This window comes from Candidatus Njordibacter sp. Uisw_056 (assembly GCF_047730085.1).
In the GTDB taxonomy this organism is placed as follows: domain Bacteria; phylum Pseudomonadota; class Gammaproteobacteria; order Pseudomonadales; family Balneatricaceae; genus Njordibacter.
The window spans coordinates 1,275,726-1,333,396 of record NZ_CP159830.1 but is presented as its reverse complement, the minus strand read 5'-3'; the positions used below and the strand labels follow the sequence as shown (position 1 = coordinate 1,333,396).

The following is a 57,671-nucleotide window of genomic DNA, read 5'->3' as shown; positions in this document are numbered from 1 at the left end:
AGCCTTGTACTGCATCCGAAATAACCCTTAGTTTAAGTGCGTCCTCTGGATCACGCATGTTCAGCGCTGGCCTTACATGCAGGCAGCCAGCGTCTACGTGACCATACATACCATAGGTCACTCCCATTTCATCAAGCAAATGTCTAAACTCAAGGATATAGTCAGCTAAGTTTTCTGGCGGTACTGCAGTATCTTCTACAAAAGAAATAGGTCGTCTTAAACCTGCAAGATTACCCAACAACCCAACACCTTTTTTACGCAACTCCCAAAGGCTTGCAATGCCTTGGGGGTTGGAAATACGTTCAAAGCTAGCTCCTGTTTCCACTAACTCTTCACAAATAGTATCCAGTTTAGTTGCAAGTTCAACAGCATCCATACCACCAAATTCAACTAAGTTGATTGCTGCTAAATGATCGGTACTGCCCTTATCCAAGTAATTAGATACTTGGGACCAAATGATATCTTGTTTGGCTAAATTTAAAATAGTGTCGTCAATGGTTTCTATAGCGTCTGGGTTATGTTGCACCAGCACATTGGCATCGCGCAGCGCTGCGTCAAAGGATTGGTAACTCAGCACTAATAATTCTTTCGCACGGGGAATTGGCGTTAACTTAAGAGTTAGCTCAGAGACAAGGGCCAAGGTCCCCTCTGAGCCGCAAATCAGCTTACTTAAATCGAAAGCATCGTCACTTTGTATGTGGGCCAAATTATAGCCTGTCATAAAACGATTCAATTTAGGAAAGCGAGCATTAATCTCTGCCTGCTTTTGTATTACTAGATCACTCACTTGTCGATAAAGCTGGGCTTCCTGTCCACCTGATTCAATTTTTAAGCGCAAGGCTTCAATGGAGAGGGCCTGGGTAGTCACCTGTTGGCCATTTGCCAGAATAAGATTTAATGCTAGAACATGGTTACTGGTGCGGCCATAAATCCGAGAACCTTGACCACACGCATCGGTATTAGCCATTCCCCCAAGTGTTGCCCTATTACTGGTTGACAGTGTAGGCGCAAAAAATACACCCATAGGACGCAAGTAATCGTTTAACTGGTCGCGAACAACACCGCCTTGCACCTTGACCCAACCTGCAGCTAAATCAATATCGAGTATATGGGTCAAGTGTCGAGAACAGTCTATCACTAGGCCATCAGTTAAAGATTGCCCATTAGTGCCGGTACCACCGCCACGAGGAGAAAAATAAATATCATTAAATTCTTTTTGGGCAGCGAGAGTCAAAATAGCTTTTAAATCGGCTTCATGTTTTGGGTAAAGCACACCCTGTGGCAATAACTGATAAACACTATTGTCTGTAGATGCAATCAGTCTATCTGCCTGATTAGGTGAGATGTCACCTGCAAAGTTACTTTGATGGAGGCTATTAAGAAAGTTTACAAATTGCTTTTTTGGCTCAATCAAAAACTGTTGTCTAGGCATCTTTAAGGGTGTCTCAATAGATTAAATTTATCGGTATAAGTGTAACGTAATTGGCTTAACTTGCCCATTAGCCAATTGTAAAAGACAGGCTAAAAATGCTCTTTAAATGGCGTTTTTACCCTATTACCTGTATGCTCCAGCGCCTTAATACCGCCTATTACAGAGATACCCCATGTCATTTGCCAAACTTGGTCTTGAACCACGCCTATTAACTGCCATAGAGAGCAAAGGTTATAACGTTCCAAGCCCAATCCAAGAGAAGGCTATCCCTGCCATTTTAGCAGGTAAAGACGTGATGGCAGCCGCTCAAACGGGTACAGGCAAAACTGCAGCCTTTACTTTGCCCTTATTACAAAACCTTGCACCTGGCAAGCGCGCCAGAGCAAACCAAGTACGTGCATTGGTACTCACGCCCACTCGTGAATTAGCCGCTCAGGTAGCCGAAAGTGTGTCTACCTATGGCACAGATCTGCCATTAACATCTGCTGTCGTTTTTGGTGGCGTTAAAATTAACCCCCAGATGATGCGCTTGCGCCGTGGCGCAGACGTACTTGTGGCCACGCCTGGCCGCTTACTAGATCTATACAACCAAAAAGCAGTTAGATTTGATGACTTAGAAGTACTTATTCTTGACGAAGCTGACCGTATGTTGGACATGGGTTTTATTAATGATCTAAAAAAGATTATGTCTTTTTTACCTAAAAAACGCCAAAATTTAATGTTTTCCGCCACCTTTGCTGATGAAATTCGCAGCCTCGCCAAGGGCTTGATGAACAACCCAGAAGAAATTAGTGTGAGCCCAGCCAACACCACGGCCGCTAGCGTAAAACAATGGATGTGCCCAGTCGATAAAAAGCAAAAGCCCGCGCTTCTTCAAGAGCTTATTGTGACTAACAACTGGACCCAAGTGTTAGTATTTTGCCGCACCAAACACGGTTGCAACAAGCTAGCTAAATGGCTTGTAGGTGGTGGTATCAGTGCCGATGCCATCCATGGCAATAAGAGCCAAGGTGCTCGCACACGTGCTCTAGCGCAGTTTAAAGCAGGTGAGGTAAAGGTGTTGGTTGCCACCGATATTGCAGCACGCGGATTAGACATTGAGCAACTGCCTCAGGTTGTTAACTATGACTTACCCAACGTTGCTGAAGATTATGTCCACCGCATTGGCAGAACTGGCCGTGCCAGCCAAACGGGTGAAGCCATTTCTCTTGTGTGTGCTGATGAAATTGAATATTTAGAAGCAATTGAGTACTTAATCCAGAACCATATTGAGCGTGAATACATTGAGGGCTATGAACCAAGCCATGCTGTACCTGAGTCCCGTGATATTCGCCCACCAAGCAATAAGAAGCCAAAAAAACCTAAGTTACGGAATCAAGACGTCACTCAAAATGCACCTAATCAGCGGAAACCTAAGGTTAAGTCACCGCTAGCTAACAGCAACCAAAGAAGAGCGCCAAAGCCAACAGTAAACAGCGATAACAACTCGTCCAACAAGCCATCTTCTAATAGCCCTTGGGATAAAAATAAAGCTGGCCGCAGCAAAGGCCCGACCAAACGCCCTGCTCGCTAGATAGTGCAGTCGTTGCTTATATTATCAAGTAAGCCTTAAAAAAAGCTCAAAAAAATGCCCTATACAAGCTACCGAAGGGGAAGCGATAACCTGTATAGGGCACGGGTTTTTACTAGATGTATAACTGAGACCAACGCTTTAGTTAAAAGTTCACCTTTATATGGCTTTAACCTTTTGATGAGCATTTTCTTTCAGTGAGAAGCCCGTTGTCGCCAAATTCTCTGCTTGATCTGGGGACACAACTAGATATTCCATAGTGTAGTGTAAATATTCTTCGCGGAAAGGTACCAACCCACTGGCCAGTAGCTCAGGGTGCTGCTCTAAAACTTCCTCGGAAAACGGAATGAAACACTGCATTGGTAGCTCCTTGTTATCATCCCCACCTATTAAGGACTGGGAAGATGGATAAAGATTGCACCAATAGTGGAGAAATAATGGATCTTTCTGATTATTAACGTTTAAGCAACAAAAAGCCAAACACTATCTTGGCTTTTTGTTGTTTAACTCTTATTAACCATCACTTAAGTAAATCACGGCCTTTGCTAGCTTCAATTCGCATCCGCAATGCATTTAACTTGATAAAGCCAGCAGCATCTTGCTGGTTATAAGCGCCGGCATCATCCTCCATTGTCGCCATTGCGGCATCAAAAAGACTATCCTCAGACTTACGACCTACAACATCCACGTTACCCTTGTAGAGCTTCAGTTTAACCGTACCGTTGACATATTCTTGAGAACGATTGATAAGCGCTTGCAGCATTTGACGTTCTTCCGACCACCAATAGCCGTTATAAACTAACTTAGCATACCTTGGCATAATTTCGTCTTTAAGATGCGCCGCTTCTCGATCCATAGTGATCGATTCGATGGCACGGTGAGCCTTTAGCATTACGGTGCCACCTGGCGTTTCATAGCAGCCCCGAGCCTTCATGCCAACATAACGGTTTTCAACGATATCTAAGCGCCCAATACCATTTGCGCCTGCAACACGGTTGAGCTCCGTTAAAATGGTTGCAGGGCTCATAGGTTCACCATTAATGGCAACAATATCGCCTTTTTGGTAATCCAATTCAATGTAGGTGGCTTCGTCAGGCGCTGCTTCTGGAGACACGGTCCAACGCCACATGTCTTCATCAGATGGATGCCAAGGGTCTTCTAACATGCCACTTTCATAGGAAATGTGTAATAAATTCGCGTCCATTGAGTAAGGTGAGCTTTTCTTATTTTTGAAGTCTACTGGAATATCATTTTTTTCACAGTAATCCATTAAACTCTCACGAGAACTCAAATCCCACTCGCGCCAAGGAGCAATAACCTCTACACCTGGCTTAAGAGCATAAGCCCCCAATTCGAAACGTACTTGATCGTTACCTTTGCCAGTAGCACCGTGAGAGATCGCATCAGCTCCCGTTAGGTTGGCAATTTCAATCAGCCGTTTAGCGATTAATGGACGGGCGATAGACGTACCTAAGAGGTATTCACCTTCATATACTGCATTAGCTCGAAACATAGGAAAAACAAAGTCTCGCACAAACTCTTCTCGCAAGTCCTCAATATATATTTCTTTAACACCCAAGGCTTTAGCTTTAGCTCGAGCAGGCTCAACTTCTTCGCCCTGACCTAAGTCAGCGGTAAATGTGACTACTTCGCAGTGATAGGTTTCTTGCAACCATTTCACAATAACCGACGTGTCTAAGCCACCAGAATAGGCTAGTACTACTTTCTTGATGTCTGCCATAGCAGTGGGATTCCTGTAACATATATAGGGAGCGATCATGCAACTAAATTATACATGGAAGCTTGTAATAGCACAGCAATTGTCAGTAAATATTACTCGATTTTGAGTATTTTATTAACCCTAGTCCTGATAAAATGACCTCACATGTTTGATCAAACTAACTGTAAAATGAGCTCAAAAACTTCTATGCAATCGCTAACGATGATCCGCCCTGATGATTGGCACCTGCACCTGCGTGACGGTGCATTACTTTCACGAACTGTAGCTGACACTGCCTTACAATTTAACCGCGCTATGATTATGCCAAACCTCAGCCCACCTATAGTTGATACGGCTATGGCAATCGCTTACAAAGCACGTTTGGATGCTCAAAACACGTCATTAACACCGTTAATGACATTATATTTAACTGACCATACTAGCGCGCAAGAGATTCAACAGGCTTTTAATTCTGGCATAGTTAAAGCAGTCAAGCTCTATCCTGCAGGTGCCACAACTAATTCTGCAGCAGGGGTTACCAACATTGAAAATATCTATCCTGTTATAGAAAAACTTTCAGAACTTGGTATGCCATTACTGATTCATGGGGAGGTGACTCATTCCCATGTAGACATTTTTGATCGTGAAAAAAGCTTTATTGATCAACATTTGGAACCATTATTACAACGTTTCCCTAACTTAAAGTGTGTGTTTGAGCACATTACCACTGGTGACGCAGCTCAGTTTGTGGCTGAGTCAAGCGACTTGGTGGCGGCAACAATTACTCCCCAGCATTTGCTATACAACCGCAACGATTTATTAGCAGGAGGCATAAAGCCTCACTTATATTGTCTACCAGTGCTTAAACGCAACACCCACCAAAAGGCTTTGCAAGCAGCAGTATCTAGTGGCAGCACGAAGTTTTTTTTAGGCACAGACTCCGCCCCCCACGCCCAAGGCGATAAAGAAAGCGCATGTGGTTGTGCAGGTTGTTACTCTTCCCCAGCAGCTATTGAACTCTACGCCCAAGCCTTTGAGTCTTTTGATGCCTTGGATAAACTAGAATCTTTTGCTAGTTTAAATGGCCCAGACTTTTATGGCTTGGCGCGCAACAGTGAAACTATAACCTTAACTCGACGTAGCTGGCAGATACCCTCTAGCCTAAGCTTTGGGGATAAGTTAATCATTCCCTTAGGTGCCGGTGAAATACTCAACTGGAAACTGGAGGCATAAGAGCGTGATTAAAGATCGTTTCCGGGGCTATTTGCCCATTATTGTTGATGTAGAAACAGCCGGTTTCAATAGCCAAACGGACGCCCTTCTTGAAGCTGCCGCGGTAATCATTGGTATGGATGAAGATGGCATACTCTATGCAAAAGAAACTATAGACTGCCACATTGAGCCTTTTGAAGGTGCAAACCTAGAGGCTGCAGCTCTAGAATTTACTGGCATAGACCCATCTGACCCAGCTCGTGAAGCAATAAGTGAGCGTGAGGCATTAGATCAGTTGTTTAAACCAATACGCAAAGCATTGAAGGCCAGCGGATGTAAACGCGCTATTCTAGTGGGACATAACGCAGCCTTTGATTTGAATTTTATTAATGCAGCCGTTCATCGCTGCCAACAAAAGCGCAATCCTTTTCATCCATTTTCTTGTTTTGATACAGCGACTTTAGCAGGCTTAGCCTACGGCCAAACAGTATTGGCTAAAGCATGCGCTGCAGCTGACATTCGCTTTAGCAATCAAGACGCCCATAGCGCGTGTTATGATGCCGAAAAAACAGCTGAATTATTCTGCACTATTGTTAATCGGTGGAAGCAATTAGGTGGCTGGCAGGCTGAAGACGACGAGTTCCCTTTTGCAGGCTTAGATTAACCTTTTTTATTGATCGCCTGTCTTATCATTCTTAGCAGTCCATTGCGCATGTTCACAGCTGCCAGGAACGGGCTCATAGCCGCCTTTACTGAGAGGATTACAACGCACGATGCGCCAAGCTCCTAAGGCAAAACCCTTGCCTGCCCCGTGCAGTTTAATAGCCTCAATAGTGTAGCTAGAGCACGTTGGATAGTAACGACAATTACTGCCCAACAAAGGGCTTAATACGTATTGATAAGCTTTAACTAAACCAATCAACCCCTTAGAGAACATAGAAACTCGTGTGTTTTTAGCCATTGATTTATACCAGCAATACAGGTAGTTGAACCCTAAACATCACCCCTTCAGGTTGGCTCAAATTGTGAGCCGACACCGTTCCACCATGAAACTGGCTAATTAATCGTACAACAAATAAGCCAAGGCCAAAGTGGGCGTGGCCAGCGCCAGCAGTGCGAGCTGAAACCATTGAGTTAAACATGCCAGAAATAAGTTCTTGTGGAATATTTGCGCCATTATTCTCTACTTCTAGGTAGCAGTCATATTCTTGTTGATACAAGCGCACTGTAATCAAACTACCTCCAGTGCGAAAATCTCTTGCGTTATCAAGTAATTTATCCAATAGTTGCTCAATACGATAATCAACACCGGCAACATAAATCAATTTTCGATCTGCTTCGAACACCACATCTGCTGCACCGCCTAAAGTACCTGGGTTTTGATGGTGCACATAAGTTTGAACCAAATGTAACAAATTCAATTGTTCAAGTTCGTCTTCATGCAAGGCTGCTTCTAGGTTAGCTGCGTCGGCCAGCTTTTCAACAATTGCACTAATTTTAACTAACCCTCTTTGGGCACTGTCTATATAACGCTGCTGACCTTCATCCACCCCATGCATTTGCAGGTTTTCTAACGACGTCATCGTTGCGTTGAGAGGGTTATTAACCTCGTGGCGCAGCGTACGCGGCATGGTGCTCATAAATTCTTGATGCTCGTGTAGCCGAGTCACTACTCCAGAAAAACTCCGTGCCAAATCCCCAATTTCATCACCTGCACGTATTTCATTGTAAAGCTGATTTGTCTTCAACCTGCCATCTGGATCAACCATCTGCTGTGCTTCTTTACCTAAACGCCTAATACGCATAGCTTGGCGCCATGAGAATAGCAACAAAACCAACAAAATAACTAGCATGGTCGATAAGCTAAGTAAGGCAATGTTTTCCATTGCCTGCCTCTGCAAGCTTAATATTTGTGCCGTGGACTGCTTGATAAGCACCACACCCAGCAGCTCCCCTTCTTGGTCAACAATAGGCGCAGCAACAGCAAACACCTGTTCTGTTGGCCCCTTATGCCACCGCCCACTAGCAAATTTTTTACTTAAAGCTCGGTTTAGTAAATCACGCTCCTGACTCGCCGCTTGAACTGGGTTTAGATAGGCAGGAATAGCGATAAACCAATCTAATCCTCGATTAAGCCAACTTTGAACCCGCTCAAAAACGTCTCGGGGGTTCATCTTTTCAGACTTAGGGGGGCTCACTTGCCCCACACTAGCCCGCACTTGTAAATGGTTATCGTAGATCACAATTTGAGAATCAGAACGGCTTAAACTTGACAATATTTTGTTAGCTTCAGGGGCTCGCATGGCCAATAAATTAAAGTGGCTCTCTATGGTCGTATCAGACCCTACTAAGGTTTTCAAATGACGCATTGTGCCATCTTCACTATCTACATCAGCGACTGCTAGGCCAAATTCTTGACGCTGGTTCAAAAAATATTTTGGTAACGCAAATTCAACCAAATACCCGTCAATCAATGGGCGCATAACTGCTTGAATGATGAACGATGATGAGGGACTATAATACTGCGGTGTGGCCCAGTCTTCTTTAACGTACCAGACTTCCATTACACCAGCCTTTGTGGCTACCATAACTAGCCGTCTTTCGTTACCATTCCGGTCAGGTAAAGTTAGCCTTAGATGATCACTCAAGTCTAATTTAGGGGTGCCTTTAATTCTTAAAACAGTTTTATCGTCTTGGATACGTACAAGGCCAAAAATGCGATCATCTTTTTCACCCAGCAATAAACTATAGCCATCTTCACTGTCTTCACCAGCACCAAAATGATTAGCGAATAATTGGTAATCTAACCATTCGCTGGTGTATCCATCAACCTTAGCCTGACCTATCAAGGGATGACTAAAGACCACCTGCTGACTATCCAAATAGGGCAATTCAGCTAACAGATCATCTCGCCCTTGGAATAAAGTCACAATGCCTCGGGCCAACTGTTCTTGAGCCTGGGTTTGGCCTTCAATCATGAACACGCGAGATTCTGCTACAAAACGGTAGGATAACCATGGAATACTTATCAACACCAAAGCAAAAACTAGTACTTGGGTATTAAACCGAAACCGTGGGCGCCTTATGCTAAAAGCCATTAACGTTCAGACCAGCGATAACCCATACCATACTCTGATTTTATGGCATCAAATTGAGCATCTATGGCTTTTACCTTACGTTTTATATTACGAATGTGGGTACTGATGGTGTTGTTAGACACGTAGTGTTGATGGGTGGCTTGAGCCAATATGTCATAGGTTAGAATATGGCCTGGTCTGCGCGTTAGTGCTTCGATCATACGGAACTCTGTCAACGTTAGGCCTTCTATTTCTTGGTCTCGCCATTTAGCCTGGCGACTTTCTTCAAGGAGCTGGAGATGACCTATTTCGCGAACACTTTGATCATCCGCTTCTGCCGTCACCACTCTGATATCACTTAAGCGTATAAGTGTTGCTACTTTTTCTGCTAAAAAGTCTAACGATACCGGTTTGGGTTGATAATCCCATGCGCCCATTCTCAAGCCTAAAATTCGGTCAATTTCACCCACTCTTTCGGTGAGAAATAACACCGGAAGGTCTGGATGAATTTTTAGTAAGGCAGCACACAACTGAAACCCAGCATCAATGTTGTCATCCATAATAATGTCAAGTATTACTAAATCTGGACGTTGTTGCTTTAACCCCGCCTCTGCCTGCTCTTTGCCAGCGTATGCCGTTACTCGATAACCACGTTGCTCCAGCGCAAATTGATAGTTATCTCGCTGGTCTCGGTCATCTTCTACAATTATAATGTGCTTGGCCAAAGGCGACTCCTTAACTTGGCTAACTCGTTAACCGTTGCTCAAGTAATTCACGGGTTTGCTGCAGTGTTTTTTTGGCTTTCTTTTTTGCACCATCAATTTGCGTTTGTAAGCCTGCAAGTAACTCTTCACCTGCTGCCTTAGGGTCATTGCTAATGTTGATGGCATTGATCAAATCATCTACCTTTAAGGCCAACTGCCGGGCCTCTTGATCCGCCCTTTGTTTTGCAATTTCCATGGCTTTAGCTTTACCAGCATTTACCTTGGCTTGCTCTTCTTGAGTAAGTTCTTTTTTCGCTTTAGTCGACGCCTGCTTTGCACCTAGGTCACCGACCAAAGACATAATTCCCACAGCTGAGCGCAAACGCTGCATAAACGGTTCGCTTTGAGCGCGCGCTTTAGCCGCGCCTTTTTGTAGTTCAGATTCGATGTAGGCCGGGTCTGTAATAATTTCGTCATACCGCTTGCGAGCTGGGCTTAGGTAATCATTAAGATACTCAAACAATTGCCCCTTCATGTCTCCCCAACCTATGCCGTTGGCATAAGCTTTACGTATCATCAGGGTTTCTTCCTGGCTAGCAAAGGCACTATAAATTTCAAACAAAGTGCAGGTATCTGGGTCCTTCACTTCACCGGGTTGCAAGCTATTTGTTGTTATTTGAAAGATCAGTTTCTTTAGTTCATCAGCGGGCGCAAATAAAGGAATAATATTGCCATAGCTTTTACTCATTTTCCGGCCATCAAGGCCTGACAAAACTTTTGCCTCACCTTCATCCACCATAGCTTCAGGCAACACAAAGTGTTCTCCATAAGTATGATTAAAACGCATAGCAATGTCTCGGCACATCTCAATATGTTGAATTTGGTCTTTGCCAACCGGGATATGGTGGGCATTAAACATTAATATATCAGCTGCCATTAATATAGGATAACTATACAAACCCATACTAATACCTTGATCTAAGTCAGCACTAGATTGACGTTGGTTCTCGTCTACAGAAGCTTTATATGCGTGGGCTCTGTTCATCATACCTTTGGCGGTCATACACGTTAAAAACCACGCAAGCTGAGGTATTTCTGGGATGTCAGATTGACGATAAAATGTGGCTTTATCGGTATCTAAACCTAATGCTAGCCAAATGGCAGCAATTTCTCGGCCAGAACGATGAACTGTTTGAGGGTCTTGGCATTTGATCAGCGCATGATAATCAGCGAGAAAATAAAAGCTATCTGTGTCCACTTGTTGACTGGCAGCCACCGCAGGCTTGAGTGCACCTAAGTAATTACCTAAATGGGGTGTTCCGGTCGTAGTGATACCTGTGAGCACACGTTGTTTGGCTTGCATTGGTTGAGTCTACTATTACAAATTGAACTAGCATTATACACAGCCCCATACCCCTGCGTTAGCCTTAAGCTATGGATAAGGAAAGTTAGATTATTTTGCGCTTAACCAAACCCTTTTATTACCAAATTTTGATACAAAAATGGGACTCATGAACATTTTTATGTAACTAACCAGAGTAAAAATATGTCAACCTAAGGTGATGTCTTTTAAATTACCTTGCTTCGATTTCATTGCCCCGTTAAGGTACTAGACTGATCCTATTTACCGAGGCAATTTCATGGAACAATTAGCTACATTTGGCGCAGGATGCTTTTGGGGTGTAGAAGCCCTATTTGCCGAGCAACAAGGTGTCACATCTACTACTGTGGGTTACATGGGTGGACATACCCCACGAGTCACTTATAATGATATATGCCAAGGTGATACAGGGCACGCTGAAGTGGTACAGATTTGCTTCAATGACAGCGTGATAACATACTCGCAGTTGTTACAACTGTTCTGGCAAAACCATAATCCAACTACGCCAAACCAACAAGGACCAGATTTTGGTACACAATACCGTTCAGTTGTGTTTTACCATGACCAAAGTCAACAGCAGCAGGCCGTTGAAATGCGCCAAACACTCAATAACATGGGCTTATTTAAAGCGCCCGTAATCACTATTATTGAAGCTGCAAACCAATATCACCTAGCAGAAGATTACCATCAGCAATACTTGTTAAAGCGTGGTAAAGCAAGCTGTTCTTTATAACGAGCCAAAGCCATTGCCCCAAGAGGTCTCTTGTTTCGTTAGTGTGAGTCGCTTTTTGACAAGTTAGCTCCAGTACCCATGGGTAAAATTTGCTCGTTATTTTTTGCTCAATGGCAATCGTGCTCATTGGGCTACTTACCCTTTCTTCGGGAGCAAACACACATGAAATCTTCTGCTAAAGTCGTCGTTATCGGCGGTGGTGTTGTCGGCGCAGGCACTTTGTACCACTTAGCCAAAAAAGGCTGGACCGACGTGGTGTTGGTTGAACGTAAAGAACTTACCTCCGGCTCTACATGGCACGCAGCTGGTTTGCTACCTCTTTTTAACATGAGCTATTCTGTGGGTAAGTTGCACCAGTACTCCGTGGACTTTTACCATGAGCTTGAAAAAGAAACTGGCATGAGTGTAGGCTTCTCTGTGGTGTCTAACATCCGTTTAGCTAACTGCGAATACCGCATGGACGAATATAAGTATTACGCTGGAGTTGCTAAAACCGTAGGTGTTCAGACTAAGTTTCTAACACCTGAGCAAGTCAAGGAAGTTTGGCCTCTGTGCAACACAGAAGGTTTACTCGGTGCGATTCAGCATCCAGATGATGGTTATATTCAGCCGGCTGACCTCACTCAAGCACTGTGTAAAGGTGCCAGAGATATGGGTGCCGAAATTTATCGCTTTACCTCAGTAACTGCAATTGAGCAACAAGTAGATCACACTTGGATTGTTAAGACTGATAAGGGTGATATTGCCTGTGACCACGTAGTATCTTGTACTGGCAGCTTTGCCCGCAAAACAGGTGAAATGGTTGGCCTAGACATTCCTGTAATCCCAGTAGAACATCAATTCATTGTTACCGAGCCTCATCCAGAAATTTTGGAGCGAAAGAAGCAAGGATTGCCAGAAATGGGTGTATTACGAGAATCAGATGGCGGCTACTATCTACGAGAAGAAGCAGGCGGTTTGCTCCTAGGCCCCTATGAAAAAGGCGCACCTTGTGTTTACGTTGACGGCCCCGCCGATGACTGTGAATACGAGCTATTTAACGAAGAGTTAGATCGTTTAATGCCCCACATTGAATTCTGTATGAATCGGGTACCTGCCTTTGCCGAAGTGGGTGTTAAGGAAGTTTATAATGGTGCAATAGCCTACACACCAGACGGAAACCCTATCGTAGGCCCAGCTCCTGGCCTTAAAAACTTCTGGCTTAATGAAGGTCACTCCTTCGGCATCACCGCTGCTGGTGGCGCTGGATGGCAGTTGGCTGAGTGGATGATCGATGGTGAGCCTACCGTAGACATGATGGGTGTAGACCCTCGTCGATTTGGCCCTTATGCGACGCGGGGTTATCTGAAGGAAAAAAACCAAGAAGCTTACGCTAATGTATTCACTACACACTACCCAGACGAGGAACGTGAAGCCGCTCGCCCACTCAAGACCACCCCATGTTATGACCGCATGAAAGCTCTAGGAGCGGTATTTGGTAGTGTTTATGGTTGGGAACGTCCTAATTGGTTTATGCCCAACAAAGACTACGCACTAACTGCGGAAGAATTGGCAACAGACAATGTCGATCAGGTATTGTGGAACCAAAACTTCTCTGAGCCTCTTGATGGTGGACCTATTGTAGAAAAAAACTCATTCCGTCGCTCTAACTACCATGAGTTTGTAGGAAACGAATGTAAGCATGTCACTGAAAACGTAGGTTTACTAGACATGTCTGCTTTTGCTAAAGCAATTGTTAAAGGTCCAGGTGCAGAAGCATGGTTGGAGTACATTTTTGCTAACAAAATGCCAAAAACAATTGGCCGTATCTCGCTGGTGCACATGTTGACGCTCAATGGTGGTGTACGCTCTGAATATACGGTGTACAAAACGGGCCCCCAGAGTTACTACCTTGTATCTGCTGGTGCCTTTGAAACTCACGACCACGATTACCTATTTAAGCTTAAACCGAAAGATGGTAGCGTAGATGTTCAACGTGTCACTACCAATACTGGCGTTCTAGTATTGGCTGGCCCACGTTCACGCGAAGTGTTACAAAAAATTACAGACACTGACCTATCTAATGATAGTTTCAAGTGGCTCACTGGCAAGAAGATTAACGTAGGTTATGCTACAGCCGAAGCTTTGCGTGTTAACTTTGTAGGCGAATTAGGTTGGGAATTGCATCACCCTATTGAAATGCAAAACTACATCTTTGATGAGGTTATGAAAGCGGGTGCCGAGTTTGATATCAAGCCATTTGGTATTCGCGCTATGGACAGCATGCGTTTAGAAAAATCTTATCGTTTAATCCCTCGTGAAATGTCGATTGAATATTCTGCAGTGGAATCTGCCCTGGGCCGTTTTATTCGTTTAGACAAAGAAGGCGACTTTATTGGTAAAGATGCACTGATGGCGTGGGAAAAGCGCGGCGCTAAAAACGCCTTTGCCACTATTGAGGTCCACGGTGTAACTGATGCGGACGCTCGTGGTTCTGAAGCAATTTATAAGGACGGTGAACTAGTAGGCCGTGCAACTTCTGGCGGTTATGGCTGGCGCGTCGGCAAATCACTTGCCCTTGGCATGGTGCAACCAGAACTTGCCATTATTGGCACCGAACTTGAAATAGAAATTTTGGGGGAGATGTACCAAGCGACTGTGGTTGAAGAGTCACCCTTCGACCCAACAAATTTCAAATTGCGCGCTTAATCAGTTAACGTAATAATAGGTAAAAGGTATGGCCGAAGGTATTTATTTAACTTTGGCCAAGCTTTTATTCAGAGCAACATTGACTTCTGTGTAGGCAGGTTTAAACTGCCTGCTTTTATTAGCATTAGCAAAGGCTAACGCTACCCTTTTTATTAAAGTGAGATCATGTCCATGAAAGTTTTAGTTGGCGTAAAGCGCGTACTAGACCCTCAGGTCAAGGCCCGTGTCAAGGCAGACAAATCAGGTATAGACCTAACCAATGCCAAAATGACCATGAATCCGTTTTGCGAAAATGCTGTAGAAGAAGCTATTCGTCTGCGTGAAGCAGGCACCGTAGAAGAAGTTGTGGCATTATCCATCGGCGCAGCCAAGTCAGAAGAAACACTGCGTAACGCCCTAGCATTGGGTGCAGATCGTGCGATTTTAGTTCTTACTGATGACGTTTTAGAGCCTTTAGCTATAGCTAAAATAATTAAAGCAATGGTTGAAAAAGAGAATCCTGACTTAGTTTTAGTTGGCAAGCAGGCCATCGATGACGAATGCAATCAAACGGGGCAGATGGTCTCAGCACTTTTAGGTTGGCCGCAAGCCACCTTTGCGTCGAAGTTAGAAATAGTTGACGGTACCGCTCAGGTAACGCGAGAAGTAGACTCAGGCCTAGAAACCATTAACGTTAACATGCCAGCAGTGATCTCCGCAGATCTTCGTTTAAACGAACCACGCTACGCCTCTTTACCTAATGTAATGAAAGCTAAGCGAAAACCACTGGAAAAGATAGACATTAGCGACTTAGGCTTAGATACGGCTAACCGCATGACAACTCTTGAAGTGATGGAGCCGCCTGCACGCGCATCTGGTGTGATGGTTGAAAATGTTGCCGAATTAGTTGAAAAACTACGTAACGAAGCTAAAGTTATTTAAGGAGCCTACAATGAGCATTCTAGTTATTGCAGAACATGATAACGCCAGTATAGTTGGCGCTACTTTACACACGGTGACCGCTGCCCAGCAAATGGGTGGTGACATTGATTTACTTATTGCTGGTAATGGCTGTTCAGTGGCCGCTCAAGCAGCAGCTCAGATTTCTGGCGTCAATCGAGTATTGCTGGCAGATGATATTAGTTTAGAAGGCCTACTGGCAGAAAACGTTGCTAATTTAGTGGTTTCACTAGCTAGTAACTACAGCCATGTGTTAACAGCTGCCACTACCTTTGGCAAAAATTTCATGCCCCGCGCTGCAGCTTTGTTAGACGTGAGTCAAATCTCCGAAATCAGCGAAGTTATTTCTGCAGACACCTTCGTCCGCCCAGTTTACGCTGGTAATGCTATGGCTAAAGTTCAATCTAGCGACAGCATTAAGCTAATTACTGTTCGTATTACCAAATTTGACGCAGTTGCCGAAACGGGTGGTTCTGCCACTATTGAAGCCGTAGATGCGGTTGCGGATTCTGGCCTTTCTCGCTTTGTTGGGGTGTCTTCATCTGAATCTGAACGTGTTGAGCTTACTTCAGCTGCCATAGTCATCTCTGGTGGCCGTGGCATGCAAAACGGTGAAAATTTTCACATGTTAGAAAGCGTTGCAGACAAGCTAGGTGCAGCAGTTGGCGCATCGCGTGCCGCAGTAGACGCTGGATTCGTGCCTAATGACTACCAAGTTGGCCAAACTGGTAAAGTGATTGCACCAGAGCTATACATTGCTGTTGGAATTTCTGGAGCTATTCAGCACTTAGCTGGTATGAAAGACTCGAAAACTATTGTTGCCATCAACAAAGATTCAGAAGCACCCATCTTCCAAGTTGCTGACTATGGTTTGGTCGCAGATTTATTTGTAGCTGTTCCGGAATTAGATAAAGCGCTTTAGTGCCCAATAGTGCTGTAATCAGTGATCACAAACTGTTGAACGTGTCTAAATGACAATAAAAAACCAGACCTGTTCTGGTTTTTTATTGTCTGTAAAATAGCTATATTTTAATTGCAAACCTATTGCTGATTGCAAAAATCTGTCTAGGATTAGCAGGGTTTGCTTTCACTAAAAAATGAATACTGTATGAATGGCTTGCAACACAACGCTCACTGCAGCATTGCATGGGCAAAGAGCAGCGCCACATTACCCAAAACATGCTAAATGAGGCATTGGCATCACCAGAAAAAACTGTGTATGGAAGTGTTTAGGCGGCTAGACATCCACTTGCAGCAAGAGCTGGCATTATTGCCCCTTTAACAAATGCATTATGGTCATCGTGTGCAAGGACTGCAGCTCAACTGTCTAGGCTGGGTAGACTTCAAAGACATCTGGTTTGACGATGGGCGCTAGCAATGCCGTTTATAGTTAGGCCTCTAAACATATCTTGATGCATACACCTAGATTATGATTTGGGTTATGTTGCCTACCTTAACTGGCAGCCCATAAATGACAAATACGCTATAGGCGATAACCCTTTAAAAATCATCGGCATCAATGGCCATCACACTTATAGAACCAGAGGCGATAGAGCGGCGATGAGCCTCAAAACGCGGTAAAATGTGGTCTAAGTAATAGGCTACCGTGGTCATCTTATTGGCCTTAAACTTTTCGTTATCTTCCTTGGCCACAAGCCCAGCACTTTTAATCATTTGCCATGCGCCACAAACATAACCACTTAGCATTAATAAATCAAAACTTATTGCCCCAGCAAACATAACATCACCTTGGGCGTCCTCTAATAATTGCCGATAACTAGATTCAAGCCCTACAATAGCTTCAGACATATAACCCTGATGCCGCTGGCTTACAGCATGACCGTGTAACGCTAAATCATCCCGCATTTGTTGCACAAGATCGGCCATTGCACCTCCTTGATCAAATAGAGTTTTTCTGCCAACCAAGTCTAATGCTTGAATACCAGTGGTTCCCTCATAAATAGTAAGTATACGAGCATCCCTGCTGTATTGGGCAACCCCTGTTTCCTCTATAAAGCCCATGCCACCATGCACTTGGACACCTAATGAAGTCACCTCTTGAGATAACTCGGTACACCAGCCTTTAGCAATAGGAGTTAATAACCCCACCCGCTTTAGTGCCAAGCCTCTAGTAGCTGCATCCGCACTATTGTGACTTAAATCAATCTGAGCAGCGGTGGCATAGGCAATGGCCCTAGACGCTTCAGTGACACTGCGCATGGTCATAAGCATTCGGCGTACATCTGGGTGATGAATAATTGCACCCCTGTGCTTAGACCCAGGAGCAGCACACTGTACCCTTTCGCGGGCATACTCTAGGGCAGCTTGATAAGCACGCTCAGACAGGCTTACCCCTTGCAGACCCACTAATAAGCGAGCATTGTTCATCATAGTAAACATCGCTGCCAAACCCTGGTGAGGCTGACCAACGAGGTATCCAATAGCACCACCATGGTCACCGTAACTCATGACACAGGTTGGACTGGCATGGATGCCAAGTTTATGCTCTACATTAATTGCATGCACATCATTACGCTCACCTAAACTACCATCCACATTAACAAGGAATTTAGGTACGATAAATAAAGATATACCTTTTACACCTTCTGGAGCATCAGGCAGTTTGGCTAACACCAGGTGGATAATGTTATCAGTCATGTCATGATCACCCCAAGTGATATAGATCTTTTGACCTTTAACTAAAAAATGATCGCCATTGGGTTTTGCAGTGGTGGTTATCGCAGCCAAATCTGTGCCTGCATGGGGCTCTGTTAAGTTCATGGTGCCAGTCCACTCACCACTAATCATTTTAGCCAGGTAAGTATCTTTTATTTGTTCACTACCATGAGCTGCGATGGCTTCTATGGCACCCGTAGTGAGCAAGGGACAAAGGGCAAGGGACACATTAGCCGAATTAATCATTTCTGCAACTGGCATGGAAAAGGTAAATGGCAACCCTTGGCCACCATATTGCTCATCAAAGTACAGGCTATTCCAACCCCCTTGAGCGTATTCTTGATAAGCCTGTTTAAACCCATCAGCAGACTTGACCCCAGTATCAGTTAACTTAACGCCTTGCTGATTCCCTGCATAGTTAATAGGAGACCAGACTCCATTGGCTAATTTATTAGCCTCTGAAAGTACCGCTTGCAGCAAATCTTCACTGGCATCTTCGTTACCAATAGACAGTGCAAAATTGGGCAAATCAAGCAACCGATTGATGACAAAGTTCATTTCTTCTAAGGGGGCTTGATAGTCACTCATAGCATTGTCTCTTTTATGTTAATGTTTAAATCAGGTTACAGATGTAAATCTTATGACAATTTTAGCCTGACATTTGTAGCTAAGCGAAATAATGCCTATCATGCTGACCCATGGGTTTCACGAAGAACTCATGAGGCAAATTTTAAAGGAGAAAAATGTGGCTGACCAACACGGTTATTACTTAGAAGATTTAAGTATTGGTATGACATCCAGTTTTGAAAAAACTATTACAGACAAAGATATTCAAGCCTTTGCTGCAATCACCGGCGACACTAACCCGGTCCACCTAGACGACGAGTACGCCGCAACTACGCCCTTTAAAGCGCGCATTGCACACGGCATGATGAGCGCAGGGTTAATATCAACAGTGCTCGGAACACAATTACCAGGGCCTGGCTGCATTTACTTAGACCAGCAAATTAAATTTAGAGCACCTGTTTTTATACAAGACACTGTTGTGGCAACTGTTACCGTAGAAGAAATTAACCAACGGCGTGGCCGTGTTACCTTAAAAACCCAGTGTTTTGTCAATGACAAGCTAGTCGCTGATGGCACAGCATCAATGATGGTTGATAAGAAAGGTTAACAAAACTAAAGCTTAGCAGTTAAGCGCCTTATTTCTTCTTCGCGTGCGATGAGTGTGCGTTGAAGATCACTCATCTTGTTATTAATTTGAAAGTTTTCACCGTCTCTAGACTTTAGAAGCGTGCGCAGATCTGCTTCTCGCCTGGCCGTATCTGATTTGTCGACCATCGTGCGGTTTTTCAATTCCTTTATCTCGAACTCAAGTTGTTGAAGTTCATTTTCTAGGCGTTTTAAACGGTTCGTCGACGCTAATGCCTGACTGGTAGACTTAGACATATTTCGAGATTGGCTGGTAATCTCTCCTCTATACTTGCGTAGCTCCTCATCCTGACTACGAATCTGGCTAAACTGGGTGTCATGGGTTACTGCACTTCTTGCTACCTCACCTTGCAAGTCTTGGACTTGGGAGTTCAATGCAGTTTCCTTCTTACCCCACTCGTCACGTAACTTATCCAATTGATGACTATAATAGCTCATCTTACTCTTCACCTTGCTTATACTTTCTTGATGACGAGCCATTTCTTCTTTCATACGATTATCTAACAGTTTCTTGGCCTCTTCACTGCTTGCTTGGGCACGTTTCATTTCACCGTTAGATTCAGCCACTTTATGACCCATGGAACTGACATTAGTTTCTGCAGACTGCAAGTTACTGCGCAGCATTGCCCGTTCAGCTTCCAGATTTTTAACACTATGCTGACTTTCACTTAACTGAACACGCAGTCGCTGATTGGAATCTTCTAAGGCTTCCAGTTGAGCTTTGGATAGATACAATTCGTCTTCCAAAGCAGCACCAACAGCAGCCACCTGATGATCATTATTTGCGGCCAACTCAAGCTCTAAACGTGCATCTTTTACGGCATTTTTCCATATCAACTGAACCGATTGGTAAACTGTTTCTGGAACATCTGGACGATGACGGGAATTCATACTATGACGAAAAGTGACTCGACTTTCCTGCTCCATCCACCAATGTTCTAGCTTGCTGGTTAATTCATCAGAGGCTTCAATATGCATTGCATCTGCAATCGCTGGCACACTTATTTGTTGACCAGAGAACATCATTTCATTGGCCAAAGCGTATACCTTAGCTGTATCGATAGGATCACCCATGGGGTCTATGTGTCTCCAATAATTACAAATTTCCCAAACTCATTAGTTTGGTATCTAGTAAAAGTCTAACTTATTTTGTCTATGCAGGCACCATTTTGCGTAGCACAAATTTTTGAATTTTACCTGTGGCTGTTTTAGGTAAAGACCCAAAAACGATGTGCTTGGGCACTTTAAAGCGCGCCATATTGTCTTTACAATAGCTAATCAACTCGTCAGCAGCAACAATAGCATCTGGTTTAAGGGTTATAAATGCACATGGGGTCTCTCCCCACTTTTCGTCAGGCCTTGCCACAACTGCAGCCTCAAGCACATCTGGGTGACTATAAAGTACTCCCTCAATTTCAATTGAAGAAATATTTTCCCCTCCGGATATGATGATATCTTTTGCTCGATCTTTAATTTCCATGTATCCATCTTCATGCCAAACAGCAAGATCTCCAGTACGGAACCAGCCACCATCAAAGGCTTCTGCAGTGGCTGTTGGGTTTTTAAGGTAACCTTTCATTACCATATTGCCTCGTAGGCATATTTCACCAATAGTCTCACCATCTTTGGGCACAGGCATCATAGTCTCTGTATTCATTACCTGATGGTCTTCTTGACCAGGACCACGCACACCCTGCCTAGACTTTAAAGCAGCCTGCTGTGGCTTCGATAAATGACCCCACAAGCCTGGCTGCCATTCACAAATAACACACGCTCCATAAGTTTCTGTCAGGCCATAAACGTGAGTAACTTCAAAGCCCAAGTCTTCCATGGCTTCAATCACTGCAGCCGGGGGTGCCGCACCTGCTGTCATCACTTTAACTTGGTGCTGAATCCCTTGTTTATATTGGTCATCCGCATTATTAATCATATTAAGCACGATTGGTGCACCACCAAAATGGGTCACTTTTTCTTGTCTAATAAGGTTAAGCATAATTTCTGGCTTTAAATGGCGAATAAAAACATTGGTTCCAGCTAATAATGCAGTAGCCCACGGAAAACACCAACCGTTACAATGAAACATGGGAACAACAGTCATAAAGGTTGGGAATTTGGGCATGTCCCAAGTAAAAGCCATGTTCATAGCCATTAAATAAGCCCCCCGGTGGTGGTAAACTACACCTTTAGGATTACCGGTGGTGCCCGATGTATAGTTTAGGCTAATAGCTTGCCATTCATCCTCTGGCATTTCCCACTGGCTGTCTTCATCCCCTTCTTCTAAAAGTGCTTCATAGGTTAGGTCTCCTATAAGTCGACCACCCTCAAACGTTGGATCATCTATATCCACTACCAACGGTTTTGCCTTGCACAAGGTCAGCGCTAGAGCAACTGTTTCAGAAAACTCACGATCTACAAACACGACTTTAGTTTCTGCATGATCAAAAATAAAACCAATAGTGGTTGCGTCTAAACGCGTATTAATGGCATTAAGTACCGCGCCTGCCATAGGAACACTATAGTGAGACTCAAACAACTCGGGCCCATTATGAGATACTACGGATACTGTGTCTCCCAAGCCAATGCCTCTATTTTTAAGTGCGCTAGCAATAGCACAAGAACGTTGATAAGTTTGTAACCAAGTGCGACGGACGTCGCCATAGACTTGAGCGTTTATGGATGGATACACCTCAGCGGCTCGTTTAAGCAACGATAAAGGTGAAAGACTTTGAAAATTAGCCTGATTCTTATCAAGATTAGTGTTGTACATAAGTGGCACCTAGCCTGTATTTAAACGGATTGCAGCATAACTAAAGAAATAGAATAGCACCAGCACCAGTACGCATTAGTCGGACATTAGCTCAAACGTTCAACAGCGTGCTGTAAACGCAGATCTAAGGGAGCACGAACATCGATTTTCTTCTCCGTGCTAGGGTCAACCAAACGTAATTGCGCTGCATGCAAAAATAGTCGATTTAATCCTAATTGGCGCTGCACCTGGTTTACTTCGTCTACCCCGTATTTAGGATCACCCACGATAGGATGGCCCATATGTTGACAGTGAACACGTATTTGATGAGTTCTACCGGTAATCGGTCTGGCCTCAATCAACGTAAACTGACCTAAACTTTGTAACACTCTATACCGAGTAATGCTGCGCTTACCCTCCTGAACCACACGCACCATACGTTCTCCAGATTGAACCACATTTTTCAATAGCGGTGCATCTACTTTTTGACAAGCCTTAGGCCAGCCACCAATCACCAAGGCTTGATAAACCTTGTCTATGCCACCATCCCTAAGTTGGGCATGAATAGCCCTTAAAGTTGAACGCTTTTTGGCCACCATAATGCAGCCCGATGTGTCTCTATCTAAACGATGAACTAGCTCCAAAGAACGCTCGTTGGGATAAAGCTGACGTAGGCTTTCTATCAGACCAAGGTTAATGCCACTGCCACCATGAACGGCTAATCCATGGGGTTTGTTAATAATCAATAGGCCCGGACTTTCATATAAAATCGCGTCACGTAACTGTTTTTCTAAGCCCTTGCCCACCGCGGCTGGCGTATTCGGCTCTGGCAGCTTAACCGGTGGAACTCGCACGATATCACCATCTTTTAACTTATAGTCAGGTTTAATTCTACCTTTATTGACTCGCACCTCTCCTTTCCTAACAATGCGGTAAATTAGGCTTTTGGGGGCTCCTTTAAGATGCGTCATTAAAAAATTATCAATACGCTGACCTGCTCTATCATCATCAATAGAGACAAATTTTACAGAAGTAGCGGTTAATGCAGGCGGAGGAGTCGGCTTTTGTGGCATAAATGAAAAACTAATGGCTTTATTAATTGCGGGCTAAGGGCCTGAATGGTAACATAGCAGCCACTGAAACTGACATTAAATCAGTTGTTGGGCAGAAAATTAATAGCCCCGTTCAGTTATCCAATTTTTAGGTGGGGCCTGACAATCCCAACCCGTTGATTTTGCCGTTAATGCCGAATGTATATGTGGCACCGCAAAATCCAAATGAAATAGGCTGTAACTCGGGGTATTCCCAGTTATTTAACGTAAAACCACCCGTTTTACCCAGTTACGGCGAATTAATTTATGCTTGGTGTTTAGGTGTAGATGTACCCTACCCATGGACCGGTCTGAAAAAGAATTACAGTGCTGAAGTGAGCACACGAAGGCAATAGCCAAATCAATAGAATAAACAGGGCCTTATTGAAGTTAAAGCAGGCTGCTGGTGAGTTAGTTTAAAGGCTAACCTATATGACTGATATTGTTAGTTAAAACAGACCATTAACATAATGTGAGCTGCCTAGTGCAGAGCATATTTATCCGAGAAGGTAACGGTTTCCTGCACCGTAAGGGCTTTTATTAGCCTCAGTACGCCCGTAAACATATTAATTGCCGTAGGGTAAATGGGTTTCAAGAAATTGAACACCATGAAAAGAATGCTAATTAATGCAACCCACTCTGAAGAGTTGCGCGTTGCTCTGGTCGACGGCCAGCGTATGTATGACCTAGATATTGAATCTGGAGCTCGTGAACAAAAGAAGGCCAATATTTATCGCGGCCGTATCACCCGGGTAGAACCAAGTTTAGAAGCTGCGTTTGTTGACTATGGCTCAGAACGTCATGGTTTCCTTCCTCTTAAAGAAATTTCTCGCGAATACTTCAAAGACCCTTCTCAAAGCGGTCGCTCAAGCATACGTGAGCTGGTTAAAGAGGGTCAGGAAATTGTAGTTCAAGTGGACAAAGAAGAACGTGGTAATAAAGGCGCTGCCTTAACCACATTTATCAGCCTTGCTGGCCGTTACCTAGTTTTGATGCCTAATAACCCCCGTGCTGGCGGCATTTCCCGTCGCATTGAAGGTGAAGAACGTTCTCAACTTCGCGAAGTAATGAATCAACTGACTGTTCCTGCTGAGTCGGGCGTCATTGTTCGTACCGCCGGTATTGGCCGCAGTGCTGAAGACATACAGTGGGATCTAGATTATCTACAGCAACTGTGGGAATCGATCACTGCCGCCTCTGACAAGCACGCGGCCCCCTTCTTAATTTACCAAGAAAGTAACGTGATTATTCGCGCAATGCGTGATTATTTACGCCAAGATATTGGCGAAGTATTGATCGACCAACCTAAGGTTTATCAAGATGTATTAACTTTTGTACAACAAGTTATGCCTAGTTATGAGAACAAAATAAAGTTCTATGACCAAGAAATTCCTTTATTCAATCGCTTCCAAATTGAATCTCAGATCGAAACTGCTTTCCAGCGTGAAGTAACCCTTCCCTCTGGCGGTGCTATAGTAATCGACCCAACAGAAGCGTTAGTGTCTATCGATATTAACTCAGCACGGGCCACTAAAGGCAGCGATATTGAAGAAACAGCATTAAACACTAACCTAGAAGCGGCAGAAGAAATTGCTCGCCAGTTACGTTTGCGTGACATGGGTGGTTTAGTTGTGATCGACTTTATTGACATGGGCCCAATGCGTAACCAACGCGCTGTGGAAAACAAACTACGTGACAGCTTAAAACTTGATCGTGCCCGCGTACAAGTCGGGCGTATTTCTCGTTTCGGCTTAATGGAAATGTCTCGCCAACGTTTGCGCCCCTCATTGGGTGAAACGTCAGGTATCGTCTGCCCACGCTGCAGTGGCCAAGGCAGTATTCGTGACGTTGCATCATTAGCCTTGTCTATTATTCGCTTAATCAATGAAGAAGCAAGCAAAGACCGCTCCGCTGAGATTCGGGTAGTATTACCAGTTAATATGGCAACCTACTTACTCAACGAGAAGCGAGCAGAGATTTTAGAAGTTGAAAAAACTGTTGGTGTTCGGGTAGTGATTATTCCAAACCCACAAATGGATACACCTCATTTTGAAGTGAGCCGCTTGCGAGACGACCATGAAGCAGCGCAGGCGAGTGAAACAAGTTATGAAATAGACTTGGTTCAACATCACTTTGACGCTAAGGAGTTTGATGCTAAAACCCCTCTAGCGATGGAAAAGCCAGCAGTGGAAAGCATTCAGCCAGCCAAACCAGCTCCAGAAACAGGAGCTACTGCATCTGCGCCAGTTAAAGCCAAAACCACTGCTGCAAAGCCTGCTAAAACCACAGGTTTAGGTGCCCGTATCTTGGGCGCCTTGGGCCGTTTAATTAATGGTGAGCCGAAAGCTAAAGTAGAAGAAAAACCACCGGTTAAAGCCTCAACTTCTCGTAATGAGTCACGTAACAGTTCTCGCAATAGCCAAAATCGGAACCAAAATGATGATCGTCGTCGTGGCCGCAATGGTAACAGACGCAATGAATCACGTGACGACAAGCGTAACGAAGCTAATACGGAGTCTCGTAACACGTCTCGTAGTGAAGCCAGTACCGAATCACGAAATGAAAGCCGGAACGAAGAGCGCAAGAACGACCGAAATACAGATGAGAAGCGCAACAACCGTCGCCAGGAGACTCGAAACAAGAGTCGCGAGCCTAAAGCTGTTGAAGCCATAGAAACTGCTACGCAGGCCCCTTCTTTGCCCGAGGAAGCTTATGAATCAAATGCCAACCGCACTCGTGATCAGAAGCGTCGTCGAGATCGTAACGGTAAGCGTAGCAACCCCAAACCACAAACTGATCAAAGCCTAGATGCAAATACCAGCGCAGTAACTGAAGAGGCCATAACCCCTGAAGTCATCACCCAAACTGAAGTTGCTCCTACCGAAGCAGTGATAGCTGACGTGGTTGAGACCAACTCTGAGACTGAAGCGGCACCTAAAAAAGAAACAGGCGATAAAAAAACTCGCCAACGTAAACCACGTGAACGCAAACCGAAGGAAGCTAAACCTACCGAAGCAGTCGTTGAAACCTCAATCGAAAGCCCGTCAGTACCTGCTGATGCAGCTGTGGAAAAGACTGTGGAAGTTGTTGAGGCAATAACTGAGAAAAAACCTGAGAGCCCTAGTGAGGTTGTCGCTGCACCGTCTGCTAAAGTTGTTGCTGACGTTAAGGTGGACGTTGCTAAAGAAGTTAAACCTGAAACCCTTGCAGAAGTTAAGGTTGAAGTTACAGTTGAAACTCCTAAAAAAACGTCACCAGTGAAAAAGACTGAAGCAGTAGTTGAGGCCCTAGTAGAAAAAGCCCCAGAAGTTGCGATTGACAAGGCGGTTGAAACTGAGGCGGCGGTTACGCTAGAAGAAATTAAGCCAGTGCCAACTAATGAAGCCACTGCACCGCGCTCTTCTCGCCCGCGTGCTCACAATGACCCACGTGAGAAGCGTCGCCGTGAAAAAGCTGCAGCTGAGCAAGACGCAGCTAAAGAAGGTTAAGTTACTTTATAGGTAAAACTCACCTCGGTTGTCAAACAACCGAGGCTCTACTTCTAATGTGACACCAAATTTTTTGGCCACGTCAACTTTTATTGTCTGAGCCAAATCTAATACGTCTTTGCCCGTAGCGACGCCTGAGCAGACCAAGACTAATGCTTGATGTTCGTGAACACCTACATCACCCTGCTTAAACCCTTTCCAACCTAACTGATCAATCAGCCAACCGGCCGCTAATTTGTGACCCTTGCCATCGATAGCGTAAGCGACGAGCCCCGGCCATTGTTGTGCTAATTTCTGTTTTTGGCTATCGCTCACTATGGGGTTTTTAAAAAAACTGCCAACATTGGGAACTTTTTTTGGATCTGGCAGCTTAGAACGACGGATATGGATCACTGCATCTCGTACCTGTTGCGGTGAGGCATTAGCTGCGAGCTCACCCGATAGCGACATAATGGTGTCTGCGATAATGCCATAACTAACTTGAGGCTGATTCCCATAGGTCAAGGAGAATTGAACTTGGGTAACAATCCAGCTTCGGTTACGTTTAAATACGCTATCTCTATAGCCAAACTCACAGTCTTTAGCTGCTAGTTCAAACGTGTCACCAGTATCAAAATTAAACACCTGCACAAGCTCAAGGCAGTGTTTTAGTTCTACACCATAAGCGCCAATGTTTTGAATGGGTGCAGCGCCTACCTGCCCTGGAATTAATGACAAATTTTCTAAGCCACTGGCTCCACGGGCAACTGATTCAGCAACAAGAAGGTCCCATTCATAACCCGCTTGCGCATTAACACTAAACGTCTTTGATATGCTTTGTTTCTCTTTCTCAACTGGCCAAAACACCTGATCCATCGCCATGAGCATGACTAAACCTTCAAAGTCTTGAGTAAGCACAAGGTTACTACCACCCCCTATTAGCAGCCAAGGGCAACATTTATCATGACAAAATTTTCGTGCTTGGCGTAAATCATCGAGACAGTTGATAGCAACAAAATATGCAGCTTCAACGTTTAAACTTAACGTATTGTAGGGTTTCAGGTTAACCCTGCGCTGCAATTCCATTAACTTTCCAGAGCCATTGAGGCAAGAAATTTTCGCATGTGTATTAAGTCTTCATAAGTGTCGACCCCAGCTGGCATTCCTTCTGGTGCTAAGTCTACATGAACACTTTCACCATGATGCAAGGCTCTGAGTTGTTCAAGGCTTTCAAGTGTTTCATAGCTTGCCTGCGGCCAAGCCACATAACGGTGTAAAAAACCTACACGATAGGCATAAAGTCCAATATGCCGCAGGTAAATATCCTCCGTTACACGTTTAGTGTCGGTGTCATTCCAGCTTCTATCCCATGGTAAAGGCGCCCGAGAGAAATACATGGCCATATTGGCTGCATTGCGCACCAGCTTCACTGCATTAGCATCAAATACTTGGGAAATATCTTCTATAGGTTCAGCTAAGGTGGCGATTGAGACATCAGCGTATTGTTCTAGGTTGTTGGCCACTTGATTGATTAAGTGTGGCGGTATTAGGGGTTCATCCCCTTGAACATTCACTACAATATGATCATCTGGCAACGCCAGATGAGCCACAACCTCCTGTAACCGATCAGTGCCCGTAACATGGTTCTCACGGGTCATAATTACCTTGTCACAAAACTCTTTTGCATGATTCTCAATATTTATATGGTCTGTCGCTATGTAGACCTGCGATGCTTCACTCTTGCATGCCTGCTGGTAAACTCGCTGAAGCATCGTTGTGCCACCAAGGTCTAGCAGAGGCTTGCCTGGCAGACGGCTTGAGTAAAACCGAGCTGGAATTATCACAGAAAAAGCCATTAAGCTTGCTTCTCTTCTTCAGTAAGGGGCCTTGCTTGTGCCTCCAATAAAACAGGAATACCTGCATCAATAGGATAAGCTAAACCACTGGCAGGACAAAAAAGTTCATTTGTCTGTGAATGGAAAAATAGTTGGCCATGGCTCACTGGGCAGGCAAGAACTTCTAATAATTTTTTATCCATGGGAATCCTTATTTATAGGGTGTAGTAGGTTATAAACCTAATTCTAACAACAGCGCATCTATTTGCGCAGGTGCAATAGTTAATGATTGAGTTGCATATAACCAAGGCTTTGGTGGCTCATTATTTTTAGCTTGGGCCCATGATCTACATTTAACAGCGTCTTTAGCTGTCATAATTAATTCGTGCTGTGGCAGATCATGTTCTTTAAATTGATAATGATCTGCATACCCTTTGCCATCAACGTCATATCCACGATGACGTAAGTCGTCAAAAAACCGTTTTGGATGGCCCACAGCAGCTACTGCAAACATTGGTTTTGCAACATCAGGCCAAGGCACAACTAAATCATCAAACACTCGCTTTAACTGGTCAAGTCTGGGGTGTAAGTGACACAATGTGTGCCCTTGCATATAGTGTTTTATGTTTGCGTTGATGGTGCTACTAGGCATGCCTGTAGTGAACACTTGATTCACCTGAGAAAGTTTGGTGGCCGGCTCCCTTAAAGGTCCAGCAGGAATGCATAAACCATTACCAATACCACGAGTTGCATCAAGCAAGCACCATTCTACATCACCTTTGATAGCGTTATGTTGCAAACCATCATCACTAATAACTAGATCAAATTGCTTTTGCTCTGCCAACCAAGCAATACTAGACTTTCTGCGCCAGCCTACCACTACGGGTACGCCGGTTAATTGACTCAATAATAGCGGTTCATCACCAACGGTATGAGCATTGTCTTCTGCAGTAACGCAGTGGGGTCCAGCACCAACCTTGCTGCCGTAGCCACGACTAATAATGGCACAGCGCAAACCTTTACTTTTTAACGCGGCAACAAGAGCTACTACCAGTGGCGTTTTGCCTGTACCTCCAACAGTAATGTTGCCAATAACTACTAGGGGAAGAAGGTTTTTTCCGAGCTTAGGCTGCCTATAAATATGCCAACTTCTAAGCCATAGGTACAGACAAGCCAAGGGCTGTAATAAGTATAACCACCAAGCCCCTCGATACCATGCGTTGAGTATTTTTTCAGTCACCTATGTTCCATATTAAGTCTGCGCTTAGCTTCACCTGGCCGTCATTTGGCATGGTTGCATACCGTGGCACCATACAGGCCTTTATCGGATCATTATAACCTACACCCCTGTGCTATCAAGTAATTATATATAGCACTTATGTAGAGCCTAATAAGCTGCCCCTTTAGGGCAAATATGGCATCACTTGGTAGCTGCCATTAGCTTCAAATATCGCCTGTATCTGCCCATGTCGGCCAGTATTGTACCAATGACTGCCATGGCGCCAATACGCGCTAGTTATATTTTTATGCGGATGCCCATATGAGTTATTTTTTCCTGCAGAAATTAATACGTAAGCAGGCATCACATGGTTTAAAAACTCTTTTGAAGACGATGTTTTACTGCCATGATGCGGTGCAATTAACACGTCACTAGCAAGGGACATTGCACCTAACTTCCCTGACAATTCCACTAAAATAGTTTCTGCCTTAGCTTCAATATCTCCAGCAATTAACACCTGGCGTCCAAATAACTTAAGTAATATGACACACGACGCGTTGTTGCCAGTTAAGCCATAATCAGCCAAGGCAATTTGGCGCCACATAAGAGGAGTATTGGCGTCTTCCCACAGGGCTTTCCAGCGGGTGCTAGTGCACCGACTTACATCTGCTGCTGACACAACCATTGCTTGCTCCCGTTTTGGTTTATGTTCAGAGGGCAATATTAAGCGCTTTACTAGCTGCTGTTGTAATAATGCATTTAAGCCGCCGCTGTGATCCATATCCCAGTGACTGATAACTAATACATCAAGCTGATTAACACCTTGACCTAGCATCTCTGGCAAAATAACAGCATCCACTAAGTTAAATCCGCTGTGATAACGATTCCCAAGATCATACAACATATTGTGCTCACCTTGCCGAACCCAAACACTTAAACCTTGGCCTACATCCAACAAGGTGACAACAACCTTAGATTGACTATTGATAGACGTTTTAGGCGAATTATTAATAAGGGAGTTAAACACCACAAAGCCTATTAAAGGCATCAGTAAAATTAACACTGGCCAATGCCAGCGCCTAACAACCAAACAAAGGCACCCTATAATGAAGGCTGACACAAAGCTCTCCATTGGTAACCAACCAACAAACACCTGCGACCAAGTAATACCTGCAACGGCCTCCAGACCTTGCCACAATGAAACTAAAGTAAAGTCTATACCTGCGAACACAAAGTCAGGAAGAGCGAACATAGTGCTGATAAGACTCACCAGTAATAAGGCAGGAATGAGAAACACACTAAAAACGGGAACTAAGATAATATTGACTAAAGGGCCAACAACACTGACATAACCAGTGCTCAGGGCAATAATAGGTACCAATAACAAAGATAAGGCACCTTGAGCTGCGACTAATTTTATAACCCTATGCCACCATTGTTGGCTGGCAGACTGGTACCACACCAAACCTAAGGCGAATACAGCAACATATGATAACCAAAAGCCTAAACGTGTGGCACTAATAGGTTGTAAAATAAGGGTGATGAAAAACGCCGTATATAATCGTTGACTAAAGCTGAGTTTCAAACCCCATATAGCGCCCCACATTAATCCCAATAACATGATAACCGCTCGCTGCGCAGGTAATCCAAAACCACTTAATAGCGCAAAAACTAGTGCTGCGCAAAGCCCTACCCAAACACCAACTTGAAGGCCAAAACTACTGCGAATACCCAAAGGTAATATTAATAAACGTATTAGAAACATCATTAACACTGCCACTAAACCTACATGCAAACCAGAAATTACCATCAAATGAGTTGTGCCAGTGGCTGACAATACCTGCCATTGTTTTTTTGTTAGCGCTGAACTCTGTCCAAGCACAAGAGCACCCCACAAACTAACCGACTGAGCGGACATAGACTTAGCTTCTGTAAAACTTTGCAGTGTCTGCCATAACCTTTGACGCACTTGCTCCAGTTGCAGATTTGGCCAGTTTAAGCGACTGCAAGAGCCTCCAGTAAAAAGCCACTGCTTAACATAACCAGACGCCGTTTGGCCCTCTAACTGGGTCCACCGAAAGTAATCGTAAGAATGGTAGTTATGATAATTTTTTGCGTTTTTTAACCGCACAATTAATTCTACTTTTTGACCAATTAAACCCGCCAAGCCTAGTGCGGAATCTAGTCCTTTAAGTTGCGGTTGTGCAGCATTCGCATAGGGATAGACACTCACTTTTACTGATCCCGGCAGGGGTTTAGGCATAGCCTTGTATACAGGTTTAATACGTTTATTTAGTTGCAATAGAGGAACACTAATTTGTGCGTCAGTTAGCACTAGACTAAGGCCAACACGGGTCGATTTTATCTTTGAAACACAGGCGTTGATAAGTAGGTCTTTACCAGTCCACGGATGGGGAAACTGGCTATAAGTTAGATGATACTGGCCTGCACTAGCTAGTATAAATGTGGCCAAGCATAAAGCTGCTTTACCACGGGCATAGGGAACCAAAAGTGCAACTGACAACACGGTAACAAGGTAAAGGCTATTTACAACACTAAATTCAGACCAACCTAGACACCAAAACAGCAATAAAAATAAACTATTGATATACATAATGTCTCATCCCTGAGCCCGCGAAGCCTTGGCTTAGCGTGTATATAAGCGCATAATCAACAGGTAAGGCGTGCGCCTAAAAACTCCTTACCTGCCACTCCTATTAAGGTTAGACCATGCCACGGAAGTTTTTTAAACGTATTAGCCCAGATCCAAAAAAACTCAGCCAATACCAGTCACTTGGTTGGTTAAATAGTTTAATGCATGATACTCAACTATGGGGATTTAAACGATCAAGTGTTGCGAAGGGCTGCGCCATCGGCATTTTTTGCTGCATGATACCAATGCCACTACAAATGTTATTAGCGGCCGCTATTGCATTAATTTGGCGAGCTAACATACCGTTGTCTGTGGCATTAGTTTGGATTAGTAATCCACTGACTATGCCACCGATGTTATACGCAAACTATAAGCTTGGCACCTGGATATTACAAACGCCAAGCTATCAGTTAGACTTTGAATGGTCTAAAAGCTGGTTGCTTGATCAACTGCACATGTTATGGAAGCCGCTTTATACAGGCTCTTTTACTAGCGGCTTCGTTTTAGCTGTGATTGCGTTTTTTACTGTGCAACTTCTTTGGAGCTGGAAGGTTAAACGTAACTGGCTTAAGCGTAAGCGTTAACTCAATAGCTTTCCATCTTGCAACCTTAACTGTGAATCCAACTGGCTTGCTAGTTCTAGGTCATGGGTAACCGCAATAAATGCAGTACCAAGGTCTATTTGTAACTGTTTGAGTAAAGCTAATATTTGTTGCGCATTATGTCTATCCAAATTACCAGTAGGTTCATCCATTAGTAAACATGCGGGTTCATTGATTAGCGCACGGGCGATAGCAACACGTTGACGCTCACCACCAGATAAAGCCCCGGGCCGATGGTTAGTACGATCACCTAAGCCTACTCTTTTTAACATTGCCTCCGATTTTTTTTCTGCCATGCTTGGTGCATTGCCTGCCATAATATGAGGCAGCATTACATTTTCTAAGGCGCTAAACTCAGCTAATAAATGGTGGAACTGGAAAACGAAACCGAGCCGTTGGTTACGCAGTTTAGCCGCTTGGTTGCCACCTAAGTTAGACAAGCACTCACCAGCAACAAATACTTCTCCAGCATCAGGTTGCTCTAGACCAGCTAACAGCTGCAGCAAGGTACTTTTGCCAGACCCTGAACTACCAATGATAGCCATACTTTGACCATGGGCTAGCTGCAATTGCAAATCGTTTAACACGTCTACCTGCCGCTCACCATCCTTGAACGACTTGGTTAAACCAGAGGCCTCTAGAACCCAATTACTCATAACGCAGCACCTCTGCTGGCTCTACTTTTGATGCTCGCCAAGCCGGATAAAGTGTCGCCAAGACACATAGGATAAAAGAGCCAATACTTATAATTAATACATCTTCTAACTTAACCTGAGAAGGAAAGTAACTAATAAAATAAACATCAGCACTAAGAACTTTAAAGCCAAACAATTGTTCAGCCCAGTCAACAATGCGGGTTACATTGAGCGCCATAACAACGCCTATAAAAGTCCCAAGCAAAGTCCCCAGAAAACCGATAATACTGCCTTGAACAATAAATATACCCATCACATCTCTTTGGCTTGCCCCTAGGGTTCTAAGAATGGCGATGTCAGCTTGTTTCTCAACCACAAGCATTACTAGGGTAGACACAATATTGAACGCTGCTACAGCAACCACAAGCATTAATAACAAACCCAACATGCGTCGTTCCAACTGAATGGCTTGAAATAAACTACCATGGGTTCGTGTCCAGTCACTGGTCCAGTATTGACCTGGTAATTGGGATGCAACTTGTTTTGCTTTCTCTGGTGCAGTAAATAAATCATCTAACTTCAAACGCAAACCTTCTGCCCCACCCCCTAAACGTTTAAGCTTACTGGCATCAGCAATATGCATAATAGCCAAATTAGCATCTAGCTCTGCACCAACTTTAAAAATACCAACCAAGGTAAAACGTTTTAGCCGAGGTATAATGCCTGCGACTGTTAACGATGCTTCAGGCAAAAATAAAGTCACTTTATCGCCTAGCCTTGCTCCAAGTTGACGTGCTAAAAGATCGCCCATAAGAATATTAAACTGCCCAGCCTTTAGGTCAGACACAGACCCATAGGTCATATGGTTTGGCAATATCGACACTCTAGATTCAGCCTCTGGTTCAATACCATGTAACAACACCGGTTGTATTCTGCCACGATTATTGAACATACCTTGGCCATGAACAAAAGGAGCCACACCAACAACACCTTCAACCTGCATTGCTACCTCAGCAGGTTGTTGCCAATCCATTATAGGTTCAGATGTTTGCACAGTTGCATGGGGGACCATGCCCAAAATGCGCTTTCGTAGCTCTTGATCAAAGCCATTCATTACTGACAATACGAGTATGAGTACCGTCACACCTAGAACTAGGCCCAACATAGAGATTAGCGAGATGAAGGAAATGAAGTGATTCTGCCGCTGAGCTCGGATATATCTTAGGCCAACAGTCAAAGCGATGGATTGAAACATAAGTTTCCTAATGGGATAAAAAAACCTGCCAGATCAAATGATGGCAGCTTTAGTAAGTGTTGATTAGTGATTAACCTGCCGCGCTCTATTAAGTCCCAATTGAGCAGCTACACGGTATGCTTCTGCCATAGTGGGAAAATTAAAGGTATTGTTTACAAAATACTCAATTGTATTAGCATCGCCTTTTTGGTTCATAATGGCTTGACCGATATGAATAATTTCTGAGGCTCTGTCACCAAAGCAGTGAATACCTAGAATTTCATAGGTTTCACGGTTAAATAAAATCTTCAGCATACCGACCACTTCACCACTAATTTGTGCACGTGCAAGATCTTTAAAAAAGGCTTGCCCCACTTCATAAGGAACTTTTTCTGCGGTAAGTTGTTCTTCCGTTTTACCTAAGGAACTGATCTCTGGAATTGTATAAATACCTGTTGGAACATCATCTACAAATCGAAAGCCAGGTAGACCCAGCAAGTCTGTGGCTGCTGAACGGCCCTGATCATAGGCAGCTGAAGCCAAACTTGGCCAACCTACTACGTCACCCGCTGCGTAAATGCCTTCTACGTTAGTTTGATAGCGTTGGTCAATTTCTAACTGGCCACGGCTGTTAGTTTGGATCCCAAGGTTTTCTAAGCCAATACCTTTAGTATTACCAGAACGCCCATTACAGAACAATAGCATATCTGCACGAATACGCTTGCCAGACTCAAGCTCTATAGATACTGAGGTTTCGTCAGCCGTAACAGCCTTATAGGTTTCATTGTGGCGTATGCGCACGCCATTATTGCGCAGATGATAGCTCAAAGAGTCTGAAATCTCGACGTCAAGGAATTCTAGCAGGTTAGCACGGTTATCGACTAATTCAACTCTCACACCCAAACCAGCAAAAATAGACGCATATTCAGAACCCACGACACCGGCACCATAGATAATCAATGTGCGTGGTGTGTGCTCTAAGTTAAGTACGGTGTCGCTGGTATAAATACGCGGGTGGGAAAAGTCTACATCATCTGGTTCATAAGGGCTGGAACCAGTGGCAATAACGGCCTGATCGAAGCGTAAATTTTCGTTAGTCTCATTGCCCAATATTTCAATATTATTGCGATCTAAAAAACGGGCAAAACCAAAGAAAACGTCTACTCGGTTACGGGCATAAAACTGCGTATGGAGCATTACTTGTTTCGCAATTACTTCACTGGCTGTTTTTAGCACCTGAGGGAAAGAGAAGTTGTTAGGTTCTCCAATGGCACGGAACATAGGGTTAGTATTAAACTCAATGATCTGCTTAACAGCGTGGCGTAAAGCCTTAGACGGAATAGTGCCTTTATGAGCACAACCACCACCCACTTGATCACGCATTTCTACAACTGCTACCTTACGACCGAGTTTAGCCGCGTTAATCGCTGCAGCCTCTCCTGCTGGTCCGGTACCAATAACTACTAGATCATAATCATAATCTGCCATGTTGTTTTCTCTGTACTACTAAATTTTTGTTCGTTGACTAAACAGTGATTAGTGTCTATCGGCCCACGTCATAACTAATATCATCCACTTTATTATGCGCAAGCTTATCCGCTTTGATCGTCTTTTGCTGTTCTGTATCGCACACTTCTGGGTCGCCTTTGCACACGTCACATGCCACGTCCATACCTAAAGCCGTCATGCCGCCACAAGAACCTGCTATAGGCTTACGTCCCATCAACACCCCGACGGCCATACCGGCAACAATAAGGATTAAAACAATAAAAGATAACATCATGGTTTGCATTTAATTCTCCAAATAATCTTTAAAGCCGGCAGTAGATCGCGCTACAAAACCTTGGTCTTGTTTCATTATAAAGTAAGCCGGTACTTGATGCATAGTTGCCCAAGCCACTCCTTGTTCGTCACCCATTACCATCAGAGCCGTCGCCAAAGCATCTGCCCTGGCAGCACTTGCATCAACCACCGTAACAGATGCTAAATTGTGCGTAACAGGCCTTAACGTACTAGGGTCTAACGTATGAGAGTAACGTACGCCATCTTGCTCATAATAATTACGGTAGTTACCAGACGTTGCAACAGCCATATTATTAACTTTAACTACCTGATAAATTTGTCGTGCATCTTCAGAAGGTGTTTCTATGGCAATGCGCCAAAGTGACCCATCGGGTTTTTTACCATGGGCACGCAACTCTCCCCCTACCTCAACAAGGTAGTCATTTAACTCGTGCAGCTCTAACCATCTAGCCACAGCGTCAACACCATAGCCTTTAGCGATTGCAGACAGGTCAATAGCACTGTCTGCGAGCTTTAACATGGCTGGTGGTTGCTGTTGCACCTTTATAAATTGATAGCCCACTACTGACCTTAGCTTGTCGAGGGCATCTTGACTTGGAATATTTTTCGGTAAAGGGTCTGGTCCAAAGCCCCACAAGTTGACTAGTGGGCCAACAGTAATATCAAAAGCACCATTGGTTTGTTCACTCAAATCGAGGGATTGAGCCACTAAGCTGGCCATTTCTGCGGGTACTTTATGCCATTCATTAACAGCTGCACCATTAAAACCACTTAGATCAGAGGCATCCATGTAGGTCGACATACTCGACTCTACCCTGCTTAATTCTGCTGCCACTCCATTGGCAACATGATCATAGTCACTGTTATCTGGACTCACCCACTTTACAGTATAACTTGTACCCATGGACAAGCCAGTAATGGCATTAATTTCTGGTTCTTCAGACGCGGAACAGCCTGGCAATATGGCAAGCATTAACGCACACCACACAGTCAGGCTGATTTTTTTCACAAGGTTTAGGTTATCCGCCAAAATCATCCAACAGAATATTTTCCTCTTCTACTCCTAAATCCTTCAGCATTTGCACCACAGCCGCATTCATCATTGGAGGTCCACACATGTAAAACTCACAATCTTCTGGTGCATCATGGTCTTTCAGGTAATTTTCAAACAATACATTATGAATAAAACCTGTAAGTCCGTCCCAGTTGTCCTCTGGCTGTGGGTCAGAAAGAGCTAAATGCCATTCAAAGTTGTCATTTTCTGCCGCTAGGGAATCATAATCTTCCCCGTAGAATGCTTCACGCATACTGCGTGCGCCGTACCAAAAAGATGTCTTGCGAGTCGAGTTTAAGCGTTTAAGTTGATCAAAAATAAGTGACCGCATCGGCGCCATGCCGGCACCACCACCAATAAAGATCATTTCGGCTTCAGTTTCTTTAGCAAAGAACTCACCAAACGGGCCATAGACATTCATCTTATCGCCTGGCTTCAAATTAAATACGTATGAAGACATCTTGCCAGCGGGTATGCCATTACTGCCTGGAGGGGGTGAAGCAATGCGAATATTAAACTTAACTACACCTTGTTCTTCTGGGTAGTTCGCCATAGAGTATGCACGCACAGTGGGTTCATTAACCACAGACTTATGTTGCCAAACATTAAACTTGTCCCAATCCCCCCGATATTCCTCTTCAATATCAAAGGTCTTATAGTCTATAGAATGCGCTGGGCATTCTAGCTGAACATAGCCACCTGCGCGGAAATCCACACTCTCACCTTCAGGCAAACGCAATGTTAGCTCTTTAATAAAGGTGGCAACGTTGGGGTTAGATTCAACAGTACATTCCCATTGTTTCACACCAAATACGTCTTCTTCAACTTCAATCGCCATGTCTTGTTTAACAGCAACCTGACACGATAGACGCCAGCCATCTTTTGCTTCACGCATAGTAAAGTGGCTTTCTTCAGTGGCCAACATAGAACCGCCACCGTCTTTAATAACACAACGACATTGGGCACACGTACCACCACCACCGCATGCTGAGGCTAAAAAGATGCCGTGGGCAGAAAGAGTTTGCAGTAACTTGTCACCGGCCGGAACCGTGATGGCCTTTTCTGGATCATCGTTAATAGAAATGGTTACAGCACCAGAACTCACAAGCTTGGCACGAGCAACTAAAATGACCGCTACCAAGGAGAGGACCACTGCGGTAAACATTAATACACCGAGGGTAATTTCATTATTCATACATCGATACCTTTTCTAGTGCGTTTTAAAGTTGGATGCCAGAGAAAGACATAAAACCAAGTGACATTAAACCTACAGTCACAAAGGTAATGCCCAGCCCACGCAAACCTGCGGGTACGTCTGAGTACTTTAGTTTTTCACGAATACCTGCAAGAGTCGCTATAGCTAATGCCCAGCCAACACCTGCACCCATGCCGTAAACCACTGATTCTCCGAAGTTATAATCCCGCTCAACCATGAACAGTGCGGCACCCATGATGGCGCAGTTAACTGTGATCAAAGGTAGGAACACACCCAAGGCGTTGTACAATGCTGGCATGTATTTGTCGAGCAACATTTCCATAATTTGTACGATGGCAGCAATAACACCAATGTAAGAAATTAAACCTAAGAAGCTTAGATTCACTTCTGGCAAGCCTGCCCATGCAAGGGCCCCATCAGCTAACAAATAGGTGTAGATAAGGTTGTTGACTGGCACGGTGATGGTGAGAACAGCAATTACTGCAATACCAAGGCCAATAGCTGTTTTAACTTTCTTAGAAATAGCCAAGAAAGTACACATGCCCAAAAAGAATGCCAAGGCCATGTTCTCTACGAACACAGCTTTAACAAATAGGCTTAAATAATCTTCAATCATTGTTTCAGATCCTATTTAGTGTGCGAGGCAATTTTGTATTCTGCTGGTTCAACCTGATCAATCTTCGCATTACGAAGTAACCAAATAAAACCGCCAATCACAAAGAACGCACTTGGCGGCAGCAGCATGAGGCCGTTGGAGTAGTACCAGCCACCATTGGTTACCAATGGTAGAATTTCAAAACCAAATAAACTACCAGAGCCAGTCAGTTCTCGCACTGTAGCCACAAACAACAATACAATTGAGTAACCTAACCCGTTACCTATGCCATCAAAGAAAGATGGAATCGGCGGGTTTTGCATAGCAAATGCTTCTGCGCGCCCCATAACAATACAGTTAGTGATAATTAAACCAACAAATACCGAAAGCTGCTTACTCACTTCATAGGCGTATGCCTTGAGCACCTGGTCTACTACAATAACTAAGGACGCGATTATAATCATCTGTACGATAATACGGATGCTGCTAGGCACTTGGTTACGGATTAAAGCAATAAAGAAGTTAGAGAACGCAGTTACAACAGTCAGTGCAATACACATAACAATAGTAACATTCAAACTACTAGTTACTGCTAGCGCAGAACATACACCCAAAATTTGCAAGGCAATGGGGTTGTTAGTAAAGATTGGTCCTAACAAAATTTCTCTTGTCTTCGACATGATTATGCCTCCCCTGCTTTAAGCTTAGATAAGAAAGGTGCAAAGCCATTTTCGCCCAACCAGAATTTAACTAAGTTAGTTACGCCGTTACTCGTTAGAGTAGCACCCGCTAGGCCGTCTACTTTATACAAATCACTCGCTGCAGCCTTTCCCTTGATTAAACCAATGGCCGGCGTATAAGAATCGTCAGCGTAGACTTTCTTGCCAGGCCACAAGGCTTTCCATTTAGGGTTGTCTATTTCACCGCCTAACCCTGGTGTTTCAGCATGCTCATAAAAGCCTAAGCCAGCAACGGTGTTTAAATCACTTTCTAGGGCAATGAAGCCATAAAGCGTAGACCATAAACCATACCCGTGGATAGGCAAAATGATGCGTTCGATACCCTGCTCACCTTCGACCAAATAAACAGTGCTATATAATGACTGCTTACGAATGCTGGCAATATCTTGCTCACGAGTTAACGCGCGAGCTTTTGAGGGGTCTTTAGCGGCTTTACGCATGTTATATGACATTACATCTTCGTCAGTACTAAATTCGCCTGTGCGCATATCAACTAACTTAGGTGTGATGGTTGCAAAAGCTGTTTCTAGATCACCATTAACTACTTCAATACCTGCAGCAGCCAAAATGTTCATTTTCTTTTCGTTGACCGCATTTTCTTGCTGCTTGCCTCGCAACATAACAGCCGCAGCCGAAACAATCACAGAACAAACCACACAAAGAACCAAAGCCACTATCACAGTGCGTGATACAGAATCTTTTGAATTAGACATTACGTGCTACCCTCCGCTTAATATTTGCTTCGGTGACATAGTAGTCAATCAAAGGCGCAAATAAGTTGGCAAACAAAATGGCCAACATTATACCTTCAGGGAAAGCTGGGTTAAGTACTCGAATTAACACCACCATGACACCGATTAACATACCAAAGTACCACTTACCAGTGTGGGTCATGGACGAAGACACAGGGTCCGTGGCCATGAAGATCATACCAAAAGCAAAACCGCCCACAACTAAGTGCCAGTAAAATGGTAAAGCAAATAGTGGATTAGTATCAGAGCCAATAAAGTTAAGCAGTGAACTCATTGCAATCATACCTACCATAACACCAGCAACAATACGCCAGGCAGCAATACGAGTCCAAAGAAGCACTGCACCACCAGCAAAAATAGCTAATGTTGACACTTCACCTACAGAGCCTTGAATATTGCCAATAAAGGCATCTGCCCAAGTAATGCCAGCATCTGCTAAGGCTGCAACTCCACCCATGTTAGCTAGGCCTAGTGCCGTTGCACCAGAGAAGCCATCAACTGCAGTCCACACAGCATCACCAGACATTTGTGCTGGGTAGGCAAAGTATAAGAACGCACGCCCCGTGAGAGCTGGGTTCAAGAAGTTCATTCCCGTACCACCAAATACTTCCTTACCCACAACAATACCAAAGGTAATACCTAGAGCAGCCTGCCATAAGGGAATGTCAGGTGGCAGGATTAAGGCAAATAGCACGGATGTAACGAAGAAGCCTTCATTTATTTCATGGCCTCGTACAGAGGCAAATAAAACCTCCCAGAAACCACCAACCACAAACACAACCAAATACACCGGAAGCCAATATGAGGCACCCAGCATCATGTTATCCCACACACTTGCTGCATCAAAACCAGCAGTAGCAGCAACAAAGCTGCCTCGCCAGCCCTCAGCTTGAGCAATGCCCATAGATTCCATAGCAGTATTAGCTTGAAAACCTAAGTTGTACATGCCAAAAAACATGGCTGGAAACGTACACAACCAAACGGTGATCATCATACGCTTGAGGTCTATACCATCACGGACGTGTGCACCACTTTTAGTGACATAACCTGGGGTGTAAAAAATAGTGTCTGCCGCTTCATACAAAGCATAAAACTTTTCGTACCTACCACCTTTGTGGAAGTGGGGCTCCATGGAATCTAAAATGCTGCGTAAACTCATGTTTAGCACTCCTTCTCTATACGCGTTAACACGTCACGCAATATAGTGCCGTATTCGTATTTGCCAGCGCAGGTATAGGTCATTAACGCTAGGTCAGCCTCTTCTAACTCCAAGCAACCAAGTTCTTGTGCGTTAACAATGTCACCCACCACCAAACTACGAAGTAGCTGTGTAGGAAGAATATCCAAAGGCATTAGGCGCTCAAATGTGCCAACAGGCACCATGGAACGCTGTGAGCCATTGGTGGAGGTATTAAGGGACACTTTTTTGACGCGGTTTAGTGACGATAAAAATATATTTAGCATAGAATGCTTTTTGCTTCCGGTTGACAACCAACCCATAAATTCACGCTTCTTGCCTTCTTCGAGCACCGTAATTTGATTATTGTATCGACCTAAAAACGCTGTCGTACCATAGGCTGTATTACCACCAAGTACAGAACCAGAAATAATTCGATTCTCAAATTCTCCCTGTTTAGTTTCACCAGCTAAAAGCTGAGTAGTAGAAGCACCTAACCGCGTTCGGACTAAGCGTGGGTTAGTGACCATTGGGCCAGCCAAAGCAACAACTCGCTCTGTAGGCAGTTTGCCTGTAGCAAATAGTTGTGCAAAAGCGATTACATCTTGATAACCCACCACCCAAACTGTTTTAGTAGCACTTACAGGGTCCAGCATGTGGATATGCGTAGAAGCTAAACCTGCAGGGTGTACACCTTCAAAACGTTCAATTTGGGTACCAGACACCTGAGGTACGGTCGTGTTAGCTGCAGCACAAACAAATACTGGGCCGTCAGTTAGCTTTGTTAGTAATTGTAAACCTTGTGCAAAAGCGTCCTGCTGGGCAGCAATAATAAGTGCAGGGTCAGCCGCTAGCGGATGCGTGTCGATGGCTGTAACAAAAATAGAACGCGGTTTGCTATCAATAGCAGGGACCTTACTAAATGGGCGCGTGCGCAGCGCACACCACAATCCAGAAGCTTGTAAATTTTCAGCTACCTGTTCAGGCGATAATTTAGCCAAGTCACTGGCCGCACATTTGGAAAACTCAACAGCAGCATCACCGTCAATGTCTATTACAACAGATTGCAGCACGCGCTGTGCGCCACGGTTAATTGCACTCACTATGCCCGCAGCAGGAGCTGTAAAATTCAACCCTGCAGTTTTTTTATCAGAAAATAAAACTTGCCCGAGCTTCACTCGATCACCTACTCTGACTAACATTGTAGGCTTCATGCCTACATAGTCAGCACCGATCACAGCCACTTGGTTTACCGCTGCGGCATCATCGATGCTTTGCTGCGGCGCACCAGACAATGGCAGATCCAGACCGCGTCTGATCTTGATCATAAGTCGTACCCAATTGAGAGTTATTGGATGGCTTTAGCGATTGTTGCGAAGCATAAGCGCCGCGTCACTAAAACCCATAAAAAAAGCGTGGCTATTATATGAAAATTTTCACAATTTTTCCAGCGTTATAACTAGAAAGGCCACCCTAAGGTAGCCTTTCTTCAAATTGTATTAATACCTTTACTGTAAACCGACCTACCACGCCAAACAAAGGCGTCACATAAGCTGCAATTTAGCCTTCAACTGGGAACGCTGGCAATGCAGTATTAGTAACATGTTGCAGCATGCGAATCACCTGGCAAGAATAGCCAAACTCGTTGTCGTACCACACATAAACCACACAGTTCTTCTTGCCTGTAGCAACCGTCGCCAAGCCGTCAATTACGCCAGCAGCACGAGATCCAACAAAATCACTAGACACAGCTTCTGGCGAGTCTGTGTAGTCAATTTGCTTTTGTAAGTCAGAATGCAAAGCCATATGACGCAAGTAATCATTTAACTCATCACGTTCCACTTCTGAGTTAAGGTTAAGATTAAGAATCGCCATAGATACATTAGGTGTTGGCACCCGAATGGCGTTACCTGTTAGTTTACCTTCTAACTCAGGCAACGCTTTCGATACAGCCTTAGCTGCGCCAGTCTCCGTGATCACCATATTAAGGCCCGCCGCACGACCACGACGATCACCTTTGTGATAGTTATCAATCAAATTCTGATCGTTTGTGTAGGCGTGGACTGTTTCAACATGACCATTATCTACACCATACTTGTCATTCAGTGCCTTCAATATTGGTGTAATGGCATTGGTGGTGCAAGAAGCCGCAGACAAAATAGTATCGGTGTCGACAATGTCTTTTTGGTTAACACCCATAACAATGTTCTTAATACCCTTGCCTGGCGCAGTAAGCATCACCTTAGAAACACCATTAGCACGCAAATGCAGAGACAAACCATCTTCGTCACGCCACTTGCCGGTGTTGTCAATTACAACAGCATTACTGATACCGTAATCGGTGTAATCTATAGTGTCGGGTGAGCTAGAGTAAATGACCTTAATAACGTTACCATTAGCGATCAAAGTGTTTTGTTCTTCGTCTACCGTGATCGTGCCTTGGAACGTGCCATGCACTGAATCTCTTCGCAACAAGCTAGCACGTTTAGCTAAATCATTATCTCCACCTTTACGCACCACGATAGCCCGCAAACGCAAACTTTGACCACCACCCGTTTTTTCAATCAACAAACGAGCTAGCAAACGGCCAATACGGCCAAAACCATAAAGCACAACATCTGCCTGTGTTTTTGCACTGTCTTTATTTACCGCACCCGTTAAGGCAGAAGCAACATAGCTATGTAAACTTTGGCCTTCACCATGGTCACGAAAGCCTTTAGCCAACTTACCAATGTCTACATGAACATTAGACAATGCCAAGCTCTGCAACACTTCAACCACTGGGAAAGTTTCATGGACAGATAATGTGGTGTGCTCTAGCATGCGAGCTGCACGGTGGGACTTAAGAATGCTAATGACAGAACGATTAACAACTAAACGGCCAAATACAGAAACCTCTACATTATTTTCGCGATAGATCTTACCAATTAAGGGGATCATGGCTTCGGCTAACGCTTCACGTTCTTTCCAGTCTGAAAACACTTGTTCTTGGCTCACAATGAGTCCCTTTTTTCACCGTATAAAAACGGCTTGGTTGCGGTTCAGGTGTTTAACCTTTTTAATACCCATCTTTGGGAGCGAATATTATCGTGGAAATAGCCAAATTTGGCAAACTTAGTTTGGCCTATAGTCAACATAATTTAAGCGAATTTAAATATTTATTACCCAACAACTAAAGGTTGTATAAGGTGAAACTGGATCCATATAGATCTACAATCATGTGCTTTGAATAATCTAGCCGCACGCGGCCACCCGCCTACTACAAAGGAACCCATTACTCGTGTTATTGGAAACCTCGTTTTTACCCACTAAATTCGGCCATAAATCTAATTGGGGACAAACCCATGGAGCCACTTCTGCCCTTGCCATATCTGAAGCTGCACAAGCCCATCAAGGACCCGTTTTAGCACTGGTAAAGGATACTGATTCTGCCTTGAAATTGAGTGCCGAACTCAACTTCTTTCTCACCAATACGGGGCTTAATTGCTTAATGCTACCAGATTGGGAAATACTGCCCTATGACAGCTTTTCAGCACACCCAGACATCATTTCAGAACGCATTAGCACACTCAACCAAATTACTCACCTAAGCCAAGGTGTAGTCATTGTGCCTGTGGCTACCCTTTTACATCGACTGCCCCCGATGAATTACTTGGCAGGCAACAGCTTTACATTAACGACTGGGCAAGAGTTGCCACAAACTCAATTTCGTCACCGTTTAGATCAAGCGGGATATCTACTCACAGAAACCGTATCCCAAGCCGGTGAATACGCCTTACGGGGCGGTTTGATTGATCTTTATCCCATGGGTAGTCATGCACCATTGCGCATTGAATTGTTTGATGATGAAATTGAGAGCCTGCGTTATTTTGATGCCGATAGCCAGCGCACCACAGCCTTAATTACGCAATTCAATTTACTACCTGCCCGCGAGTTCCCATTAACTGATGCCGCGATTAGCCACTTTAGGCAAAACTTCACCAGTCAATTTGATTTAGACCCTAAAGCCTGCCCTGTTTACCAGGATGTAAGCCAAGGTTTTGCCCCTGCTGGTATTGAATACTACATCCCCCTCTTTTTTAACACTATGTCAACCTTATTGGACTATCTCCCAGCTTCTACCCTTGTAGTAAAACAAGGTGACATTGAAGCTCAAGCACTCCATTTCTGGCGCGACATTGAATCTCGTTACGAAGATTATGGCCATGACATAGAGCGCCCATTGCTTGCACCTAAGAAATTATTTTTGTTTACCGATGAGATGTTTTCTGGCCTGAAAAAGTTTCCTAACATCAATTTGCAAGAAGGCGCGTTTGTGGAGCCTGAAGCCAATAAAGGATTTTATAATTTAGGTGGTGCCCAACCGCCACAAGTTGCAATCAACAATCAGTTATCTAAGCCACTCATTGCATTACAAACAGTGTTACAAGCTCAGCAACAAAGCGTATTGGTATGCGCTGAGTCAGCGGGTAGAAAAGAAGCATTACTGGATTTATTTAAGGGTTTACCTAAGGCCCCAGAGGATGTAGAAGACTGGCCTGAGTTTATTACCCAAAAGCCCCACTTTGCGATCTGTGTTGCGCCTTTAGAGCAGGGTTTAAACCTACCAGAACACAATCTTCTTGTGGTTTGTGAAGCCCAACTCTTTGGTCAAAAAGTGCTTCAGCGACGTCGCCGAGATAAAGCTACAGAGAATCCTAATACTGCTATTCACGATTTAGCCGAACTAAGCATTGGTAACGCTGTAGTGCATCAGGACCATGGTGTAGGCCGCTACAATGGCCTGCAAACACTGAGTATAGATGGTCAAGATGCCGAGTTCTTAGTACTACTATACGCCAATGAAGCTACCCTTTATGTCCCTGTTTCTGGCATTGAACTCTTATCCCGTTACTCTGGTGGTGAAAATGCACCTTTACATAAATTAGGTGGCGAACAATGGACTAAAGCGAAACGTAAGGCAGCAGAAAAAATTAAGGATACCGCCGCAGAATTGTTACATATTTATGCCCTGCGTGAGGCTCAAGACGGGTATGCCTTTCCAAAACCTGATGAGAGCTATCAAGCCTTCTGCGATGCCTTTCCCTATGAAGAAACGCCCGATCAAGAACAGACGATTAAGGCTGTATTGAGCGATATGATGGCTGACCAACCCATGGACAGGCTAGTGTGTGGTGATGTTGGTTTTGGCAAAACAGAAGTCGCCATGCGAGCAGCATTTATGGCGGTTAATGGTGGCAAACAAGTGGCTTTATTGGTGCCCACTACATTATTGGCACAGCAGCATTACGAAACCCTTAGGGACCGTTTTGCTAACTGGCCAGTCAATGTATCAGTGATGTCTCGTTTCCAAACGAGCGCCGAACAAAACAAGGCCATAGCCCACGCAAAAGATGGCAAGTTAGACATTCTGGTAGGCACCCATAAAATATTACAAGGCAAGCTTAATTTTAAACGTTTAGGTTTGCTTATAATTGATGAAGAACACCGTTTTGGCGTACAACAAAAAGAGTCGTTCAAAAAATTCCGTTCTGAAGTGGATATATTAACCCTCACTGCTACACCTATTCCTAGAACATTAAATATGTCCATGGCAGGCATGCGTGACCTGTCCATTATTGCTACGCCTCCAGCGAGACGTATTTCCATAAAAACATTTGTGCGTCAAGATGATACAAAAATAGTAAAAGAGGCCATCTTGCGAGAGCTGCTTCGTGGTGGGCAGGTGTATTATCTGCACAACGAAGTAAAAACCATAGAAAACAGCGCCGAAAGGCTGCGTGAGTTAGTACCAGAGGCTCGGGTAAGTGTAGCTCATGGGCAAATGCGCGAGCGTAAACTCGAACAAGTGATGGGAGATTTTTATCACAAACGCTCCAACGTTTTGGTGTGTTCCACTATTATTGAAACTGGAATCGACATTCCTACAGCAAACACCATCATTATTGAGCGTGCAGATAAGTTTGGTTTAGCCCAGCTGCATCAGTTACGGGGCCGTGTAGGTCGCTCCCATCACCAGGCTTATGCCTACTTAATGACCCCTCACCCAAAGCTGCTGAGCAAAGATGCAACCAAACGCCTAGAAGCCATAGAAGCTACCGCTGACCTAGGCGCAGGATTCACCCTAGCAAGCCACGATCTGGAAATACGCGGTGCAGGTGAGCTTTTGGGCGAAGAACAGAGTGGTCAAATGCAAGGCATTGGTTTTAGCTTATATATGGAAATGCTCAACCAAACTGTTGAAGCGATGAAAAAAGGTGAAACACTCAATTTAGATCAACCACTCACACGGGGCACAGAAGTTAACCTGCATCTACCGGCGCTGATTCCAGAAAACTATTTACCCGATGTACATAATCGCTTAGTCATGTATCAACGCATTGCTAATGCTGAACATAATGCAGCATTGAAAGAGTTACAAGTGGAAATGATAGACCGCTTTGGCTTACTGCCTGATCAAATAAAAAACCTTTTCCGTCAAAATCGTTTAAAGTTAAAAGCCAAAGCTATCGGTATTACTCGTATTGAAGCTTCCGCAGCTAATGGCCGCATGGAGTTTGGCAAAAACACCCAAATAGACCCAATGGTGCTGGTCAAGCTAGTACAAACTCAACCTCGAAGTTTTCGACTTGAGGGCGGTACCAATTTGCGGTTTACTCTACCTATGGAAAAAACAGAAACACGCTTCCAACGTATGGAAGACCTAATTAAACTATTGAGCTAACCATGCAATTAAGATTTCTTTCACTTTGGCAGTTACTGGCTAGGTTTGTCGTGTTGTTATCAATACTACAACCAAGCTTAGCATTGGCAGCAAATGAGAAAGGTGAGACTTGGTATCAGGTAGAAATTATTGTTGCCCAAAGAACAGATCGAAGTACCACATTAGAAACTTTTCCCTTTCAGCCAGCCCCAATATCATGGCGTGGTGGTCGCACCCTCACCCCCTTTGATCCAGAAACAAGCAACCGCAATGAATTGGAGAATGTTGAATTTATAAACTTACCCTCAGACCTACGCATCCTCAATAATGAAGCCCGCATGCTAGAAAATAATGCCGATTACAACCTTTTAGCGCATAAAAGCTGGCGCCAAATCATAAAGGGCAATAAAGCCATTAACTGGATCGACATTAATGGCGGCTATGCTTGGGGCGGGCATCAGCAGCTAGAGGGTAGTTTGGGCTTCAGCAAAGGGCGTTTTTTACATGTCCATAGTGAATTACATTTAAACCAATTCCCAAGCATTCAAAGTGCTAGCAGCCAACGTGCCAAACAAAGATTATTTAGCGCAGGGCAAAGTCTCGTGCCAATTGTAGAAACTCGCTACAGCCTCATCCAAAGACGTAAGATGCGTAGCAAAGAATTACACTATATAGATCACCCTAAACTTGTACTACTGGTTAAAATAATACCTTTTACGCCAGCAGAACCTATTTTGGAAGAAGTAGAAGTGAAAGTGGAAGACGAGCCCACACTGGTAGACCTTACGGCGCCAAGCACCGTAGAGTAAACGCTTCAGGAAGTTGCTCAGCCAGCAGCTGGTCCAGTTGCATAGCCTCTGAGTGCGATTGTGCTCGGGGGTATACTGGCTGGCGCCGATCATCATGCCAGACATCCCAATTAAGGGTATCGTGAATAAATTCCTGGGCAAATGTAGGGCTAATTTCTTGGCAACCTAACAGAATGACATCAAGGTAGGATTGTACGATAGGGGCGCTCCGTAGCCCATGGCCTTGATGATTGTATAGGTACACCCATAGCTGGCTATCGTCACTCAGTGCTTGAGAACCGTGTAAGTAATCTACTTGAACTAGATCTAGTTGAGCCCTGAGGTAATGGGTTTCTCTCTCATCAAACTTTTCTAACTCAGACTCGGGCACCTCAAACAACACCCCGTTACAACACGCACCCGCCATTGGCCTTGCAGCAACAGCGCGCATACCTGAACCTTCCCAGCCTACCCAAGTGCGCTCTAGCCCATGCACCCGCACTGCTAACGAATCACCTGCTATGCCAGTAATTCGACGACTAGAGCTATTAATTAAGCTACCGTAACCAAAAATATAATGCTGCTTAGTCATGAACCACCTGCATCCACAACCTGCTGAGGCAGCAGTTGAATAGTTTGAGTTGGGAACGCAAAATCTGCATTATGCTCGGCTACAATGTCTCCAATCAGACCGAGTAGCTCCTGTTTAATTCCATGAAATTCAGCCCAGTTAGTTGTTTTAGTAAACGTATAAACAAAAAAATCTACACTGTGGGCATTGAAGGTATTGACGTTTACCATTAAGGTTTGTTGCGTATCTATGGCAGTGTGAGCGAGTAACATTTCTTTAACAGCTAGAGTAATGGCCTGCACTTTGTCTTGGTCTTGGTAGCGTAAGCCAAAGGTTTCGTAAAACCTTCGATTATGCATACGCGAAGGGTTTTCTACAGAAATACTGGTGAAAGTTGCGTTGGGTACATAGAGCGGGCGCATGTCAAAAGTACGGATGCGGGTGATGCGCCAGCCAATATACTCAACAGTGCCTTCAATTTCTTTGTCAGGCGAACGAATCCAATCCCCTACAGAAAACTGGCGGTCCATATAGATCATTAATCCACCAAAAAAGTTAGACAACAGGTCTTTAGCGGCAAAACCAATGGCAATGCCACCTACGCCACCAAAGGCCAATACCCCAGAAATAGAAAACCCAAAGTGTTGCATCAACGCTAAAATAGAGGTGATTATCACCGCTGCCTTAACCAACTTACCCATAGCTTCTACAGTAGTTTTGTCCCACGCATCCCGATGTTTTCCGGGTCTGGCCAACATAGCCACAAACACATTAACTAAGCGTATTAAAAACCAAGACACTAAAACAATAAGCAAGGTATCACGTAAACTCACTACAAAACTTAATGTATCTGCGTCAAAGGCATCGCTAACAATACCTACAACCCAAGCTATACCAACAACCCAAACCCCCCAAGCTAAGGGTATACGTGCGGCATCAAGCAGCGCGTCATCCCATTCATTTTCAGTTTTTTGCAACTGTAAGGCTAAGCGTGAAAATAGTTTACGCACTAGAAAATTAAATAATAGTACAGCTAATACCAATAGAAATACTTTACTCAACAATAGGGATTGAGACGTGTCTATACCCACATTTCCTAACAACTGGTCCATCGTGTTCATTACGAATCTCCTATAATTGGTGCTTGGGCCGCACTCGCCATAACGGGCACGATGTCCGCCATAATTTGATCCAAACTTCGGCTACTAGCGTATTCTCTTTCACAAATAGCTAACAGGGCTTCACTACTGGAAATGGAAAAAACTAATATGCCGAGTAAGTAATGAAACCGCCAAAAAAACTGTTCATGGGTCATCAAAGGCATGTGTCTACGTAACAACTTCATAAAGTACATGAATGAAGCACCATATTGTTTCGTTAGATGTTTCCGAAGGTGTCCTTGGGACTGGCTGTAAGCAGTGTTAATAAGGCGAGCGAACACAGCTAAACTATGATGGTTTTGTTGTGCAACTTGCTGGCATGACCTGGCCAAAATACCCAACAAAACTTGTAATTCTTGTTCATCATCCTGCGTTTCTGTGAGGGCCATTTCATACGCACTTAATTGGGTTTGAAGGTTCTTTGTGAGAGGGCCTAAAAAACGATCAGTGACGGCTTGGATTAAACCTTTCTTAGAACCAAAATGATAGTTTACTGCAGCTAAATTAACCTTAGCCTTGGAAGTAATAGTCCTCAGGGACGTCTCTACGAAACCATGAGCTGCAAACTCTACTTCTGCGGCATCTAGAATACGATCAATAGTAGAACTTGTCATGGTAATTTCTTACTTGAAGTTATTGTTTAAAACGCACGTTTAAAACTACCACGACTCGATAGCCCTAGCAAGCTCATCTAAGATAAATCTCCTCTAGTTCCAAAGAGTTAGATCAGTTAACATGACGATTAATATAATACATTAAGTTTAATTAATATGCTGCTCCAATCCCTTAACCGTAACGTATGGCTACTTAGCGTATCTCACATTTTTTCCTTTGCCGGGGCTTCTGTGACTTTTTTCTTGGGTGGAATCATCGGTGCGTTGCTGGCGCCAACGATGACTATGGCTACCCTTCCAGTGGCAGCCTCTGTGGTGGGCACTGCAATAGGGACAGTGCCAGCAGCCATATTAATGAGCAAAAAAGGCCGAAGGTTTGGTTTTATGGGTGCTGCAGTAGTGGCGTCAGGATCGGCTTTAATAGGCGCTGTTGCAATATGGCATAGTTTATTTTGGCTGTATTGTTTCTCTTGTTTAAGTTTGGGAGTTAGCTACGCTTTCGTTCAGCATTACCGTTTTGCAGCAGCGGAAAGCGTAGCCATAGAATTGGCCCCACAAGCTATCTCAGCTATTTTATTATCGGGCATTGCTGGTGCGTTCTTAGGCCCAGGCATTGTTAAATATGCCAATAATTGGATTCCACAACATGCGTTTGTTGGGTCATACCTTGTCTTAGCAATAATAGTGGCTCTGCCCGCCATCATTTTATTTTGGCTAAAAATACCTAAGCCAGGCACAAAAACTAAAGGCAATACCGGTAGAACCATAAGACAACTCGGACAGCAACCTAATTTTGTTTTAGCCGTATTCGCCGCAACAGTGTCTTACGCATTAATGGTTTTTCTCATGACGGCTACGCCCGTGAGCATGCACTCGATGGATGGGCATAGCATTGACGACACTGGTATTGTCATTCAATGGCATATTGTAGGCATGTTTTTGCCATCTCTTTTTATTGGTAAGTTGATAACACATTATGGCCATAGAACTATGATGGTAGCGGGGATAGGTGCTTTAGGGATTTGTATTGGCGTTAGCCAAGTTAATCAAGCTGTAGCTGGATATTGGGTTAGTTTGGTCACTTTAGGTATTGGTTGGAACTTTCTGTTTGTTAGTAGCACCTCACTGCTTATCACAACCTATCAAGAAGCAGAAAAGTACCGTGCCCAAGCGTTTAACGAACTTATGGTATTTGGTGTTCAAGCTATAGCATCTTTGTCTGCAGGATGGCTTCTAACCACAACTAGCTGGCAGACTATTAATATAATGAGCTTGCCACTTTTGGGGGCCTTATTACTGGTTATTTGGTGGAGCCATCACCAACTCAAACTGCCAAAAAAAGCGCTCGGTTAGCCCCAACTGCGTCATTTACAAACACTATATTAATGCTGGTTTGCTTTAAGTGCATCTGATCAACAGGCTCTGCCACAACTAAAACATCGTCACTGTTTAAAGAATCAAGTTATTGATACACTGTCAAAGCTCTAAAGTAAGGCACAAGGTTATCAGTGCACTCTATAAACACTGGCAACTGGTAGCGACTTTGCATCAACATGCTCAACCACAGGCACTGTAATGATCACAGATAATGCCAACTACGATTATATTATTGTCGGTGGTGGGTCAGCAGGTTGCGTGCTTGCCAATCGACTTTCAAAAGACCCAAAAAACAAAGTGTTGTTGTTAGAAGCCGGGGGTAAAGACAATTATATTTGGATTCATATTCCTGTTGGATACCTCTACTGCATGGGAAATCCACGGACAGACTGGGGGTTTAAAACAGCCAAGCAAAAAGGTCTAAAGGGCAGAGAAGTGAACTACCCCCGCGGACGTGTTTTGGGCGGGTGCTCATCAATTAATGGCATGATATATATGCGTGGTCAGGCGAGTGATTATGATGGTTGGCGTGACATGGGCAATACTGGTTGGGGCTGGGACGATGTCTTGCCTTACTTTAAAAAGTCAGAAGATCATTATGCTGGAGCCGATGACTTTCATGGGGCTGGCGGTGAATGGCGTGTCGAAAAACAACGCCTGTCGTGGGAAATTTTAGATGCCTACCGCGACGCTGCTCAACAAGCTGGAATTAAAAAGATTGAAGATTTTAACCGTGGTGATAATGAAGGTTCTTCATACTTTCGTGTAAATCAGAAAAATGGATGGCGATGGAACACATCAAAAGGTTTCTTAAAGCCAGTGAAGAAACGGGTTAATTTAACAGTCATTACGCAAGCGCAAGTGCAGCGGGTTATATTCACCGGAAAACGGGCTTGTGGTGTGGAGGTTTTAGTCAATGGTAAGGCCATTACGTACCACACAAATCGCGAAGTTCTCCTTTGTGCAGGGGCTATTGGCTCACCTCAAATTCTTGAACTGTCTGGTATTGGCAATCCTAAGTACTTGCATAAGGCAGGTATCAATATTGTTCATCAGTCTGATGAAGTAGGAGAAAACCTACAAGATCATCTTCAATTACGTGTTGCTTTTAGGGTTGAAAATGTAGCCACTCTAAATCAACGGGCGGGAACCCTTTTAGGCCGCTTGGGCATCGGGCTTGAATACGTATTGTCGCGTAAGGGCCCCATGTCAATGGCACCCAGCCAGTTAGGAATATTCGCCAAATCAAGCCCCGAAGTAAAAACTGCTGATCTAGAATTCCATGTTCAGCCACTGTCATTAGATAAGTTTGGTGACCCTCTCCACCCCTTTTCAGCGTTCACAGCTAGCATTGTTCCCTTACGCCCAAAGAGCCGGGGGGCGAGCCACATTGCTTCTGCTGACCCTCTGGCTCATCCCATTATTGACCCCAACTATCTGAGCGCCGAGGCGGATAAACGAGTCGCTGTAAATGCCATTAAATTAGCCCGTCATATTGCCAAGCAATCAGTAATGGACCCGTATAGCCCTAGTGAAATTAGCCCAGGTAAAACCTATCAATCAGATGAAGACTTAGCCGAGGTTGCGGGAGAAATAGGCACTACCATATTTCACCCAGTAGGAACCTGCCGCATGGGCCCAGATGATCAAGCAGTGGTTGGCACAGACTTACGAGTAAATGGTGTTACTGGCCTAAGGGTCATAGATGCTTCTATAATGCCAACCATTACCTCAGGAAACACCAATTCTCCAACCATTATGATCGCAGAAAAAGCCGCTGATATGATTTTACAAGGTTAACAAACCCACTGAATCAGTTTGGGGCTGCTCTTAAACGCTTAAATTAATATAATCCCAACCCAAAATACTATTGCATATAACTTGGAAGTTTTGTCACTATGTCATTGAGCCAATCACTAGGTAGATTACCAACGCCACCAGTAAGTCATAGGGTTTGGCTAAAAGATCCTCTTGCTATACTGGCTGATGACGCTCAGGCTGGTTTAGTGATTGAGGGACAAAAAATTGTGGAATTAGTGCCGCAAGGGCAGCAGCCACATAGTGGCTACAATGAGATAATGGACTGTGGACATTTAGTAATACTACCTGGTTTAATCAATGGCCATCACCATTTTTACCAAACCCTTACCCGTGCCTTACCACAGGCCCTCAACAAACCTTTATTTGGCTGGCTTACTAGCCTTTATCCAGTATGGGCAGGGTTGGAACCAGACATGCTTTACCAAGCGACACGCTTAGCGTTAGCTGAGCTTTTGCTATCTGGCTGCACCACAGCGGCAGACCACCATTACGTGTTCCCTAAAGCACTAACTCAGGCGATGGACATACAAGCAGAAGCCGCCGCAAGTATTGGCATACGCATGACCATGACCCGAGGCTCCATGAGTTTAGGTGAAGATGATGGCGGCCTACCGCCACAGAGCACTGTGCAGCAAGAGGATACCATTTTGGCTGATAGTGAGCGTGTTATTAAACGTTATCACAACGCCAGTGAAGGCAGCATGTTGCAAGTGGCCCTAGCGCCCTGCTCTCCTTTTTCTGTCACACCAGAATTGATGCGTCACTCTGCAACTCTTGCAGCTGAGCACAAGGTTATGCTCCACACTCACCTAGCTGAAACCATTGAAGAAGAGAATTTTTGTTTGCAGCGCTTTGGTCTACGCACTGTTGATTACCTTGACAGCGTAGGTTGGCTAGGGCCACAAACGTGGCTGGCTCATGGTATTCACTTTAATTCTGAAGAAATTCAACGCCTAGGCGCAGCAGGTACTGGCATTTGTCACTGCCCTACTTCCAACATGATGCTGGCGTCTGGCATGGCGCCTGTACAAGAGCTGGAAGCTGCAGGTTGCCCTGTGGGTATAGGTGTAGACGGGTCTGCATCCAACGATGGCTCCAATATGATTCAAGAAGTGCGCCAGGCTTTATATTTACAACGATTAAAATACGGTGCTCAAGTCAGTCACTTTGATGCCTACCGCTGGGCCACAAAAGGGAGTGCAAAAATGCTAGGCCGCTCTGACATTGGCTCACTAGCGGTGGGGAAACAAGCGGACATTGCCTGCTTCAAGTTGGATGAAATGCGCTTTAGCGGCAGCCATGATCCATTAGCTGCCCTTTTACTGTGTGGTGCGCATAAAGCAGAACACGTTATGGTTGCAGGTCAATGGCGAGTAAAAAATGGTGTTATTGATGGTTTAGACTTAGGCCCATTACTGCAACAACATCGTGCCGCAGCGCAAGCTTTAGTTGCAAAAATTTAATTAAGTGCTGCCTCATCTGATGTATACTTTAATCCTCGAATAGGCACGGTGCTGGCGCCTAGTTTAACTTAAGTTAATGGCTAGCATAAAAAAGCCAGCCTGATGTAAACATCAAACTGGCTTTTTTTAAAACTAATGAGTAGACCTGGAATTAGCCCTTAATAATGTTGTGCTCTGGGCCAAATGGGAACTTAGTGATGTTCTCAGCGCCTTCCTCACCAACCACTAAAATGTCATGCTCTCGGTAACCACCAGCACCTGCCATGCCCTCTGGCAGCATAATCATGGGCTCAATAGAAACCACCATGCCTGGCTCTAATACGGTGTCTACGTCTTCACGGAACTCAAGGCCAGCTTCACGGCCGTAATAGTGACTTAAGGTACCAAACGAGTGACCGTAGCCAAAAGTGCGGTACTGCAGTACATCGTGTTCAGCAAAAATCTCGTTAAGCTCATGGGCGACGTCACTGCACTTCACTCCTGGCTTAACTAACTCTAGGCCACGGCGGTGCACCTTACAGTTGATTTCCCACAACTCTAAATGCCGATCGCTGGCATGGTCGGAGAACAATGTACGTTCAAGCGCAGTGTAATAACCCGCAATCATAGGGAAGCAGTTAAGGCTAAGGATATCACCCGCTTCAATTTTGCGGCTGGTCACTGGGTTATGAGCACCATCAGTATTCATACCCGATTGGAACCAAACCCAAGTGTCCATTAACTCTCCGTCGGGGAAGGTCTTAGCAATCTCGCGAATCATTGCTTGTGTGCCCGCTAAGGCCACCTCATACTCTGGAACACCTACGGCAATAGCGTCACGAATAGCGGCACCGCCAATGTCACCAATACGCGACCCGTGTTTAATGACTTCAATTTCTTCGGCAGACTTAATCATGCGCATTTGCATGGTGGGTACGCCAATATCGGTGAACTCAGACGTTGGGAAAGTGGCTTTGACAATGTCCATAGTCGCCAAAGGCATATGATCATACTCTACACCAATGCGGCTAC

At 44.4% G+C, this 57,671-nt stretch carries 47 protein-coding genes (2 of these 47 cut by a window edge); 15 read left to right on the top strand and 32 right to left on the bottom strand.

What is annotated here, in order from left to right; genetic code table 11:
* On the bottom strand, positions 1-1,432 hold the 5' end (the start) of the coding sequence (locus ABXT60_RS06485) for an FAD-binding and (Fe-S)-binding domain-containing protein (protein WP_443631920.1). It extends 1,526 nt beyond the left edge of the window; 1,432 of the gene's 2,958 nt are visible here — the first part of the coding sequence; it begins with the start codon at positions 1,430-1,432; its stop codon lies off the left edge, out of view.
* 172 nt (positions 1,433-1,604) lie between these two features.
* Between ABXT60_RS06485 and ABXT60_RS06480 the strand changes: the two genes are divergently transcribed.
* Positions 1,605-3,005 (top strand): DEAD/DEAH box helicase, encoded by a 1,401-nt coding sequence (locus ABXT60_RS06480; RefSeq protein WP_443631919.1) that lies wholly within the window; start codon positions 1,605-1,607, stop codon positions 3,003-3,005.
* 156 nt (positions 3,006-3,161) lie between these two features.
* Here the strand turns inward: ABXT60_RS06480 and ABXT60_RS06475 are convergent, their stop codons facing one another.
* Positions 3,162-3,362, bottom strand: a complete 201-nt coding sequence (locus ABXT60_RS06475; protein WP_443631918.1) for a hypothetical protein — start codon at positions 3,360-3,362, stop codon at positions 3,162-3,164.
* Between the two features lie 160 nt (positions 3,363-3,522).
* Positions 3,523-4,743: an argininosuccinate synthase gene (locus ABXT60_RS06470; RefSeq protein WP_443631917.1), complete on the bottom strand. Its 1,221-nt coding sequence runs from the start codon at positions 4,741-4,743 to the stop codon at positions 3,523-3,525.
* Between the two features lie 186 nt (positions 4,744-4,929).
* On the opposite strand from ABXT60_RS06470, the gene pyrC reads away from it, so the two are divergent.
* Positions 4,930-5,955: a dihydroorotase gene (gene pyrC, locus ABXT60_RS06465; RefSeq protein ID WP_443632077.1), complete on the top strand. Its 1,026-nt coding sequence runs from the start codon at positions 4,930-4,932 to the stop codon at positions 5,953-5,955.
* A gap of 7 nt (positions 5,956-5,962) precedes the next feature.
* The gene (gene rnt, locus ABXT60_RS06460) at positions 5,963-6,598 is read left to right on the top strand and encodes a ribonuclease T (protein WP_443632076.1); all 636 of its coding nucleotides are present in this window, start codon (positions 5,963-5,965) and stop codon (positions 6,596-6,598) included.
* 6 nt (positions 6,599-6,604) lie between these two features.
* Here the strand turns inward: rnt and yidD are convergent, their stop codons facing one another.
* The 4 genes from yidD to trpS are packed head-to-tail and all read right to left on the bottom strand — an operon-like array spanning position 6,605 to position 11,078.
* Positions 6,605-6,895 carry a membrane protein insertion efficiency factor YidD gene (gene yidD, locus ABXT60_RS06455; RefSeq protein WP_443631916.1) on the bottom strand — a complete coding sequence of 97 codons (291 nt, stop codon included), beginning with the start codon at positions 6,893-6,895 and terminating at the stop codon, positions 6,605-6,607.
* A 4-nt stretch (positions 6,896-6,899) separates the two neighbouring features.
* Complete coding sequence (locus tag ABXT60_RS06450) at positions 6,900-9,032, bottom strand: ATP-binding protein (protein ID WP_443631915.1); 2,133 nt, start codon at positions 9,030-9,032, stop codon at positions 6,900-6,902.
* Positions 9,032-9,736 (bottom strand): response regulator, encoded by a 705-nt coding sequence (locus tag ABXT60_RS06445; RefSeq protein WP_443631914.1) that lies wholly within the window; start codon positions 9,734-9,736, stop codon positions 9,032-9,034. The genes ABXT60_RS06450 and ABXT60_RS06445 overlap by 1 nt, the downstream gene beginning before the upstream one ends.
* A gap of 19 nt (positions 9,737-9,755) precedes the next feature.
* The gene (gene trpS / locus ABXT60_RS06440) at positions 9,756-11,078 is read right to left on the bottom strand and encodes a tryptophan--tRNA ligase (protein WP_443631913.1); all 1,323 of its coding nucleotides are present in this window, start codon (positions 11,076-11,078) and stop codon (positions 9,756-9,758) included.
* 277 nt (positions 11,079-11,355) lie between these two features.
* Here trpS and msrA point away from each other — a divergent pair, with 277 nt between their 5' ends.
* The 4 genes from msrA to ABXT60_RS06420 all read left to right on the top strand — a co-directional run bounded on the left by msrA (position 11,356) and on the right by ABXT60_RS06420 (position 16,378).
* Positions 11,356-11,829: a peptide-methionine (S)-S-oxide reductase MsrA gene (gene msrA, locus ABXT60_RS06435; RefSeq protein WP_443631912.1), complete on the top strand. Its 474-nt coding sequence runs from the start codon at positions 11,356-11,358 to the stop codon at positions 11,827-11,829.
* Between the two features lie 162 nt (positions 11,830-11,991).
* Complete coding sequence (locus ABXT60_RS06430; RefSeq protein ID WP_443631911.1) at positions 11,992-14,517, top strand: GcvT family protein; 2,526 nt, start codon at positions 11,992-11,994, stop codon at positions 14,515-14,517.
* 171 nt (positions 14,518-14,688) lie between these two features.
* Positions 14,689-15,438 carry an electron transfer flavoprotein subunit beta/FixA family protein gene (locus ABXT60_RS06425; protein ID WP_443632075.1) on the top strand — a complete coding sequence of 250 codons (750 nt, stop codon included), beginning with the start codon at positions 14,689-14,691 and terminating at the stop codon, positions 15,436-15,438.
* A gap of 10 nt (positions 15,439-15,448) precedes the next feature.
* On the top strand, positions 15,449-16,378 hold the full coding sequence (locus ABXT60_RS06420; RefSeq protein ID WP_443631910.1) for an FAD-binding protein: 930 nt from the start codon (positions 15,449-15,451) through the stop codon (positions 16,376-16,378).
* A gap of 578 nt (positions 16,379-16,956) precedes the next feature.
* Here the strand turns inward: ABXT60_RS06420 and ABXT60_RS06415 are convergent.
* Positions 16,957-18,720 (bottom strand): acyl-CoA dehydrogenase family protein, encoded by a 1,764-nt coding sequence (locus ABXT60_RS06415; protein ID WP_443631909.1) that lies wholly within the window; start codon positions 18,718-18,720, stop codon positions 16,957-16,959.
* Between the two features lie 157 nt (positions 18,721-18,877).
* Here ABXT60_RS06415 and ABXT60_RS06410 point away from each other — a divergent pair, with 157 nt between their 5' ends.
* On the top strand, positions 18,878-19,306 hold the full coding sequence (locus ABXT60_RS06410; RefSeq protein WP_443631908.1) for a MaoC family dehydratase: 429 nt from the start codon (positions 18,878-18,880) through the stop codon (positions 19,304-19,306).
* Positions 19,307-19,311: 5 nt separating this feature from the next.
* Here ABXT60_RS06410 and ABXT60_RS06405 read toward each other — a convergent pair whose 3' ends face one another.
* The 3 genes from ABXT60_RS06405 to rluC all read right to left on the bottom strand — a co-directional run bounded on the left by ABXT60_RS06405 (position 19,312) and on the right by rluC (position 23,163).
* Positions 19,312-20,418: a DNA-binding protein gene (locus ABXT60_RS06405; RefSeq protein ID WP_443631907.1), complete on the bottom strand. Its 1,107-nt coding sequence runs from the start codon at positions 20,416-20,418 to the stop codon at positions 19,312-19,314.
* A 79-nt stretch (positions 20,419-20,497) separates the two neighbouring features.
* Positions 20,498-22,111, bottom strand: coding sequence for an acyl-CoA synthetase (locus ABXT60_RS06400; RefSeq protein WP_443631906.1), 1,614 nt, complete (start codon positions 22,109-22,111; stop codon positions 20,498-20,500).
* An 86-nt stretch (positions 22,112-22,197) separates the two neighbouring features.
* The gene (gene rluC / locus ABXT60_RS06395) at positions 22,198-23,163 is read right to left on the bottom strand and encodes a 23S rRNA pseudouridine(955/2504/2580) synthase RluC (protein WP_046483533.1); all 966 of its coding nucleotides are present in this window, start codon (positions 23,161-23,163) and stop codon (positions 22,198-22,200) included.
* A gap of 626 nt (positions 23,164-23,789) precedes the next feature.
* On the opposite strand from rluC, the gene rne reads away from it, so the two are divergent.
* Positions 23,790-26,669, top strand: a complete 2,880-nt coding sequence (gene rne / locus ABXT60_RS06390; RefSeq protein WP_443631905.1) for a ribonuclease E — start codon at positions 23,790-23,792, stop codon at positions 26,667-26,669.
* A 6-nt stretch (positions 26,670-26,675) separates the two neighbouring features.
* Here rne and murB read toward each other — a convergent pair whose 3' ends face one another.
* From murB to ABXT60_RS06365, 5 genes are all read right to left on the bottom strand, one after another.
* The gene (gene murB / locus ABXT60_RS06385) at positions 26,676-27,734 is read right to left on the bottom strand and encodes a UDP-N-acetylmuramate dehydrogenase (protein WP_443631904.1); all 1,059 of its coding nucleotides are present in this window, start codon (positions 27,732-27,734) and stop codon (positions 26,676-26,678) included.
* Positions 27,734-28,504 carry a 3-deoxy-manno-octulosonate cytidylyltransferase gene (gene kdsB / locus ABXT60_RS06380; RefSeq protein ID WP_443631903.1) on the bottom strand — a complete coding sequence of 257 codons (771 nt, stop codon included), beginning with the start codon at positions 28,502-28,504 and terminating at the stop codon, positions 27,734-27,736. Before kdsB ends, murB begins: the two co-directional genes overlap by 1 nt.
* Positions 28,504-28,686, bottom strand: coding sequence for a Trm112 family protein (locus ABXT60_RS06375; RefSeq protein WP_046483356.1), 183 nt, complete (start codon positions 28,684-28,686; stop codon positions 28,504-28,506). The genes kdsB and ABXT60_RS06375 overlap by 1 nt, the downstream gene beginning before the upstream one ends.
* 29 nt (positions 28,687-28,715) lie before the next feature.
* The gene (gene lpxK / locus ABXT60_RS06370) at positions 28,716-29,723 is read right to left on the bottom strand and encodes a tetraacyldisaccharide 4'-kinase (protein ID WP_443631902.1); all 1,008 of its coding nucleotides are present in this window, start codon (positions 29,721-29,723) and stop codon (positions 28,716-28,718) included.
* A gap of 163 nt (positions 29,724-29,886) precedes the next feature.
* Positions 29,887-32,316 (bottom strand): DNA internalization-related competence protein ComEC/Rec2, encoded by a 2,430-nt coding sequence (locus ABXT60_RS06365; RefSeq protein ID WP_443631901.1) that lies wholly within the window; start codon positions 32,314-32,316, stop codon positions 29,887-29,889.
* A gap of 116 nt (positions 32,317-32,432) precedes the next feature.
* Between ABXT60_RS06365 and ABXT60_RS06360 the strand changes: the two genes are divergently transcribed.
* Positions 32,433-32,939 (top strand): DUF2062 domain-containing protein, encoded by a 507-nt coding sequence (locus tag ABXT60_RS06360; protein ID WP_443631900.1) that lies wholly within the window; start codon positions 32,433-32,435, stop codon positions 32,937-32,939.
* Here ABXT60_RS06360 and ABXT60_RS06355 read toward each other — a convergent pair.
* The 12 genes from ABXT60_RS06355 to ABXT60_RS06300 form a co-directional block, all read right to left on the bottom strand.
* On the bottom strand, positions 32,936-33,613 hold the full coding sequence (locus tag ABXT60_RS06355; protein ID WP_443631899.1) for an ABC transporter ATP-binding protein: 678 nt from the start codon (positions 33,611-33,613) through the stop codon (positions 32,936-32,938). The genes ABXT60_RS06360 and ABXT60_RS06355 overlap by 4 nt on opposite strands.
* Positions 33,606-34,847: a lipoprotein-releasing ABC transporter permease subunit gene (locus ABXT60_RS06350; RefSeq protein WP_443631898.1), complete on the bottom strand. Its 1,242-nt coding sequence runs from the start codon at positions 34,845-34,847 to the stop codon at positions 33,606-33,608. Before ABXT60_RS06350 ends, ABXT60_RS06355 begins: the two co-directional genes overlap by 8 nt.
* 63 nt (positions 34,848-34,910) lie before the next feature.
* The gene (gene sthA / locus ABXT60_RS06345; protein WP_443631897.1) at positions 34,911-36,314 is read right to left on the bottom strand and encodes a Si-specific NAD(P)(+) transhydrogenase; all 1,404 of its coding nucleotides are present in this window, start codon (positions 36,312-36,314) and stop codon (positions 34,911-34,913) included.
* A gap of 55 nt (positions 36,315-36,369) precedes the next feature.
* A complete protein-coding gene (gene nqrM, locus ABXT60_RS06340; protein ID WP_443631896.1) occupies positions 36,370-36,618 on the bottom strand; it encodes a (Na+)-NQR maturation NqrM in 249 nt (82 codons plus the stop codon).
* Positions 36,619-37,602: an FAD:protein FMN transferase gene (locus tag ABXT60_RS06335; protein ID WP_443631895.1), complete on the bottom strand. Its 984-nt coding sequence runs from the start codon at positions 37,600-37,602 to the stop codon at positions 36,619-36,621.
* Between the two features lie 46 nt (positions 37,603-37,648).
* A complete protein-coding gene (gene nqrF / locus ABXT60_RS06330; RefSeq protein WP_443631894.1) occupies positions 37,649-38,878 on the bottom strand; it encodes an NADH:ubiquinone reductase (Na(+)-transporting) subunit F in 1,230 nt (409 codons plus the stop codon).
* A gap of 25 nt (positions 38,879-38,903) precedes the next feature.
* Positions 38,904-39,515, bottom strand: a complete 612-nt coding sequence (nqrE, locus tag ABXT60_RS06325) for an NADH:ubiquinone reductase (Na(+)-transporting) subunit E (RefSeq protein WP_443631893.1) — start codon at positions 39,513-39,515, stop codon at positions 38,904-38,906.
* A gap of 11 nt (positions 39,516-39,526) precedes the next feature.
* On the bottom strand, positions 39,527-40,174 hold the full coding sequence (locus ABXT60_RS06320; RefSeq protein WP_046483321.1) for an NADH:ubiquinone reductase (Na(+)-transporting) subunit D: 648 nt from the start codon (positions 40,172-40,174) through the stop codon (positions 39,527-39,529).
* Between the two features lie 2 nt (positions 40,175-40,176).
* Complete coding sequence (locus ABXT60_RS06315; RefSeq protein WP_443631892.1) at positions 40,177-40,947, bottom strand: Na(+)-translocating NADH-quinone reductase subunit C; 771 nt, start codon at positions 40,945-40,947, stop codon at positions 40,177-40,179.
* Positions 40,940-42,145 (bottom strand): NADH:ubiquinone reductase (Na(+)-transporting) subunit B, encoded by a 1,206-nt coding sequence (locus tag ABXT60_RS06310; RefSeq protein ID WP_443631891.1) that lies wholly within the window; start codon positions 42,143-42,145, stop codon positions 40,940-40,942. The genes ABXT60_RS06315 and ABXT60_RS06310 overlap by 8 nt, the downstream gene beginning before the upstream one ends.
* Before the next feature lie 2 nt (positions 42,146-42,147).
* Positions 42,148-43,491 carry a Na(+)-translocating NADH-quinone reductase subunit A gene (locus ABXT60_RS06305; RefSeq protein ID WP_443631890.1) on the bottom strand — a complete coding sequence of 448 codons (1,344 nt, stop codon included), beginning with the start codon at positions 43,489-43,491 and terminating at the stop codon, positions 42,148-42,150.
* A gap of 232 nt (positions 43,492-43,723) precedes the next feature.
* Complete coding sequence (locus tag ABXT60_RS06300) at positions 43,724-45,160, bottom strand: glyceraldehyde-3-phosphate dehydrogenase (protein ID WP_443631889.1); 1,437 nt, start codon at positions 45,158-45,160, stop codon at positions 43,724-43,726.
* Between the two features lie 283 nt (positions 45,161-45,443).
* Here ABXT60_RS06300 and mfd point away from each other — a divergent pair, with 283 nt between their 5' ends.
* Complete coding sequence (gene mfd / locus ABXT60_RS06295; protein WP_443631888.1) at positions 45,444-48,887, top strand: transcription-repair coupling factor; 3,444 nt, start codon at positions 45,444-45,446, stop codon at positions 48,885-48,887.
* A gap of 2 nt (positions 48,888-48,889) precedes the next feature.
* On the top strand, positions 48,890-49,675 hold the full coding sequence (locus ABXT60_RS06290; protein ID WP_443631887.1) for a CsiV family protein: 786 nt from the start codon (positions 48,890-48,892) through the stop codon (positions 49,673-49,675).
* Here ABXT60_RS06290 and ABXT60_RS06285 read toward each other — a convergent pair.
* Genes ABXT60_RS06285 through ABXT60_RS06275 form a run of 3 tightly spaced genes read right to left on the bottom strand, consistent with a single transcriptional unit; the run spans position 49,650 to position 51,999 of the window.
* Positions 49,650-50,246 carry a gamma-glutamylcyclotransferase family protein gene (locus tag ABXT60_RS06285; protein ID WP_443631886.1) on the bottom strand — a complete coding sequence of 199 codons (597 nt, stop codon included), beginning with the start codon at positions 50,244-50,246 and terminating at the stop codon, positions 49,650-49,652. The two genes, ABXT60_RS06290 and ABXT60_RS06285, sit on opposite strands and share 26 nt — an antisense overlap.
* The gene (locus tag ABXT60_RS06280) at positions 50,243-51,346 is read right to left on the bottom strand and encodes a mechanosensitive ion channel family protein (protein ID WP_443631885.1); all 1,104 of its coding nucleotides are present in this window, start codon (positions 51,344-51,346) and stop codon (positions 50,243-50,245) included. The genes ABXT60_RS06285 and ABXT60_RS06280 overlap by 4 nt, the downstream gene beginning before the upstream one ends.
* Positions 51,346-51,999: a TetR/AcrR family transcriptional regulator gene (locus tag ABXT60_RS06275; RefSeq protein ID WP_443631884.1), complete on the bottom strand. Its 654-nt coding sequence runs from the start codon at positions 51,997-51,999 to the stop codon at positions 51,346-51,348. The genes ABXT60_RS06280 and ABXT60_RS06275 overlap by 1 nt, the downstream gene beginning before the upstream one ends.
* 156 nt (positions 52,000-52,155) lie before the next feature.
* Here ABXT60_RS06275 and ABXT60_RS06270 point away from each other — a divergent pair, with 156 nt between their 5' ends.
* The 3 genes from ABXT60_RS06270 to ABXT60_RS06260 all read left to right on the top strand — a co-directional run bounded on the left by ABXT60_RS06270 (position 52,156) and on the right by ABXT60_RS06260 (position 56,660).
* Complete coding sequence (locus tag ABXT60_RS06270) at positions 52,156-53,352, top strand: MFS transporter (protein ID WP_443631883.1); 1,197 nt, start codon at positions 52,156-52,158, stop codon at positions 53,350-53,352.
* A gap of 222 nt (positions 53,353-53,574) precedes the next feature.
* Complete coding sequence (locus ABXT60_RS06265) at positions 53,575-55,176, top strand: GMC family oxidoreductase (protein WP_443631882.1); 1,602 nt, start codon at positions 53,575-53,577, stop codon at positions 55,174-55,176.
* A 98-nt stretch (positions 55,177-55,274) separates the two neighbouring features.
* Complete coding sequence (locus ABXT60_RS06260) at positions 55,275-56,660, top strand: 8-oxoguanine deaminase (protein ID WP_443631881.1); 1,386 nt, start codon at positions 55,275-55,277, stop codon at positions 56,658-56,660.
* Between the two features lie 151 nt (positions 56,661-56,811).
* Here ABXT60_RS06260 and ABXT60_RS06255 read toward each other — a convergent pair whose 3' ends face one another.
* Positions 56,812-57,671: the 3' portion of a M24 family metallopeptidase gene (locus ABXT60_RS06255; RefSeq protein WP_443631880.1), read on the bottom strand. It continues 361 nt past the right edge of the window; the window shows 860 of its 1,221 coding nt (coding positions 362-1,221); its start codon lies off the right edge, out of view; it ends in the stop codon at positions 56,812-56,814.

Bases quoted from the DNA above. Each gene is read 5' to 3' on its own strand.
- ABXT60_RS06480 (WP_443631919.1), top strand. From the start codon at position 1,605: ATGTCATTTGCCAAACTTGGTCTTGAACCACGCCTATTAACTGCCATA.
- ABXT60_RS06475 (WP_443631918.1), bottom strand. From the start codon at position 3,362: ATGCAGTGTTTCATTCCGTTTTCCGAGGAAGTTTTAGAGCAGCACCCT.
- ABXT60_RS06470 (WP_443631917.1), bottom strand. From the start codon at position 4,743: ATGGCAGACATCAAGAAAGTAGTACTAGCCTATTCTGGTGGCTTAGAC.
- pyrC (WP_443632077.1), top strand. From the start codon at position 4,930: ATGCAATCGCTAACGATGATCCGCCCTGATGATTGGCACCTGCACCTG.
- yidD (WP_443631916.1), bottom strand. From the start codon at position 6,895: ATGGCTAAAAACACACGAGTTTCTATGTTCTCTAAGGGGTTGATTGGT.
- ABXT60_RS06450 (WP_443631915.1), bottom strand. From the start codon at position 9,032: ATGGCTTTTAGCATAAGGCGCCCACGGTTTCGGTTTAATACCCAAGTA.
- trpS (WP_443631913.1), bottom strand. From the start codon at position 11,078: ATGCAAGCCAAACAACGTGTGCTCACAGGTATCACTACGACCGGAACA.
- msrA (WP_443631912.1), top strand. From the start codon at position 11,356: ATGGAACAATTAGCTACATTTGGCGCAGGATGCTTTTGGGGTGTAGAA.
- ABXT60_RS06430 (WP_443631911.1), top strand. From the start codon at position 11,992: ATGAAATCTTCTGCTAAAGTCGTCGTTATCGGCGGTGGTGTTGTCGGC.
- ABXT60_RS06425 (WP_443632075.1), top strand. From the start codon at position 14,689: ATGAAAGTTTTAGTTGGCGTAAAGCGCGTACTAGACCCTCAGGTCAAG.
- ABXT60_RS06420 (WP_443631910.1), top strand. From the start codon at position 15,449: ATGAGCATTCTAGTTATTGCAGAACATGATAACGCCAGTATAGTTGGC.
- ABXT60_RS06415 (WP_443631909.1), bottom strand. From the start codon at position 18,720: ATGAGTGACTATCAAGCCCCCTTAGAAGAAATGAACTTTGTCATCAAT.
- ABXT60_RS06405 (WP_443631907.1), bottom strand. From the start codon at position 20,418: ATGGGTGATCCTATCGATACAGCTAAGGTATACGCTTTGGCCAATGAA.
- ABXT60_RS06400 (WP_443631906.1), bottom strand. From the start codon at position 22,111: ATGTACAACACTAATCTTGATAAGAATCAGGCTAATTTTCAAAGTCTT.
- rluC (WP_046483533.1), bottom strand. From the start codon at position 23,163: ATGCCACAAAAGCCGACTCCTCCGCCTGCATTAACCGCTACTTCTGTA.
- rne (WP_443631905.1), top strand. From the start codon at position 23,790: ATGAAAAGAATGCTAATTAATGCAACCCACTCTGAAGAGTTGCGCGTT.
- murB (WP_443631904.1), bottom strand. From the start codon at position 27,734: ATGGAATTGCAGCGCAGGGTTAACCTGAAACCCTACAATACGTTAAGT.
- kdsB (WP_443631903.1), bottom strand. From the start codon at position 28,504: ATGGCTTTTTCTGTGATAATTCCAGCTCGGTTTTACTCAAGCCGTCTG.
- ABXT60_RS06375 (WP_046483356.1), bottom strand. From the start codon at position 28,686: ATGGATAAAAAATTATTAGAAGTTCTTGCCTGCCCAGTGAGCCATGGC.
- ABXT60_RS06365 (WP_443631901.1), bottom strand. From the start codon at position 32,316: ATGTATATCAATAGTTTATTTTTATTGCTGTTTTGGTGTCTAGGTTGG.
- ABXT60_RS06360 (WP_443631900.1), top strand. From the start codon at position 32,433: ATGCCACGGAAGTTTTTTAAACGTATTAGCCCAGATCCAAAAAAACTC.
- ABXT60_RS06355 (WP_443631899.1), bottom strand. From the start codon at position 33,613: ATGAGTAATTGGGTTCTAGAGGCCTCTGGTTTAACCAAGTCGTTCAAG.
- ABXT60_RS06350 (WP_443631898.1), bottom strand. From the start codon at position 34,847: ATGTTTCAATCCATCGCTTTGACTGTTGGCCTAAGATATATCCGAGCT.
- sthA (WP_443631897.1), bottom strand. From the start codon at position 36,314: ATGGCAGATTATGATTATGATCTAGTAGTTATTGGTACCGGACCAGCA.
- nqrM (WP_443631896.1), bottom strand. From the start codon at position 36,618: ATGCAAACCATGATGTTATCTTTTATTGTTTTAATCCTTATTGTTGCC.
- ABXT60_RS06335 (WP_443631895.1), bottom strand. From the start codon at position 37,602: ATGCTTGCCATATTGCCAGGCTGTTCCGCGTCTGAAGAACCAGAAATT.
- nqrF (WP_443631894.1), bottom strand. From the start codon at position 38,878: ATGAATAATGAAATTACCCTCGGTGTATTAATGTTTACCGCAGTGGTC.
- nqrE (WP_443631893.1), bottom strand. From the start codon at position 39,515: ATGATTGAAGATTATTTAAGCCTATTTGTTAAAGCTGTGTTCGTAGAG.
- ABXT60_RS06320 (WP_046483321.1), bottom strand. From the start codon at position 40,174: ATGTCGAAGACAAGAGAAATTTTGTTAGGACCAATCTTTACTAACAAC.
- ABXT60_RS06315 (WP_443631892.1), bottom strand. From the start codon at position 40,947: ATGTCTAATTCAAAAGATTCTGTATCACGCACTGTGATAGTGGCTTTG.
- ABXT60_RS06310 (WP_443631891.1), bottom strand. From the start codon at position 42,145: ATGAGTTTACGCAGCATTTTAGATTCCATGGAGCCCCACTTCCACAAA.
- ABXT60_RS06305 (WP_443631890.1), bottom strand. From the start codon at position 43,491: ATGATCAAGATCAGACGCGGTCTGGATCTGCCATTGTCTGGTGCGCCG.
- ABXT60_RS06290 (WP_443631887.1), top strand. From the start codon at position 48,890: ATGCAATTAAGATTTCTTTCACTTTGGCAGTTACTGGCTAGGTTTGTC.
- ABXT60_RS06285 (WP_443631886.1), bottom strand. From the start codon at position 50,246: ATGACTAAGCAGCATTATATTTTTGGTTACGGTAGCTTAATTAATAGC.
- ABXT60_RS06280 (WP_443631885.1), bottom strand. From the start codon at position 51,346: ATGAACACGATGGACCAGTTGTTAGGAAATGTGGGTATAGACACGTCT.
- ABXT60_RS06275 (WP_443631884.1), bottom strand. From the start codon at position 51,999: ATGACAAGTTCTACTATTGATCGTATTCTAGATGCCGCAGAAGTAGAG.
- ABXT60_RS06270 (WP_443631883.1), top strand. From the start codon at position 52,156: ATGCTGCTCCAATCCCTTAACCGTAACGTATGGCTACTTAGCGTATCT.
- ABXT60_RS06265 (WP_443631882.1), top strand. From the start codon at position 53,575: ATGATCACAGATAATGCCAACTACGATTATATTATTGTCGGTGGTGGG.
- ABXT60_RS06260 (WP_443631881.1), top strand. From the start codon at position 55,275: ATGTCATTGAGCCAATCACTAGGTAGATTACCAACGCCACCAGTAAGT.